A 57,671-nucleotide genomic window follows, 5' to 3' on the forward strand; every position below is an offset into this window, starting at 1 on the left:
AAGCTGAAGCGCATGTACGTATGGCATTGCGTCCTTTGTTGGGGCTAATGGCTGAAAAGCTCTATCCAGAAAATGGCAAAATTCAAGAGGCCGATCTTCGCCGTATGTCTTTGCATCTGAATGCACAAATGGCAGGAGATTTAGAAAAGTTTCTGACTGAAACACAGGCCAAACTACCTAGCCTGCTTTCAGGTGCGACAAATTTAGGAACATCAATATTAAACACTTTTGCAGCACCTATTCAGTCGGGGCTGGTTTCACCGACTATTAGCTTTGGTGCAAGTGCTGAAAAACGAGATCCGGCAGAACAATTTAGCAATTGGGCAAAACCGCTGATTGATTTAAGTAAAACCAGCGCACTTGCCAATATGCTACCTAAAATTAGAAAAGCACAGACAGGTACATTATTGCAAACCGAAGCAACTCAGGCATTGAGCTTACTTCCTAATGAAATTCAAAAACAAAGCAATGCGGGGCAAAAATATACCTTGGCATGGCTTATTCAAGAAACTTTAAAAGCCATCAAAAAACAAGGCAATAAAGCCAGTGCGAGTGTGCCTTTAAACCAAACAGGTGAGCACGAACAGCATACGACAGGTGATACTTTAGAGTTTTTATATTTACAAGTTGATGCCTTAAATAATTCATCGTGTATGGGAGCAGACTCTCAATCTGGAAACAGCATTAGTTATTCGATTGGTGCGGAACGCGTGAATCATACCGATTTTTATTTATCTAAAGTGGGTTTTTCTTTTAGTCGTCAATACAATTCACAAATGGATGAGTTTGATGACAGTATGATTGGCGCTCGCTGGATGATGCCATTTTCTAATGTCATTCTCCAAAATTTAAACGGTTATCTCTTTATTGATAGCAATGGACGGAAGCATCAGCTCCCAGAGTCAATTTTGTATGAGGCATATACGGTACCCTATGAAGGCTTCACGGTAGAACCTCTAGAAAATGAAGACTTGTTGTTGAATTTTGGTTCAGATTGGAACTTTCATTTTCATAGTTTTAATGGTGGTCGGCATTACCATCTTGTACAGCAGTTTAATGAAAAAACAGAAGAAAAAGTTGTACTTGAATATCTTTTGTTGGAACAAGTTGCTTATTTACAAGCAATCGATTTCCAATTGAAAAGTGGAAAGCATAAAGTTAAATTTGCATTTAATGATCAAGTTAAAATTATCGCAGCTTTTGTTGATGAGCAGCCTGAGCCTTTGTCGCGTTATGAATATGATCAACAAGGGAATTTGATCAAGGTGATTGATCAAAATGGTCATACCCGTAGTTATGAGTATAACGAGGCACACCAATTAATGCGTTATACTGACCGTACAGGGCGTGGACAAAATATTCGTTATGAGTCGACTGACTCCAAAGCTAAGGCGATCGCAGAATGGGCTGATGACGGTAGTTTCAAAACACGTTTAGAGTGGCACCCGCGTTTACGTCAGGTGGCGGTGTATGATGCCTATGATGTGCCAACTTATTATTATTTTGACTTAGATGGCTTTACCTATCGTACACGTTTAGCCGATGGACGAGAAAAGTGGCTTTCGCGTGACAGTCAAAAACGCATCACCCGCCAAATTGACTTTGCAGGGCTGGAAACTGAACAGGTTTATAATGATCAAGGCCAGCTAATTAAAATTGTTCAACCCAATGGTGGTATCATCCATTTTGCCTATGATGAAGCAGGGAATTTATCTGAAACCAAAGACCCCGAAGGCAATATCTGGGAAAAAGAGTATGATGCTGATGGTAATGTCACCAAGGAAATTAATCCTTTAGGTCATGCAACACAGTATAAATATAATAATGATAATCAAATTGTTGAAATTATTGATGCCAAAGGCGGTTCTAAAAAAATCCAATATAACGACCTTGGACAAATGGTGTCTTATAGCGATTGCTCAGGCAAAGAAAGCGCATGGGAGTACGATGAGGAAGGAACACTTACCGCACAACAATCTGCTGATGCGCAGCAAGTGAAATACATCTACAGCACCCAAGGCAAAGATAAAGGACAGCTCAAAACTATTGTTTATCCTGATGGACTCAAAGAACAATTTGAACATGATCAAGAAGGAAGATTACTTAAACATACCGATACCAAAGGCTTAGTCACACAATATCGCTACAATACTGTTGGCTTACTTGAACAAAGAATTGATGCCAATAGACACCAAATTGGCTATCAGTGGGACAAACAAGGTCGGATTCAGAAACTCATCAACCAAAACCATGCCGAATATTTATTTGGTTATAATCGTTTTGGGCAGTTGGTGCATGAACAAGCCTTTGATGGCGAAGAAAAGTATTACAGCTACAATGAAAATGGACAACTACTCCAAATCCGTCAACTGAATATCCTGACCCAATTTGGCTACCACCCAGATGGCTCAATCGCTTCAAAAACCTATATGCATGTGCAAACAAGTCATAGTCAAACCGAAGAATTCGAATACAACCTGAATAATCAACTCAGCCAGGTGACAAATAAAGAAAGCCAAATTAACTTTTATCGAAATCCGCTCGGGCAGTTGGTACGCGAACATCAGCACTATAACGTGCCAAATTTAAAGCCGCTGACTGCAGTGTTGCGTTACGAATACGATGAGTTGGGCAACTTAAGCAAGACTATCCGCCCAGATGGACAAGTCCAAACCAATCTGACATATGGTTCAGGGCATATCTATGGCATCGCCTTTAACCAACAAGATATGGTGGCATTCCAACGTGATGATTTGCATCGTGAAACAGTACGCATGTTGGCCAATGGCTTAATTCAAAGCAAAAATTATAATGATGTCGGTCTGCTGAGTTCACAAATTATTCGACCAGAACAAGAAACTACAGGCCGTGTACAGCATCAAGCAGAACGTCATTATCAATACGATAAAAACTACTTACTGACCCAAGTTGAGGACAGTCGCTTAGGTCAACTCAACTATCAATACGATGTAATTGGACGATTGATCAAAAGCCAAGGTCCGCAACTTACAGAAAGCTTTGCCTTTGACCCAGCGGGTAACTTGATTGACCCGATTGCGACACAATCATCACAAGTGAAAAATAACCTGATTACGCAATATCAAGGCAAACACTATAAATACGATGCACTGGGCAATGTGGTTGAAACCACCCAAGCTGGTAAAACGCTTAAATTGACTTGGGATAACCTGAATCGTTTAGAGCGAAGTGACAATAATGGTCAAGTCACGACTTATGGCTATGATGTCTTTGGGCGACGCTTATATAAACATAGCCCGATAGAAAACAGCTTAACGTTATTTGGTTGGGATGGTGACTTAATGATTTGGGAGTCACAACAATCCAGTAATGAACAAACACAATATACCAAACATTATGTTTATGAGCCGAATAGCCTTGTACCATTATTACAAACAGGCTATGCAGGATTTATTAAATTAATCGAAACGCCAGATTACTTAAAGTTCCAAACAGAACCTTACTCAGTTTATAAAGACCCTGTATGGAAAACTGAAACACGGAAGAATAAGGCTGAGTTAGAACGGGTTACGTTTTATCATTGTGATCAAGTGGGTACACCACAAACACTAAGTAATGAGTTAGGTGAATGCGTTTGGGAAATCAAACAGGATACATGGGGCACTTCTTTAGGGATCAAGGCGAGTGAAAACTCACTTGAACAAACCAATATCCGATTTCAGGGACAATACTTTGATCGTGAAACAGGTTTACATTATAACCGTTACAGATATTATGAGCCACATAGTGCAAGGTATTTGAGTAAGGATCCAATTGGCTTATTTGGGGGGGTAAATAATAGTAGTTATGTAAGTGATCCGAATCTGTGGGTGGATCCATTAGGGTTGATACAGTGGACGGGCAGTGCATACCAAGTAAGTTTAGCATTTGCTAATGGGGGGGATTTTACCCTAACGAGTGAGTGCAAGAATGGGCGAAGAGCAAAAGTACAAATTTATGCTGGGGGAGTAGGTTATTCCAAAGGGCTTTCTGTTGGCGCTTTTGGCATGAATTCTGTAACGTTTGAAGATGGGCTTAGTAGAATTGAACCTGATGTTTTTAACGGGGATTGGGTAGATAAAGGAGTTGCGCTAAGCGTTGTAAAAGGTGTTTCAGTTGGTAATACACATATAGGAAAAGCTCGATCAGTAGGATGGTATACATGGATTACTAGAGGCTATGTGGCGTCAGTTGGTGCTACAGGGGGGGAAGCAAGAGTTACTAGCCAAAGGTTTGAGAGTTGTAGAAATTACACATGTGATGATACGTGTAGAGAGGAGATTAAAAGAAGAACTGAGGAAGCGAAAAAATATCCAAAGCCAGATCCAATTTATATTCCACCGTCTTCTCAGTGGTTTAGTGGATTTTAATATTTATTGAGGTTATCAAATGAAAAAAAGTGTTTTAGTTTTAATGGTGCTATTAATCTGTTCTTGTTCTAATACAAAGAATGTTATGAATGATATTAAAAATAATCAAGAGGATAAGCATAATGTTGAAATTAATGTTTTAAGTGATAATGAGAATTATGAAATAGCTATTAGCTATAAAGATTCAAATCCAAAATTATATATTCAGTATCTAACAGAAGCAGCTCAAGAAGGAGATCCAATAGCACAAGATGAATTGGCGGGCGAATATGCATTTGGAGAAAGACTAGAAAAAAATCCTAATTTATATTTATATTGGGAGGAAAAATCTGCTTTACAAAATTATAGTTTGGCTCAATTAAATTTAGGGTTGTCCTATTTGTTAGGTACGAATGGGTTAAAAAAAGATAATTTAAATGCAAAAAAATGGTTAAATAAGGCTGCTTTAAATGGTGAGGAGGTAGCGCAAGAGTATTTAAAAAGACTTGAAAATGGTGAATTTAACTCTAAATAACTTTACATTATTTGTGGGTGTCTTAAATTATTATAGGTATTATGTTGAGATATTTTGATCATAGTTTTTTTTGATGATATGTAATTACTAGGGTGTGTCCTCATTTGGCTTTGCACCAAATAAATATACAGGCTATACGAATCATAGATTTATAATTGCGTGCCAGTTTATCAAATCGAGTTGCAATAGCACGGAAATGTTTTAATCTCGCAAAAGCATTTTCAACTAAATGTCTTAATTTATATAGATATTTATCAAATTCCTTATTCGATCTCTTACTGTTTGATCTCAATGGAATAATGGGAATCATATTCTTGCTTGGCATATATTCTAATGTGCTCAGCATCATACCCCTTATCAGCAATGAGATAAGTTGCCTCGTCTACCGTATCAATCAGTTGTTTTGCAACTTGACTGTCGTGGACGTCACCCTCAGTGATTTTAAAATCAATCGGTAATCCATTCACGTCGGTTGCAAGATGTATTTTTGTTGTTCGTCCACCGCGTGATTGTCCAATTGCTCTTTCGAAACCATGCCGAGCTCCACTTGCATGTTGATGCACGCGTATGTAGCTTCCGTCAATGAATACCCATTCTTGATCCAAGATGCCTCGTAATCTAAAAAAAATTTATCCCACAATCCCTTGCTTGCCCAACGATTAAAGCGATTGTAAGCAGTTTGCCAAGGACAAAATTCTTGGGGAATATCACGCCATGTGGCGCCTGTACGCAGTTTCCATAAGATCGCTTCCATGATATTTCTACTATTCTTTGAACAGTAACAACCGTGTAATCGCATAGTATCTTGAATTTGCTGCCAGATATCATCGGTGAGAAGAGTACGTGCCATTGAAAAAATATAGAAATCAAAAGAGCTTAAAGGAGGATTTTAAGTATTTAAAACCAATTTTTCAAATGAGGACACGCCCTAAAATAGTTCTTAAATGGATTTCTTAATGAGGCAAAGAAATCTATTCAAGAATTATCAATTTCGTATGATTGAATAATTGGTGAGTATACTAAGTTGGAAATTAGTATAGATAAAAGTGGAATTGATTTATCGGGATAGCTTTATTAAATTATCATTAAATACTTATTTGGTAATATAATATTGGTATGAATAAGTCTGCACCTAAAATTTATTATACAATCAATCATCATATAATTAAGTTTTTATTAATAAGGAGAAACCTATGATGTTTTTTTAGATGGTGATGTGGTTTTCTATGATAGTTCTTGGGGGAGATTAAAAAATAAAAAAATACAAAATGGTAAGTCTGAGCAGTTGTTTTTACCATACAGCTATAGAGGGTTTGTAAACGTAAAATCAAAAGGGAAGATTATTAAAAGAATTCCTACTCAAAAATCAAAAGATTCAAAGTATGCTGGACCATTATTGTATTCCAGTTCTAATTTTAAGGACTTTGTATTAGGAAGGAAAAATAATAGTAAAGAGGAGATAAATATCAGTTCTCAAGAAGAAATGAAAAAAACTGTTACAAAACTAATGAATGAAAATAAATACAATAAGGTATTGCAAGATGCTTCAGATAATAGATTGGATGGTTATCTGATTGAAATAAAAGATTATCCAGGTATTGAGGAAAAAATATACACAAGTGTGGACTTTCTAAATATGGAGGCTAAGTCTTGCCGACACTTTATATTTGAAATATTAGCATCATTTAATTTTGATGCAAAGTATTTTCCTGCTGGAGCTTATGCAGCTGAAAATTTTTGGTATTCTAGAGAGAATAGGAAGCTTGTTTTAACTACTATTCTTATTCCTTTAATGGAGGGGAGGGATAAAAATGGTAAGTTGCATCAATTAAAATTCTATTTAAAAAGATCTAAGACTGGAAAGCTACTTTTGATATTCCAAGGTAGAGCTGTTTGGAAAAAATATATGAATTTAACTACTATTTCAGTTAATAATAAGAAAGTAACTATGATTGGTGGAATCTATGAGTTAGCACATGATCTAAAATCAAATTTACAAACCTCTCCAATTGTAGGAGCAATTAAAACAAGTGGTAAAATTATTACCACTGCTGTTAAAGGATCACCTTTCGGATTATTTTTAGTGGCCGCTGCTGATACTTTGGAGTGGATACTTAATGATAACCCTGATAAAAAACTAAGCGAACTTTTGTGACAAATTATTATTGACTTCTCAAAAGCTCTAGTTGCTGGGTTGGCGGCTGTGATTGTCGGTGTAGCTGCAGTAATACTTGGTGGTAGTGCTTTAGTTGTAATAGCAGCAGGTGCAATAGCTATGTTAGCGGCATCTTTTTATTTAGAAAAAGCAGATGCAGCTGGATTAGGAACAAGTGGTGTACCTTGGGCACAAATTTCAAAAGATCAAACGGAAGCAATTTGGGAAACTATACGTCAAAAAATTATAAAAATTAGCGTGGAAAATACAAGTAAAATTTCTAATGAGAACCAAGAATTTAAGTTTGAGCCAATAATATGAAAAATATTAATAATGTAAAATTAATTCCATACAATGTTAAGTCTGATATTCAATTGGCTACAATGTTTTGTTATTTTACTGTAATTTTGTTTTTTAATATTATGTTGTATTTATTTGGTGATAATAAAAGCTTGCTATTGTTTTTGAATTTTTCATTTTTAGTTGTTTATTTTCTTTCATTTGTTTTTTTTAAAAAAACATTTTTGGTTTTATTTAGAGATTGGTGTTCGTCTTTTTTGGTTTTTCTTAGTTTTGTTTTTATGTATTTTGAGTTTGGTTCAAGATTTTTTAATATATATTTTCTTTTTTTATTTTTCATTATTTATTTTTTATTTGATTTATTTTATTTAATGAAAAAAAATGGAATTATTATTTTTGATGCTATTAATTCTTCATTTTTTGGTCTTGAATTTGATTATAAGAAAAGAGAGGATTATCGTTTAAATAAACTAGTAATTAATAGGAGTTTTTTTCATAAAATATTTTATTTTTTTGTGATTGTGTTTTTTATTTTTGGTTTTGTTTTTGGAAAAAATCTTCCTTATGTTTTTTTTGGCGTAAGTAGTTTTTCTAATGGTGGTAATGATTCTTTTTATGATTTTGGCTTATTTCTAATTGGATCTGTTGTAACATTTTTTTGTGTAACTTATGTCAATATTTTATTTTTATTTTTATTGTATTTTATTAAATGTGTTAAAATAAGGTTTAAATAATTTTATTATCAAGAGGTTAAAATGATTTTTTTAGGTTGGGTGTTATTTTTAAAATAATAGTGGAATAAAAATGATTATTGATTATTTGAAAAATTTATTATAATTGTTGTTTTGATGTATGTAATAGGACTCCCGATTTTTGGGTTTATATGTTGTTACTATAAACATGAGGAAAACCCCAACTATTTTAAGCTGTTTTTAACAGAAAGCAGGTAAATTTTTTCTATATTAATTATCAAGAATATATAGAAAAGAAATGAACAGGTGTGGTTTATATTATGGGCAGTAGTTTTGGGTTATCTGCATTCCATTACGAGAGCTTCGGGCACATATCATCGAAGACGGCATCCTAAAACATACCTTTGTGATTGGCTTTCCAATGATTAGAATATTCCGTACCCAAGGTTTATGGGCTTTTATTTGTCATTTTATAATGAAAGGACCAGAAGAGCTTTATCCGAAACCTCACCCTATGTATGGGACAATTGATACTTTTAAACAACTGATTTATTGTCAAAATGTTCAAGGCGCAAAAGAAAGCTGGAAAGAGACCTGGAAGCTATTTCGGATCATTTATATCTATAATTGGGTTCCAGTATTATTTTTTTATCCCTTTGATGTGTGTAACTTTGTGGCGCGAAGAATTTTATTGTATATCAAACCATTGCCCGTTTGGCATGATGCTGTCATAAGAAAAAATAAAATGAATTTAGAGCGGCCAGAAGAAATCAGTGCAAAAGATAATTTTGAATTTACGATGTTTAAAATGATGGATAAATAAAAAGCCCCTCAGGGCTTTTTTTACATCTAAAGGACTTAAGGCAATTGCTTAATCGGACTTCCACCCAACGCCTGCATTAAAGTTACATAAGCATTATATTGACTCTGTTTGGTTTGAACCAAAGACAGTCGCGCATTACGTGTGGTTTCTTGTGCATCAAGCAAGTTTTTCAACGCAATGGCACCATTTCGATAACGTACTTCAGTCAAACGCTCAGTCTTTTCTGCAAGCTGTACATTACGCTCTTGCAAAGCAACTTGTTGACTTAACTCAGTACGATTGGATAGCGCATTTTCCACATCGGCAAAAGCCTGATACAAGGTCTGACGATATTGAATAATAGATTTTTCATAATCTAAATCACTAATCGCAAGGTCTTTCTTCATATCATTATATTGCAAGAAAGGTAAACTTAAACTTGCACCCAAAGCCAAAGCTGGGTTTTGTAATAAATTACTCAAAGAGGTACTACTCGAGCCTAAACTGCCAGTCAAACTAATCGAAGGGTAGTAACTCGCTTTCGTTGCATCTTTATTTGCCAAAGCTTTACGTAATCTTAATTCGCTCGCTTGTAAATCTGGACGGCGAGACAACAACTCGGCAGGTAAACCTGCTGCAATCGTCGGTAATGCAATTCGAGGTAAACGCTGCGGCTCTGAAATATTCAGTTGTTGCACAGGTTGATGCAATAACACAGCCAATGCAGTACGTGTCTCCACTTTTTGTTGGGCAATTTGGCTTAAGGTTGCTTTTTGACTTTGGACCGACTGTTCCGCTTGCGTTAGATCTAAACCTGACACAGCGCCGGCTTTATATTGCACCTTGACCAAGTCATAGGTTTTTTGCGTACTGGCTAAGTTTTGCTGCGCAATACTGTAGCGCTCATTTAAATAGCCAAGTTGCCAATATAGGTTTGCTGTTGTTGCAATCAAGCTTTGGGCAGTGGCTTGTAGGTCCTGTTCAGTCGCTAAAGCTTCCCATTTTGCGGCCTCAGTCTGGCTAGCCAAACGACCAAATAAATCTACTTCATAACTAACGCCACCACTGAGTGATACACCTTTTGATGAGTCATCACCTGAGTTAAGGTCAAAGTTATGTCCAGTTGAAACACTTGAACTCACGCGTGGCCCTTGTTTATTTTCAGCCAAACCTGCTTGTAGTCGAGCTTGCTGTAAATTAATACCTGCAACAGCGAGGTCAGTATTGGCAGCTAAAACTTGATTCACCAACTGGTTTAATTGAGCATCATTAAACAATGTCCACCATTGGTCAGCATACGTATCGGCATGAACTTGCTGACTCATGGCTTTCGCATTTTGAAATTGCGTCGGGATTTGTGTTGCAGGAGCTTCATACGGCGTCTTAACCACAGCGGCACAGCCGACTAGGCTACTTCCGAGAATGAAGGCACTTGCAAGTTTAGTTAAGGTCATTTGCATCATTATTTCCTTATTCACGAGAAAGCGCATCGACAGGGTTAAGCTGTGCGGCATTACGTGCAGGAATAAAGCCAAACACAATACCAATCATACTTGAGCAGACAAATGCAGCAACAATAGACGTCGTTGAATAGGCCATTTGGAATGTTCCACCGGCAAAATGACTAATCAATTGTCCAATACCTAAAGATAATAAAACCCCAAGCACACCGCCTAAGATGCACACCAACACCGCCTCTATCAGGAACTGTTGTAAAATGTCACTTTGACGGGCACCCACGGCCATACGTACACCAATTTCTTGAGTACGCTCAGTCACCGAAACCAACATAATGTTCATGACCCCAATACCACCGACGATCAATGAAATCACCGCAATTGCAGAAACTAACAAGGTCATCGTTTGCGTAGTTTGTTGAATGGTTTCACGGATACTATCGGAGTTCTGTGTAAAGACATCTTGCGCGCCATGACGTTGCACCAATAAGTTTAATATGGCGTTCTCAGCAGCAGCACTTGGGTATTCATCTTTCACTCGGACAATAATGCTGCGCACATTCGACTGACCTAGCATACGACTCATGACCGTTGAATACGGTAAATACACATTCAGGCTATCTGAGTTGCCCATCATGCTTTTTTGTTCTTCGATCACGCCAATGATACGGCTCGGCACACTGCCTAATAAAATCACTTGACCCACAGGGTTGGTGCCATCGGCAAAGAAAGTATTTTTAGTATTACTATCAATCACCACATCTTGCGCTTGCTCAGTCACACTTTCTTTATCAAAAGGTTGACCAGAAGCGAAGTTCATTCCTTTGACATAGAAGAAATCTTCACTCACGCCATTCACTGTGGTCGACGCTTCAGTGTCTTTAAAACGTGCTGTAACAGATGAATTGACTGAAGGACTAACGCCATCGACATAAGGCTGTTCAGCAAGGGCCGTCGCATCGGCAGGAATCAATGTTTTGGCTTGGGATGATCTGGAATTATCACCAAAGCCTCGACCTTGATAAACCGTAATGGTATTGGTTCCCAAGCTGCTGATATTTTCTAAAATTTGCTTTTGCGAACCATTACCCAAGGCCACCACGGAGACCACAGAGGCAATACCGATAATAATCCCGAGCATGGTGAGGAAGGTCCGCATCCGGTGTGCATTCATGGCAAGGATCGCCATACGGAATGCTTCACCAAGACGGTCAACGGCAGAGCGCCAACTCGAGGTTTTTTTCTGGGTGTTTGGAACGAGTTGTTGCTTTTCTAAAGGTTCATCATCTGTTTCAGGCACATTGGGCTGATCTGAAATGATGTTACCGTCTGAAATTTCAATAATTCGAGTCGCATTTTTTGCAACATTATGATCGTGCGTGACCAAAATAATGGTATGACCTTTGGCATTGAGTTCGCGTAAAATCCGCATCACTTCAATACCACTATTCTTATCCAATGCACCGGTGGGTTCATCGGCAAGAATAACGTCACCACCATTCATGAGGGCGCGGGCAATCGACACACGTTGTTGCTGACCACCCGAGAGTTGGCTCGGACGGTTTTGAGTTTTTTCACCCAATCCTAGGTCGGTCAGCAGTTGCTTGGCACGTGCATTACGTTCGGTTGCATCTGCACCGGCATAGATAGCGGGAACTTCGACGTTACCCGCAGCATTCAAATCACCGAGTAAGTGATAACGCTGGAAAATAAAGCCGAAATATTCACGGCGTAACTGTGCCAGTTCATCAGGTTCAAGTTCACGGGTTTCACGCCCCTTGACCTTGTAACTGCCTTTGGTTGGCTTATCTAAACACCCCAAAATGTTCATGAGGGTAGATTTACCAGAACCGGACTGACCTACAATCGCCACCAGTTCACCTGGGTAAATCTCAAGATTAACCCCTTTTAGAATCTGGACTGTGCTTTCACCAGCAGGGAATTCACGAGTCAGATTCTTGACCTCGAGTAGAGGCGTCTGATTTTGACTCATCATTACATTCTCATTGGGCCGCCAGCACCACCACGGTTGCTGCGTTTAGCTGAATCATTTGAAGTATCAGAACCGTCGGCAATCACGACTTTGTCACCTTGTTTTAGGCCACGGATAACTTGTGCGGTCACACGGTTATTTAAACCAAGTAATACAGGTTGAGGTTGTGCAGAACCATCCGCTTGCAATACACGTACCATAGCAACGCTCGCTTTACCTTGTTTGACCAATGCTTTTTCAGCTTCAGTCAGTTCTAAACGTTTAGGACGGTTTGGATTATCTTTATTCGATTTAGCTTCTGCGTTGGTATTTTTATCAGCAGATTCACCATCGGTAGACGTATTATTTCGGCTACGTTGTGGACGGTTCGAGGTTTGTACGGCTGCGGCAGGTACAGTCAAGATATTCTTGGCTTCATCTAAAATGATATACACCTGAGCAGTCATATCGATACGCAATTTGCCGTCTTCATTTGGGACATCAAATAACGCATTGTAGTAAACCGCAGTACTTGAAGACGAAGAGGTATTGCTGTTGCTTTCGGTGTTGATTGAGTTTGGAGCAGGTTCAACTTGGCGCAGGGTTGCATAGTGTTTTGTTTCACTGTCGCCCAACGTCGTAAAGTAAACACTTTGACCTTCTTGGACTTTCATCACATCAGCTTCAGAAATTTCAGCTTTAATGGTCATGGTGTCGAGCTTTGCCAATTTCACAATGGTTGGCGCACTTTGGTTGGCGTTTACGGTTTGACCTTCTTCAGTCACAATTGCCACGATGGTTCCATCCATTGGTGCAACAATTTGTGTATAGCCTAAGTCTTCTTTTGCAGTCGCTAAAGTTAAACGTGATTGTTCGATTTGTGCATTAATGGCTGCAATATCAGCTTGCGCAGTTTTATAACTTGCTAGCGCAGATTCAAGTTCTGCACGACTAGTCGCATCTTGAGCGTACATCGCTTGCTGACGTTTATATTCAGCATCGACTTTGGCTAAATTTGCATTTTTTACTGCCAATTGCGCTTGTTGATTTTTAATACTGGCTTCGGCTGTTTTAAGGTCATTTTCCTGACGTACCGAATCGATTTGCGCAATCAATTGACCTTGTTTTACTTCATCGCCAAGTTGCACATACATTTTTTTTACTTGACCTGAAACCTGCGCTCCTACGCTGACCATTTTAGTTGCTTCAAGCACACCAGTGGCAAGCACTGAGTTTTCAATATCCCCACGGCTGACTTCGGCCGTAATGTACTGAGGTTGCTCTTGTTTTGGTTTGAAAAAATGCCATGCTGTGACAGCGATCGCCAGAGCAGCGATGATGGCTACGATCAATTTTGCTGGTTTTATTTTTGGCATGATTGGCAGTAAAGCGTTAAGAAAGTTATTTGAATTATAAGAGTTAAATACGGATAAATTGTGAATATTTTAGCAAAGAAGTAATGATTATTATTTCCCTTTAGGCTTTCCGATTGATATGAAGGGACTTAGCAGAATCTGTAAACAGACTCATTCTACTGCGTAAAATAATTTTTTAACTGTAACTAAATGCCAATTAAAGTACAAAAAGCATATTTCATGCCTATTTATTTGAATCTAATTTCAAATTAGAAAAAAGTTGAATGAAAATTAAAAAAAGTGGTGCTATAAAGCTTTTTTGTAGCCTATGTTAATGATATTAAAATAAAAATATGCATTGTGTTTGTGCTTTAGTGTGCACAGTTTTTGTTGAGCGTGTGTGATTTTTTGCAATAGTCTTGTTCTAAAAATGCAGCTAAGATCAAAACCCATAAAAAAATTATGGGTTTAATGATAAGTGGTTTTTTTTCATTAAATATACAAAATAAAATAGGAATATAAGTCGGGGTTAGATATGGAATGGAATGAAAAATATAATATCGGCATTGATGTTATTGATAATCAACATCGCCAGATTTTAGATTATATCAATACGTTGGAAGCAATCCTCCTGAATGGCAGTCGAGAGAAAATCAAAGAGGTTTTGGATGATTTGATTGACTATACACAATCGCATTTCAGCTTTGAAGAAAATTTATTGGAACAGGTACATTATCAGTATTTGCCGTCTCATCGTGGGATTCATGAGCATTTTGTGAGGCGACTGAATGAGTATCGAACCAAATTTGAAAATGGTGTTTCGGTTGAACAAGATTTATATCGTTTATTGTCTAAATGGCTGATTAATCACATTCAGCATGATGATCAAGATTATGTAGATTCAGTGCGAGACAATATGCTGCACTATCTGCGCTCGCAGGAACAGAAAAAAGGCAAAAGTTGGTTTGCTCGCTTTTTTAGTTAAGTCAACAGGGACGGAAATAACCTTTTACCGCACATCTGAGCAATGGCTTGCATAATCAGATGTTCGGCATTTTCATGTCCCAAACCTTTAATCGAGGCATCTAAACGTAACAACAGGGCAGGCCACGTCAAAAACTCATTGGCATTTAAACGGCGTAAAGCTTGTTGATACAGCTCGACCTTGGTCTTCCAAATGCCAATTTGTAAGGCATTTTGTGGTTGCTCAAACAGTTGCATCAGCAAGCGCATTTCCTTGCTGATACTCCATAAAATGAGTGACATCGGCTCACCAGAGGCAATCAAATATTGAAAAATTTTAATTGATTGCGCCAAATTGCCTTGCAGCATTGCATCATTTAAATCATAGGTGGTGTAGCGTGACTGATCTTGTAAGCAAGAGTACAGATGATCAATCTGAATCATTTCAGCTTCAGGAAAAGTATCTGCGACACGCATTAAACTATTTTTTGCAGCCAGTAAATTATGCTCATGATGCTGCTCTAGCCATTGCCAAGCATCATTGGCGAGTTGAATGCCGAGCTTTTGCGCCTCGGTGGCTAAGATTTGCTGACGATCTTTAGGGTAGTTTGCAGTCAGTGCAACATTGACTCCATTGGCATCAATGGTTTGGAAAAAACTGGTCTTTAAACTCGCACTGTCTTGCTTCGGCATGACCACGAGCAGCAAGTTACTTTCATTTTGCTGCAAATAGCTTTTTAACAATTTTAGTCCATTGGCATCGGGTTTAATGCTGCCATGTGCCTCAATTGCCAGTTGACTGGAAAATAATGACAAGCTATTTAAAGCATTAAAGACATGTTTCCAATCAGCAGCAGAGCTAATATCATACCGTTGACGCTCGACTTCTCGAGTGTTCCAACTCTTACGAAATGCATCCAGGAGATTTTGTTCAAGTAAAGGCTCTTGACCATGCAGCACCCAGGCACCTTGCGCTTCATCTACACGTTTTAATGCCTGAAGATAGTCAAGTTTCATAAATCAAAATTACTCAGCTTTGGTCGGTGCAGTTAGTGGGTTTGCTTTCGGTAAGCGGTTTGATGAAATTTGGCGCACGATCTGTTGTGCAATGTCATCAATAATCACTTGTTTTAAATATTTTTCTTCTTGGTCATCGGTGTTCACGGTTGCAACGTCGTATTGGTAGCTACGTGTTGCCATCAATGTACGGGGTTCAGTTACAGGATTGCCTTGGGCATCTTCAATTTGGAACGTCACATTCAAACGCAATAAAGTTTCAACCAATTTACCATTGAGTTCTAAACGACGCGGAGTGTAATCCAACACATGTAAGACATAGGCATTTTGATTATTGCTCAATTGCACGCCTGCAGAGCCTAAATAAATCGCTAACTTTTCATGTAAGTCATCCGTATCTTCAGGAAGTGCCAATCGCATATTGGAATAGGCTACAGGTACAGCAGCAGGGTTGGTGCCTTTTAAATGAAAACCACAACCGACCATGCCTGCGCTCAGGCCCATAGTTAATACAATTGCAGCAACACGTTGAACCAAGTGCATAAAGTGTCCTCTGTTTCCCGAAGGGATAATGTTGAAATCCTGTGTGGATTGTAAAGTCAAAGCCCGTTGACTGGCAACGGGCTTTGTTTGGGAATTGTGAAATCCTTTTGTTCCCTCTCCTCATAGGAGAGGGTTAGGGAGAGGTTAATTACCCTCATCCCAACCTTCTCCCAAAGAGAGAAGGAAATATAAGGAATTTAAACCACCAAATTCACTAATTTATTCGGCACCACAATTTCTTTCTTGGTTGGACCAGTCAAAAATTGTTGAACTTCAGGTAATGCTTTTGCTTGTGCAAGAATGTCATCTTTAGAGGCATCGACAGATACTTCTAATTTGCCACGAAGCTTACCGTTTACTTGCACCACAATCGTTTGTGTATTACGAGTCAGCGCAGATTCATCTACAGCAGGGAAGCGTGCTGATGTTAATTCGATACCAAACTCAGCCAATAAGGTTTGGCTTAAATGTGGTGCAAACGGAGCAAGTAAAGTTAGAAGAGTCGTGATTGATTCACGTGCAACGGCAACGTCATTGTCATCTTTCGCTTCAAACTTATTGTTTGCATTCAAAAGTTCCATCATCGCAGCAATGGCGGTGTTGAAGGCATGACGACGAGCAATGTCATCACCCACTTTTTGAATGGTTTCGTGTGTTTTACGACGTAAGTCTTGTGCAGCGGTAGAAAGTGTCGCTTTGTCGATGTTTGCAGCAGAGTTGCCTTGTTCAAGGAAACCAGTTGCTAGGCGCCATACACGTTTTAAGAAACGGTTTGCACCTTCAACACCAGCGTCAGACCATTCTAGTGATTGATCTGGTGGTGCAGCGAACATCATAAATACACGTGCAGTATCTGCACCGTATTGATCAATAATCGCTTGCGGGTCGATACCGTTATTTTTCGATTTCGACATTTTCTCTTGACCACCAACGATAACGTCCTGACCATCTTCTTTATATTTAGCAGAAGTGATACGACCTTTTTCGTCTTTTTCAAGTTCGATGTCAGCAGGGTTAAACCAAGTCTTCTTACCTGACTCAGATTCACGGTAGTAGGTATCCGCAAGCACCATACCTTGAGTAAGCAAGTTGGTGAATGGCTCGTTACCTTGTACCACACCTTCATCACGCATCAATTTATGGAAGAAGCGTGCATAAAGTAAATGTAGAATCGCGTGTTCAACACCACCAATATATTGGTTTACAGGAAGCCAAGTTTGACCCGCTTCAGGTTTCACCATACCGTCAGTGAAATCTGGAGATGCATAGCGTGCATAGTACCAAGATGATTCTACAAAGGTATCCAAAGTATCTGTTTCACGACGAGCATCGCCACCACAGCATGGGCAAGTGGTTTCATAGAACTCAGGCATTTTGTTGAGTGGATTGCCTGAACCATCCGGCACCACGTCCGTTGGCAATACAACTGGAAGCTGTTCTTCAGGTACAGGAACCTGACCACATTTTTCGCAGTTGATCATTGGAATTGGACAACCCCAATAACGCTGACGAGAAACACCCCAGTCACGTAAACGGAATTGAACTTTCGAGTTGGCAAGTCCAGTCGGTTCTAATTTTGCAAGGAATGCATCGTACGCCCCTTGTAAGTCTAAGCCGTCAAATTCGCCTGAATTCACCAGTTTGCCGTCTTTAGAGCCATACCATTCTTGCCAAATTGTTGCGTCAAACTCTGCATCGTCTGCACCTTTGGCATCAATCACTTGCTTAATGGTTAAGCCATATTTATTCGCAAATTCGAAGTCACGTTCATCGTGTGATGGAACCGCCATCACCGCACCTGAACCGTAAGACATCAAAACGTAGTTTGCGATCCAAACAGGAACTTCTTCACCTGTAACTGGGTGCTTAACTGACAAACCTGTTGCCATGCCTTTCTTTTCAGCAGTCGCAAGGTCTGCTTCAGCAACAGAACCCATACGGCATTCTTCAATAAATGCAGCAAGCTCAGGATTGCTTTCCGCAGCTTTAAGTGCCATTGGATGCTCTGCTGCAACTGCAACATAAGTCACACCCATGAGTGTGTCAGCACGAGTGGTAAATACAGTTAAACCATCTGCATAAACGTCTGGATTCGCTGAAGGGAAGGTAATTTCCATACCCTGTGAGCGACCAATCCAGTTACGTTGCATGGTTAAAACTTGCTGTGGCCAGCCGTCTTTTAATGTTTCTAAATCGTCAAGTAATTCTTGCGCATAGTCAGTGATGCGGAAGTAGTACATTGGAATATCACGTTTTTCGACCAATGCACCAGAACGCCAGCCACGACCATTTTCAACTTGTTCGTTTGCTAAAACAGTTTGGTCTACTGGGTCCCAGTTCACTGTTGAAAGCTTACGGTAAATTAAACCTTTTTTATAAAGCTGTACGAATAACCATTGTTCCCAGCGGTAGTATTCAGGTGTGCAAGTTGCAAATTCACGATCCCAATCTACAGAAAGACCTAACTTTTTAAGCTGATTACGCATGTAATCAATGTTTTCAAAAGTCCATTTTGCAGGAGCGACTTGATGGGCAATTGCAGCATTTTCAGCAGGCAAACCGAAAGCATCCCAACCCATGGGTTGTAGCACAGTTTCACCTTGTAAACGGTGGAAACGGCTGATCACATCACCAATGGTGTAGTTACGCACATGACCCATATGCAGTTTGCCACTTGGATAAGGGAACATAGAGAGGATATAACGACGTGGTCCTTCTACTTGGTCGGCAACTTTAAAGGCTTTGCGATTTTCCCAGTCTTGTTGGACTGTAGGTTCAATCGCACTGGCTTGATATTCAGGGTCAATGTGAGTAGTCATAAACGTAAATAGAAATAACGGTTAAAAAGTTTGTGCTACAGCATAGCGCAAAATACGCCTAGAGTGAATTTTGCGATGCTGCCTAGATGTAAATAATTTAAGTCGATATAGCAGGACTTTGGCGTGAATTATTGTGCTGCGGCAGCTACCGCTTGAGCTTGGCGGAGTGCTGCATTGGCTTCGCGTTGTTGTTCTGCTTGTTGCTCATTTTGTTCATTCGACTGTTCGGCTTCACGTGAAACCTCTTCTTGGTTTTTTGCTGGAGTTGATTGCGTAGTCGTTGTTGCGCCATAGGTATTTACTTTACCTTTACGCTGCGCATTTTTTGGCGGTGGCGTGGTGGTGTAATGCGTTGAACCTTTAGCATCCACCCATTTGTAATATTCTTTCGCTGAAAGGTCCAAACTGGTCAGGCAAAACGCCATGCTAGATAAAATACAGGCAGTTCGTGCAATCGTCGTCTTCATCATAAATTCAGTCCCAAAGTTATAGTGATCATGCAAAATTATGCTGAAAATTTTGCGCTTTTTTGACAGCAGAATCTATGCATTTTTTAGCACAAAGGATAAAAGGGGCATCGCGTGGGATGAGTAACTTTGTGAATGATGAATTGTGGAATTAATGAGCAATAAAAATGTTGGGTTCTTATGATCCAATCCATGCCTTAAGTTGAAAGTGAGGCAATTGAATGAAAAACCCACAGCCATTCATTTAATTTATTTATTAGATTTATAAAAGTATTTTATTAAATGCATGCTAACTGGTTATAAATAAACAAACTACAAAGAATGCAAAGAACGGGAGTATGCTTAAAAAACAAACGGTCTGTAAGTAATCAGAAAAAAGCCGATTTTTAAACTTGACTTTAATGGTTGAAACTACAAAAATGCTGTCTTTAGTTTTATATGCCTTAGATCGATCACCCTTCGAATGAGTGCATTTTAGCAATGGACTTCTTCTCTAGCCGAGAAGTTGAACAAAGCCAACAAAATATGTTTATCCCAACATGTTTTAGACCCCATATTGCTCAAACAGCAAGCAGGTCAGATTTTTTTCTTATTGCTATGAAAACTATGAAATTTGTGTGCTATAACAGAGCACACAGTTAATGAATTAACCACGACAAATGCCCTCCATTTGTGCGTGAAAAAAGATTAGGGTGAATCACGTTGGAACTTTTATCTGGTGGTGAAATGCTCGTACGCGCTTTAGCGGACGAAGGCGTTGAACATGTTTTTGGATACCCAGGCGGCGCAGTACTGCATATTTATGATGCGCTATTTCAACAAGAAAAAATCAATCATTACCTAGTGCGCCACGAGCAAGCTGCTGGTCATATGGCTGATGCTTACTCACGTGTCACAGGTAAAACAGGTGTCGTACTGGTGACATCTGGTCCGGGTGCAACAAATACCGTAACTCCAATTGCAACTGCCTATATGGACTCAATCCCAATGGTGATTTTGTCAGGTCAGGTTGCAAGCCATTTGATCGGTGAGGATGCGTTCCAAGAAACTGATATGGTTGGTATTTCGCGCCCAATCGTAAAACACAGCTTCCAAGTACGTCATGCAAGCGAAATCCCTTCGATTATTAAGAAGGCATTTTATATCGCTTCAAGTGGTCGTCCGGGTCCTGTTGTCGTTGATATTCCAAAGGATGCGACGAATCCTGCAGAGAAATTTGCTTACGAATATCCTGAAAAAGTGAAAATGCGTTCGTATCAACCGCCGCATCGTGGTCACTCAGGTCAAATTCGTAAAGCAATTGATGAATTGATTCATGCTAAACGCCCAATTATTTATTCAGGCGGCGGTGTGGTTCAAGGCAATGCTTCTGCACAGTTGACAGAACTTGCACATTTACTGGGTTATCCAGTAACCAGTACCTTAATGGGTCTTGGTGCGTATCCGGGCAATGATGAACAATTCATCGGCATGTTGGGTATGCATGGTACTTACGAAGCCAATATGACGATGCACAATGCAGATGTGATTCTGTGTGTGGGCGCGCGCTTCGATGACCGTGTAACCAATAATCCAGCGAAATTCTGTCCAAATGCGAAAGTCATTCATATTGATATAGACCCAGCAACGATTTCAAAAACAATTATGGCGCACATCCCAATTGTGGGTGCAGTAGAGCCTGTATTGACTGAAATGTTGGCTCAATTAAAGCAATTGAATGTGTCTAAACCAAATCCAGAAGATATCGCGGCTTGGTGGAAACAAATCAATGAATGGCGTCAAGTTCATGGTTTGAACTATGACAAACCAACTGATGGTTCAATGAAGCCACAGCAAGTTGTTGAAGCGTTGGATAAAATTACCAATAGCCAAGCCATCATTACTTCAGACGTTGGTCAACACCAAATGTTTGGTGCGCTTTACTACAAATACACACGTCCACGTCAATGGATCAACTCAGGTGGTCTAGGAACCATGGGTGTAGGTTTGCCATATGCTATGGCAGCAAAACTTGCCTTCCCAGATCAACAAGTAGTGTGTATTACTGGCGAAGCATCGATTCAGATGTGTATCCAAGAACTTTCTACATGTAAGCAATATGGCTTGAATGTAAAAATTCTATGCTTGAATAACCGTGCATTAGGTATGGTTAAGCAATGGCAAGACATGAACTACGAAGGTCGTCACTCAAGTTCTTATGTTGAGTCACTTCCTGACTTCCCTAAATTAATGGAAGCGTATGGGCATGTGGGTATTCAAATTGATCATGCAGATGAACTCGAATCGAAGCTTGCTGAAGCAATGGCGATCAATGACAAGTGCGTGTTTATTAACGTGATGGTTGACCGTTCAGAGCATGTATATCCAATGTTGGTTGCTGGCCAGTCAATGAAAGATATGTGGTTAGGCAAAGGAGAGCGCACACAATGAGACATATTATCTCTGTACTTGTAGAAAACGAAGCAGGTGCGCTTTCACGTTTGGTAGGTTTATTCTCTCAGCGTGGTTATAACATTGAGACATTAAACGTAGCGCCAACAGAAGATCCGACGCTTTCGCGTTTGACTTTAACCACGTATGGCGATGAGCATAAAATTGAACAAATCACCAAACAACTCAACAAGCTTGTCGAAGTTGTTAAAGTTGTTGATTTGTCTGAAGGTGCTCATATTGAACGTGAATTGATGTTAATTAAAGTCAAAGCACTCGGTTCAGCACGTGCCGAAATTAAACGTACTGCGGATATTTTCCGTGGACAAATCGTAGACGTAACGCCAACGACATATACCATTCAAATCGCAGGTACAACTGAAAAGATAGATGGTTTTATTGATGCCTTAGCTGAAAATACAATTCTAGAAGTTGTACGTTCAGGTGTTTCAGGTATCGCACGTGGCGAAAAAGTTTTAACTATCTAATTTTATATATTCACCTCACTCCTATGGGTGAGGTACTTGAAACGTGAATAATCAAACAGAATCACGGTATCAAGTTAAAGGAAACGAAAGCATTTTAGCGGAGACAGCAATGCAAATTTTTTACGATAAAGACACAGACTTATCTATCATCCAAGGCAAAAAAGTAGCAATCATTGGTTATGGTTCACAAGGCCATGCTCATGCGCTTAACCTTAAAGATTCAGGCGTTGACGTAACTGTAGGTCTACGCGCTGGTTCTACTTCTTGGAAAAAAGCTGAAAATGCTGGTCTTAAAGTTTCAGAAGTTCCTGCTGCTGTAGCTCAAGCTGACTTAGTTATGATTTTGACTCCAGATGAGTTCCAATCACAACTTTACCGTGACGTAATTGAGCCAAACATCAAGCAAGGTGCAACGCTAGCATTTGCTCATGGTTTCTCTGTTCTTTATAACCAAGTTGTTCCACGTGCTGACCTTGACGTAATCATGGTTGCTCCAAAAGCGCCTGGTCATACTGTACGTTCAGAATTCCAACGTGGTTCAGGTGTACCTGATCTTATCGCTGTTCACCAAGATGCTTCTGGTAATGCACGTAACGTTGCGCTTTCTTACGCTTCAGGTGTTGGTGGTGGCCGTACTGGTATTATCGAAACTTCATTCCGTGAAGAAACTGAAACTGACCTTTTCGGTGAGCAAGCAGTCCTTTGTGGTGGTGCTGTTGAATTGGTTAAAATGGGCTTCGAAACTCTTGTTGAAGCTGGTTATGCACCAGAAATGGCTTACTTCGAATGTTTACACGAACTTAAATTGATCGTTGACTTAATGTTCGAAGGCGGTATCGCGGACATGAACTACTCAGTATCAAACAATGCTGAATATGGCGAATACGTAACTGGCGTTGAAGTAATCAACGAACAATCTCGTGAAGCGATGCGTAATGCGCTTAAACGTATTCAATCTGGTGAATACGCGAAAATGTTCATCAATGAAGGTGCGTTAAACTATCCTTCAATGACTGCTCGTCGTCGTCAAAATGCTGCTCATGGTATTGAAGTAACTGGCGGTAAGCTACGTGCAATGATGCCTTGGATCCAAGCGAACAAAATCGTTGATAAAGAGAAAAACTAATTTCTTGAATCAATTGATTTGAATACGAAGACCCACTCATTTTGAGTGGGTTTTTTAATATCTAAAGTTACGTGCCTTAAAAATAGAAAAGCATGCTTTTCTATTTTTTCGTACCTTGGATTCAAGCGAACAAAATCGTAGACAAAGAAAAGAACTAAGTTTTGATTTCTAAGTCAAAAAGCCCCCTGTTTTTAACAGGGGCTTTTTTATGCCTTACTGAAATCAGCATAAAGGCAAGTAAAACCGTTGATAAAGAGAAAAACTAATTTCTCCAATCAATTGATTTGAATGTGGAAGCCCACTCATTTGAGTGGTATTTAAATTTGCTAAGTACCTAGAAAGGATAAAAGGCAGTACGTGGCCTCTTTGCGTCCACAACAGTGATTTGCTTTTTGGGCTTCATTCAAAGCAGTACTTTTTCTTCCTTGTATTCAAGTAAAAAAAGTTGTAGAGCAATAAAAGAACAAAATTTTATTTCTCAGTCAAAAAAGATGTTTTTAATGGGGATGCCAAAGATTGGAAACATGGTCTTTAAAAGTGAATCAAATTTAATTTGATGGTTTTGAGTCATGGGTGGTTTCAAAACTCCTATATTTGTGTCAGCTGAGTTGAATTTAGGTTGTGATAGAGTAGGCATTATTCATGCTGCATGGAGTGTGTAATTGCAATGAAAATATCAAAACTCTCTCTCTTACTCGCTCTTTGTCTACCTGTGGTGAGTTTTGCACAAGTTTCAGATATAGCACAGTCTGAGTTAAAGCCTTTACCTGATGTTCGGATATCCATGCAGCGGATGCTTCGCTCTACTGAAGGGCGTTATTTCTTAGATTTGTATGCTGGCATATGGAATCCGCACGGGACTTTGACTGATTTGCAAGAGCCCAAACAAATTAACTTTAAAGGGACTCAAAAAGCAGATTTTATTGACTTGAATTCAGTCAATGTTGGGACGGAACAAAGTGCTGCAGCAGCTTATCGATTGGCAGGTACATTGAATGCAAATACAGGCTACTTTAAAGCTGAACTGACGGAACAAACGGCACCACCATCTACAAGTTATCTACAGTTTGAACCTGCGTTTAAAGCTGCAGATAAACCTATCCTGCTGTTTAAGTTTTATGGGGTGCAATCCGCAGACCAACCTTATGGGAAGTCTCTAAAACGCGTAGATGTGATTAATAAGTCAAATGGCACAGTACTACAGTCTTTACAAGGCTTTAATGCCTTTGGGAATAGTATGGGATTCTTAGATGTAAACTTTGATGGATACTATGATGTTGTACTTTCGGATACCTCTGATGGTCGAAAAATAGAAGATAAGCGATTTATTTATTGGATGTACAATCCTAAAACGAAGAATTTTCAACGCTCACCGCAATTGGAGAAAATTGCTGGCTTTCCAAAATTAAAAGGAGAGCTGCAGCAGATCGACTTTGGATCAGGTCAAATCTTTCGAGTCGATCAAGGATTGCTTTATCCAGTCAGTGAGTAAGTTAAATTTTTTAAAAAGCCCCATAACTTGGGGCTTTTTTATTTATAGAATTTTCTAAAGAAGAATCTAGGCAGTTTTAAAAGAGGTAGTCAGTATTTTGAATAAAAAATCAAAGTAAAAAGTGCGTTGAAAGAGAGGGGCAGAATTTCAATATGTGTGATAATTCATGTAATAAATGAGATTCTAAAAATTTAAAAAACAAAAATCTGAAATTTAAAGAAAGAAAATATGATTTACAAAAGCTTAACATTGGAAACTAAGCCGTGATTCAAAACCTGTAATTTAATACAAAGGCTCAGTATTTGGTGACGTAATTCTTGTATTGCGTTTCAAAAGACATACCTGAAAGTGGTGATTATACATTTGAGATTCTATTTAAAATTTAAATTTAATCGGTCTTTACTATTAATATAGTTGAATATTCACGTAGTATTGTTTTGTTTGAAAATTATTTTGAACTATTTCACAAATATTTGGTGAAATATGTAACAGCCTATATTATTTTTAATGTTACTAAATTTAATAAAAACAATAAGATATAATATACCAAAAAATAGGGATATGAAAAAAATCCCCAAAATTTGGGATAAAGAGAAAAATTAAATAAAAATATAAAAATTAAAAATATTTAATATATTACAACCACATAATTTAAATATTCGTAAAAAATAATATTACATGAATATTCGTGTGAATATTCCGCATTAGGTTCTTTTTTTCTCCACATGATTAAGAATGAATCAGCACCTAGGGAAAGTAAGATTAATTAGTTTTTCTTAATAAATATCCTTTGATGCACATACTAATAAATCTCATATGAGAATGGAGAAGTGAAATGTCTACATCTAAAATTTTAACCGCAGTACTATCTGCAACATTGTTCGTAGCACTTCCAGCAACATCTGCAATCGCTGGTGGTAAAAAAGAATCTAAACAATGTGGCGGTGCGCCGTGTGAAGGCGAAATCGACATAAAGTTACAGATTCTTAAAGCATGTGAGCTTTTGGTAGGTAAAGACATCAAACTCGTTGAAGACAGTTATACGGGTGCTAGTGGCTTTACAGTTACAACGAACACTCCATATACATTAAATCTATCTACGCTAAACGCGGGTTCAAGTGCAGATACTTTTGTAAAACATGAAACCACTAGTGATAAAGTATTTACAAAAATCACGACTTCAAAAGGTGGTGTGAATTATCCAATCGGTTCTACACCTGTAGCTGGTATGAGCGTTGATAACTTTGCTGTATCTGTAGCTCCAAAAAATACAATTTCAGGTACTCAACGTGCTGGTACATACAAAGATACTTTATATATCAAAGTAGCTTACTAATCCAAATTTAGGGAGTTGATTCTACACAGTTAGGGTCAACTTCTTTTTATTTTTGAATTGATAATAATATTTAAATGTACTGGGGTGGGTATATGAAAAGTTTATTCAAAGTCGTTTCATTTAGTTTAATGACTTGCTTATTGAGTCCTCAAATATTTGCAGGTATTTCAATTAGCCCTGTGCAGTTATATTTAACCGATAAATCTAAACAACGCAGTGCGACATTTACTTTGGAGTCGAAAGGGGATGATGAGACACCACGTATTTTTGAGGCTCAAGCATTTAAATGGACTCAAAATGCCGCAGGGGAAGATGTTCTTTCACCTGAATCCAATATTATTATCAATCCGAAGAACTTTATTTTAAAACCAAATTCAAAACAAATGGTTCGTGTGGGTTTTACTCAATCTGTAGAAAGTATGAACCTACAACAAGAAGAAGCATGGCGTATTCTTTATACTGAGCTACCTCAAGTGACGAACTCTGAATCGAAAATTGCACTGTTATTAAGTATTAATGTGCCATTTTTTGTCGGCAAACAAGAACCCGCTTATTTGAAATTTATTGCTAAAAAATCGAATGGTCGCACCATTATTCAGGTTGAAAATTTAGCAAAATCACACATTCAAATCCAAAAACTTTATGTCATCGATAAAAGCAAGAAAACAGTCGCTGAATCTTCCGATATGAAATATTTATTGGCATTAGGTAAAAACCAATACGACATCGGGAGTGTTTCTTTACAAGGCGCTAGTAATTATAAAGTCGTTGTGGAAACAGATAAAGGTGACACTCCTTTGGAGTTTAATTTAGTTGAGTAGTGGCTATGAATAGAATTACATTGCTTCTATATTGTATTTTATGTGCTAATTCTGCTCATGCAGAAGCTGTTGATATGCCTGATGATTTATTTCCAACCAGTATTTGGGTAAACGAAGTAGACCGCAAGAGCGAAGTATTATTACTGACTGAAAATAACAAGTTTTATATAGAGTGCGCAGATCTTGATAAGCTGCAAATTAAAGTAGAAATTCTGAAACGACATGCAACTAAAAATTCATTTTGTTTGGTAACGGATCAAGATATTCATTCTGGATTTGATCCTCAATTGCAAGCTATCAAAATTAATCTTCCATCAAAATATTTCTTTGGGCTAGAAACGGATGCCTTAATCAGTCAGCCGATGCCTGCAAATTTTGGTGCATTTCTCAATTATGAAATGCACTTTGAAAATAACACTCAACATAATAATTTTGGTGTACTGCCTGAACTTGGGGTGTTTAAAGACAATTGGATTTTAAGAAATAATGCCTTTTATCGAAATAATAAAGGGGATGATTATCGTGAAGAAAAATTTGTAAGGTTAAATAGTAGTCTTGAGTTTGATTTCTCCAAAAATGCGACCAAGCTGATTATTGGTGATACGACCTCTGCCTATAGCGCATTAATTCATGGTGTGCGATTTGGTGGTTTGAGTTTTGGTACAGACTATACGTCACGTCCAGATTTTGTGTATTGGAATATTCCAAGTCTAAAAGGTAGTGCAGTTTTACCTTCGACTGTTGATTTATATATTGATGGCGTAAATATTTATCAGAAAAAGATTTCACCTGGAGATTATAACCTACAAACAGGTGCCAATATTGAAAGTGCTGGTACAGCGCAAATGGTTGTACAAGATGTATTGGGGAATACCACTGTTCGAAGTTTTCCGGTGTTAATTAGCAGTAAATTGCTCAAAGAAAATTTAAATGATTACAACATATCATTAGGGAAACTACGCTTCAGTTATGACGAAGAAAATAGCGATTATCGCGATTTTTTCAGTTCAGCCTATTGGCGTAGAGGTGTCACCAGTCGTACCACGTTGGGTGCAAGTGCTACCTATAGTGACAAAGTAAAAAATGCAGGACTGCTATGGACGCAAGCGGTCAATCGATGGTTTGTTTTAGACAGTATTTTTTTAGGCAGTAAAACCGATAATGACGATGGCTATTCTGCAGGTTTGGCTATCAGTCGTAATTTCGGGAAACTTAATTTTGGTGTGAGTTCACGCTACGCTACAAATGATTATCGGGCGTTAGGTTATGAAGATAATCATATTTTTCCAAAATTTGAAAATATGGCGTATTTGAGTTTTGCTAATTTTCCATTCTTTCAAAATTTAAATCTGAACTATATCGAACAAACCCAGTATGAATCTAATGATCCTTTATTTGAGTTAGAGGATCGCAAAATGCTCACTGTGGGTGTGAGTCGCGAAATTACACCGAATTTAATGTATACCGCCAACTATTTCCAAGAATTTGGAGATAGCGATGACTCAGGTGCCTTTATTACATTTTCTTATAATTTTGGTGGTGGTAAGCGTATTCAGGCTGATGCGGGTACCAATAAATCCGGCGGTGTCCGTTTCATTCAAAATGCATTCGGTGAATATGGTGCAAATTATGCGCTCGGTGTGGATTATCGTAATGATGAAACGGTATTAAATGCCTATGGTGGTTTGTCCACTGATGTTGGTGATTTAACCTTAAGTCATCTCTATAGTGAAAATGATTCAACAACACAGGTTGGCTACCGTGGCGCTATGGTGTGGTTGGGTGGTCAATACGCATTGACCAGTTTTGTCGATAATGCCTTTGCTTTAGTGAATGTTGGTGGTCGTGAAGATATTGATGTCATGCGATCAATGTCTCCAGTCGCGAAAACCAATAAAAAAGGCTATGCCTTTGTACACGATATCGTTCCTTATATTAATTACGATATTTCATTTGATGAAAATCAATTACCGATCGAAAGCAAAGTTCCAAATGCTGCACATCGTTTAGTCGCATTAAGACAGCGTGGTTATAACATTAATTTTTCAGTATTTGATACACAACAAATATTGGTCAAAATATTGGATGAACAAGGTCATCAATTTGTTGCAGGAAGTGAAGTTGCAATTGATACCCCAGAAGCTGATGTTTATCCAGTGGGTTCAGATGGCACGGTAATGTTATATGGTTTGGTTGAAGGCTACTACAAGTTGACGGTGAGGACCAGTGGTGGTCGATCTTGCCAAACAGCGTTAACAGTGCCGAAAAAGGTAGAAAACCAAACTCCTGAATTAATTACATTGCAGTGTAAATAAAGGAGTATTTCCAATGAAAAGTATTTTACTCATCTCAGCAGCGTTATTTAGTTCAATAACATTTGCAGCACCGAGTCGCTGTGAAATGGGACGAATCAGTGAAACCAATATGCGCTTGGCGAATTACTATAATAGTCAAGCGGCGAGTTCATTTAGTGTCGATTGTTCTGGTAAATACCGCATACGCTTTAATAGCCGTAATTTGCAGGATACTTCGGGCAGTAGTTTTGTGACGAATGGCCCGATTAAGCTCAAAACACGAATGACTGTTTCAGGTGCGATGGAAAATCTGTGGAATGTTTCTACAGAGCAAGGCGCTGGCAAAAATAACTATGTGATTGCTGTGCGTTTGGTGGAGCGAGTGAATGCAACGACACCTGCAGGAATCTACCGCGATACAGTCTTTGTAAATATGGTGTTTTGAGAGGCTTAGTGAGTGATTTTATTTCATGGTTAAGGTGATTATATGCAGAGTGCTAAGTTCATGTCGCTAGATTGAAGCTTGAGTATAGATATTAATGTGAGTCTCTAGCTTCAATCTAAGTAGCTCCATTCTCTGTTGCAAATATAAAGTTGGATGTGAATGTCTTGAGTATTCGAGATGTTAAAATATCGATATAGCGTTAAGAATAAATAATTCAGAAAAAGTTTTTCTTATTAGAGTTCATAGGTTTAATATGTGATCTTGTTTTTATTTTAGCCATTTTATTTCGGCTAACGGGGAAGGTCAGTATTGAATCGCTATCATTCAAATGCTCCAAGTTGCGCATGTCGGAAAAAAGGTTCGATGTGCTTGGCGTATTGCGTTCAAACACGTCTGACATTTTTAAATGTCCTCATTTCTCTAATTAAACCTTTAAAGCTGAAATTTACCGTTCTTTGTCTTGTATTTGGTGCAATTGGGCTAAGTCCACAAGCTATTGCCCAATCATGTCAGTCAAAATTAGTCAGTCAAGAAGTCGCTCAGGCGCAGATGCCAAGCGGAGAATTGACCGGGCATGAGCATTGGCAAACGATAGAAAAGTTACCAGATCGTTGGAAAGATCGTTGGGATAATTATTCTGGCACAGCTTGGTATCGCTTGAAATGGCAATACACGTGTCAAGATGCAGGCTCAGATCCGCTTTCTTTGATGGTGAGTTACATCAATATGGCAGGGCAAGTGTATTTGAATGGTCAGCTGTTTTGGCAGGATGATTCATTACAAGAGCCTTTGTCACGAAGTTGGAATATGCCTCGGCAATGGGTAATTCCACCCAACAGCCTAAAGCAAGGTCAGAATGAAGTGCTGATACGAGTGGTGGGCGTCAATGCACTGAATCCAGGGCTTGGTGAGGTTAGTTTAAACCGCTATCACGATAATACCAAAGTGTATGAAAAACATTGGTTGGCTATGCGAGGCTTGCATAGCTACACCACTATTTTTGAGTTTATCTTGGGGATCATTGCGGGGCTGGTTTGGCTGTTTCGACGCGAAGAGAACGCTTTTGGTTGGTATGCCATAACCAGTTTTCTTTGGGTGCTATACGTTGGGCAACTTTTAGCTACCGAGACGCTTTGGGGGCTTTCAACGCTAGATTTCTATCGTTTGCATATCTTTATCTTTCTTTGTTTTACGACAGCGACTTGTCTCTATCCTTGGCGTTTTGCAGGACGAAAATTTCCACGTCTTGAAAAAGTCATGGGGATGACTGTTTTTGTATTGGGTTGCTTGATTTTTTTTACACCACAGTCTTTGGTACAACCTGTCTTAGATTTGAGTTTTATGGTGCGCTATGCTTGCTATATGCTGAATTGCCTGACATTTTCGTGGATTGCTTATAAATCAGGACAAGTTGAAGCCAAGTTGCTGGCAGGGATTATGTTGTTGATTTATGTCCCAATTGGTGCCCATGACGGTTGGCGCTTAATGATGAATGAAGGGGATTTGATTTCGGCATATGCTTCCCCGATAACAATCTTGGGTGTGGCGATTATTTTTGCACTACGCTTGACTAAAAGTGTGAGACGAATTGAAAAGTTTAATCAAACGTTGGCAACAACGGTCACTCAAGTAAAGGAAGAGTTGACGCATACCCTACAAAATCATTATCAGTTAGAAATGGAAAATACCCGCTTGCAAGAGCGTATTCAAATTGCACATGAGCTACATGATAGCTTAGGTGGCTCCTTGGTTCGTTCAATGGCATCGGTTGAGCAGAGTTCCAAAGATCTGACCAATTCGCAATTTTTATCGATGTTGAAAATTTTAAGAGATGATTTACGACATATCATTGATAGCGGTTCAAGTTTAGGCACCAAACTGCCTGAAACCCCATTGTTATGGATGGCACCCTTTAGGCACCGTTTTAATCAGTTATTTGATTAGCTCGATATACACGCTAAATGGTCAGTTCCTGCAAAATGGGAAGTGGATGTTACTCCAATGGAATGTTTAACCCTACAGCGTGTAGCCGAAGAAGCATTAACCAATATTGTGAAGCATAGTCATGCGACCGTGGTGCAGATTCGGATTTATTATGAAAACTCGGCATTGATAATGGAAGTAGAAGACAATGGTGTGGGGTTTGATGTGAATTTGGTCAATCAAGCCGGTTTGAGTGTGGGGCTTCGTAGTATGAGTGGGCATTTAGAGCGGATGAACGCGGATATGCAAATCACTTCTCGTGCGGGTCAGACGATTTTAAAAGTGATTAAAAATTACGGATAAATCATGATTTTGTAGAAGAAATTAGTCAATTTTTTTCAATAAACTGTCATCAAATAATCATCAAAATGCAAAAAACTGCTGCTTAAACTGTGGATAAACATTTATAAGAAGCGTGTAAGATCATGACAGAATCGGCTAACGATTTGGGGTGTATGCAGGATGAACCTGCACGCTTTCAATTCCAATTTAAGCATATGCAATCACGAATGGATGTGCAAACGGTCTCAACCTTAATCCGTCCAAGTCTAAAAATCGCCATTGTGACAGATACGTGGGCCCCAGAAATTAATGGTGTTGCACATTCTTTATTGCAGTTGTGTAAAGGCTTGCAGCAACAAGGCAACTCAATTTTTTTAATACGTCCTGAACAGTCCGAAAGTTGTCAGGATTTCAGGCCTGATCAAGAGTGTTTGGTTCGAGCGCAGTCGATTCCTAAATATTCAGGTTTACAATTTGGCTGGCCGCAACTGATCAAACTCAGTAAAGCTTTAAAAAAAGCCCAAGTCGACATTGTGCATATAGTCACTGAAGGGCCTTTGGGTTTTGCTATGCTTCAACTGGCGCGTTCTTTACAGATTCCTGTGTCCAGTGGTTTTCATTCGGCCTTTCATGATTTTAGTCGCTTCTTTGATTTAGCGTTTTTAATGAAGCCCGTACAACATTATTTACGATGGTTTCATAACAATACTCAACTTACCTGTGTACCGAGCCAAGATACTGCAGATGCCTTGCATCGATTAGGTTTTAGTTGTCCATTGGTGGTGGTGGGACGAGGTGTGGACCATAGTCGATTTTCTCCCTCACATTATCGAGCAAAACTGAGACAACAGTGGCAAGCAGATGAACATACCCGCGTGATGCTCTATGTCGGACGGCTATCTCCTGAAAAAGAAGTGGATGTTTTAATTTCTGCCTATCGTTCGATGTTGGCTATGGATGCACGAACGAAATTGGTCATTGTGGGTGATGGCCCAGATCGTGCGCGATTAATGCAACTGGCAAAATCCCTAGATGTTATTTTTATGGGAAGTTTAAGTGGTCAGGCTTTATCGGAAGCCTATGCCAGTGCGGATGTTTTTGTTTTCGCAAGTCAGGTTGAGACCTTTGGTAATGTGGTTTTGGAGGCGATGGCTAGCGGATTGCCTGTGATTGCATATAATGCTGCATGTGCCCAACTGCACGTGAGAAATCAGCAAACGGGATGGTTATGTCATTTATCTCGAACCGATGAATTTATACGTCTTATGCAGCAATTGCCGCAACGCGCTAAATTAAAAACCATGGGCATCGAGGCGGCAAAAGACGCTGCTAAAATTGGATGGCAATATCCCGTACAGCAATTTGAGCAAGCGCTATATCGCGTGGTGGATCAAGCCATGATGAGCCAATGGAGCTAGCGCTATTGGTTATATACTGGTTGAGCATCCTCATAACCAATATTCATTGAACTGTCATCAAAGCATCATTGCACTGTCAAAAAGACAACTTAAGCTGAGTCAAACACAGATCTCAACTTGTAAAAATAACAACACAAATCTAGCTCAACCCCAACATAGTCAGGCTTTGACTGTAGATAGGAGATTAGCGATGAATTTTAAAAATGCAAAAACAAGAATGCTGCATCTCGATTTAAAAGGCTGTATTTATCTCAATCATTTTTCGCATCAACAAGTTGTCGCTGACATATTTAAAATGGTGAGTCGACTTGGTGATGGTGTGTTTTGGTATGTCATGTTGGCGACGGTCTGGATCGTGCAGGGCATGTATTACAGTGTACAAATCGTCTATATATTACTGGGTGGTTTCGTCGGCACCTCGATCTATAAACTCCTCAAAAAGAAAACTGTGCGCCCAAGACCGTACCAAGTGCATCAAGTGATTCGCTTAGGTGAACGCCCTCTAGATCATTTTAGTTTTCCATCGGGGCATACTCTACATGCGGTCATGGCAACAACAGTGCTGGGCTATATTCAACCCATGCTGTTGGTCTTAATGTTGCCTTTTAGCTTATTGGTGGCATTATCTCGCATGATCTTAGGTTTGCATTACCCGAGTGATGTTGCTGTCGGTGCTGCTATAGGTGCTGCAGTGGGTGCGGCGATTATTCTCTGTGCACCTCTTTTGGGTTTGGTTTTATAGTTTGATGTGGACATCACAATTGCAAAATCTGGTAATAAAAAAATTAAAAGGGTTTATCACGTCCAATTGCTGAAATTTGTTAAAGTAAGCCATCATTCTATAGACGATGTTAGGAAGACCCATGGGTTTACGCTGGACAGATACCATTGATATCGCAATTGAGCTGTATGAAGCTCACCCTGATGTTGATCCGCAATGGATTCGCTTTACTGACCTACATGCATGGGTATGTGCATTGCCAAATTTCACTGATGACCCTGAAAAGTCGACTGAAGGTCTGCTTGAGGGAATTCAGATGGCCTGGATTGATGAGGCAAGTTAATCCCTACATCGAAAAAAGCAATTTTTTTGTATAGCAAAAGCAGAAAATAGCGCATTATTCGGTATAATGCGGCAAATTTTTCACGTCAAATTGACTTAAGGAGCCTCTCATGGCTATTGAACGTACTTTATCTATCGTTAAACCAGACGCAGTTGCTAAAAACCACATCGGCGACATCTTTGCTCGTTTCGAAAAAGCGGGTCTTCAAATCGTTGCAACTAAAATGAAACACTTGACTCAAGCTGAAGCTGAAGGCTTCTACGCTGAGCACAAAGAACGTGGTTTCTTTGGTGACCTAGTTGCATTCATGACTTCTGGTCCAGTTGTAGTTTCAGTTCTTGAAGGCGAAAACGCAGTTCTTGCTCACCGTGAAATCCTTGGCGCAACTAACCCTAAAGAAGCTGCTCCTGGTACTATCCGTGCAGACTTCGCTGTAAGCATCGACGAAAACGCTGCTCACGGTTCTGACTCTGTAGCATCTGCTGATCGTGAAGTTAACTACTTCTTCGCTCAAACTGAGATCGCTCCACGTACTCGTTAATTCGAAGTATTCGAACCAGATAAGTGGTATACTGCTTGTCTGGTTTTTTTATTCTCTGAATAATTCTTCGCTCAAATACTGAGCATCTCCTTTGATCTTTAGACATGGTTTAGGTAATTACACATGAGTACTGAAGTAGTCGCTACATCAGCTGTTTCTGATGCACAGCAACAATCTCCATCCGCTCCGACGCAGCAAAACACTGTGGAGAAAGTGAATTTACTGGGCATGTCACGTCCACAAATGGAAAAATTCTTCGAAGATATGGGGGAGAAGAAATTTCGTGCTGGGCAGGTGATGAAATGGATTCATCAGTTCTTCGTGACTGATTTTGCTGAAATGACCAATATTTCTGGTAAATTGCGTGAAAAACTAGAAAAGATTTGTGAAATTAAAGCGCCTGAAGTGGTGCATAAAAATTACTCAAAAGACGGTACTCGTAAATGGGTGTTCCGTGTAGGTGATGGTGCAGGTTCATTGGTTGAAACTGTGCTCATTCCTGCGGAAGATAAAACCGGCGCACGTAAGACCTTGTGTATTTCGTCACAAGTGGGCTGTGCTCTGGACTGTTCATTCTGTTCAACTGGTAAACAAGGCTTCCAACGTGACTTGAGTCAAGCTGAAATTATTGGACAGCTTTGGATGGCGAACTTCTCTTATATGGAAGATGTGCCAGTTGCGGATCGTGAGCGTTCAGTGACCAACGTGGTGATGATGGGCATGGGTGAGCCGTTGTTGAACTATGATGCTGTATTGAATTCAATGCGTATCATGCTGGATGACTTTGCATATGGCATGTCGAAGCGTCGTGTGACTTTATCAACATCAGGTGTGGTACCTAAAATTGACCAATTGGCACAAGACATTGATGTAGCCTTGGCAATTTCACTCCATGCGCCAAATGATGAACTACGTAACGAACTTGTTCCGATCAATAAAAAATATCCGTTGGAACAGTTGATTGCAGCTTGTCAGCGTTATATCGCCAAAGATGGTAATGAAAGTTCACGTAAACACGTGACTATCGAATACGTGATGTTAGATGGTGTAAATGACCATCCTGAACATGCACAGCAAATGTTAAAGCTGTTGAAAAACCTCCCAAGCAAAATTAATTTAATTCCGTTTAACCCGTTTCCGCATGCGCCATACGGTCGTTCAAGCCGTAACCGTATTATTTCTTTCCAAAAAACTTTGTCTGATGCCGGTTTTGTGTGTACGATTCGTCAGACACGTGGTGATGATATCGACGCTGCGTGTGGACAACTCGTGGGGCAAGTTGCTGACCGTACTCGTCGTGCGGAGCAATGGAAAAAGAAAGTTGCGCAGCAAAATGAGATACTGCGCTCACAAGGATAATAAAGAGGCAGCCAATTGAAAAAGTTAACGTATAAGTTCACTTTCGTTTCAGCTTTATGTGCATCGGTTTTGGCATTAACAGCATGTCAAACGCCTGAGATTGGGAAAAAAGACCCAGAGAAAGCCGTAAAAATCAGAACGCAATTGGCTGTTGAACATCTGAAAGCAGGGGATTTGGACTCTGCTAAACGCGCATTAGATCAGGCTTTAGAAGTGGATTCTCGCGATTCCCAAGCCAATATGATGATGGGTGTCTTACTACAACGAGAAGGCAGCCCAGCCAACTTAGAAAAAGCAGATAGTTATTTTAAGCGTGCAATTTCAGCAGACTCAAAAAATTCTCAAGCGCGTAACAACTACGGTACGTATTTATACCAAGTTGAGCGCTATAATGATGCGATTGAACAGTTCAGCATCGCAGGTTCAACTTTAGGTTATGATCAACGTTTCAAAGCATTGGAAAATTTAGGTCGAATTTACCTGAAAGTGGGTGATGTGGCGAATGCTGAAAAATCATTCAAACAAGCTTTGCAGGCTAATCGTGATTCCTATGTTTCAATGTTAGAGTTGTCTGAAATCTTTTATTTGAATCAGCAGTTCCCTGCTGCCACACAAATGTATGAACAATTTGTACGTGCAGTAGGACAAAAAAATCAGGGTGCGCGCGCACTCTGGATTGGCATTCGAACAGCGCGTGCCAATGGCGACAATTTGGGTATGCAAGTACTGGTTAACCAGTTACGTGCTTTGTTCCCAGAAAGTCCTGAATACCAACGCTATTTGCAATTACAGTACAGTACTGAGGCCGTATGGAAGTAAATCCTAATTCACCGCAATCGAATGGTTCGAGCGTAGCTCCAAATGCATTAGGAAATGTACAACGCCCAGGTGAGTATTTACGTCAAGTACGTATTACGCAAAAACTGGAACTTGAAGCTGTCGCATCAGAACTCAATATTCCATTAAAAACACTGACTGCACTTGAGCAAGATGATTATAAGTCATTGCCTGAAGCAACCTTTATTAAAGGTTACTACCGTACTTATGCCAAATATTTAAAAGTTGATGCCACCAATATCATTCAACGTTTTGATGATATTTATGCCAATGATACGGGATTGTTGCCAAATCACGCGTTAAACAATTCACCGATTAAAATTATGGGTAAATTACCCGGTTCTAACCGTGACCGTAATCGTAAATGGATCAAACGGGGTCTGATTGCATTGGCGGTGTTGGTGGTCATTGGTGCGATCGTGGCAGCGATTCAGGGCATGACCTCGGGCAGCGATAATGAAGACGCTGTGACCAGTGATGTCGCTTCAGAAGTTCAAGTCCTCGACATGAATGGCGGGAATGCAGCGGTCAGCGGTGATCAATTGACATTGACCTTTAGTAGCCCGACTTCAGTACATATTGTTGATTCGACGGGTAAGGTGTTGGCGACGGGTCGTCAAGCATCGACGCTCAACTTAAACGGTGAAACACCATTCCAAATTCGTTTGGATGATGCAACAGTAGTGTCATTAAGCTTAAATAATGAAAATATTTCATTGTCACCATATACCGTAAACGGCAAAGCAGATTTCCGTTTATCACGTTAAGGGACAACAGAGCAGACTGAACAATGATTGAAAATCCAATTAAGCGCCGTCCAACGCGTAAAATTAAAGTAGGTTCGGTGTATGTCGGTGGTGATGCGCCGATCAGCATCCAAAGTATGACCAATACTGAAACCTGTGATGTCGAAGCGACCGTGGCACAAATTCAGCGCTGTGTAGACGTCGGTGCGGACATCATGCGTGTTTCTGTACCGAGTATGGAAGCTGCTGAAGCTTTTGGTGAAATTCGTAAACGTGTGCAAGTGCCATTGGTTGCCGATATTCACTTTGATTATAAAATTGCTTTACGTGTTGCAGACCTTGGTGCAGATTGTTTGCGTATTAACCCGGGTAATATTGGCTCAGAAGCTAAAATTCGTGAAGTGGTAGCTGCTGCACAACATAATGACATCTCTATGCGTATTGGTGTCAATGCAGGTTCGCTCGAAAAAGATATTCAAAAGAAATATGGTGAGCCTACAGGTCAGGCCTTGCTTGAATCTGCAATGCGCCATATTGATATTTTAGACCGTTTAAATTTCCATGAATTTAAAGTGTCAGTCAAAGCATCGAATGTATTCCTGACTATGGATGCTTACCGATTACTTTCTGCACAAATTGATAACCCATTACACTTAGGTGTGACTGAAGCAGGTGTCTACCGCACGGGTTCAGTCAAATCTGCTATCGCTTTAGGCGGTTTGTTGATGGAAGGCATTGGTGACACCATGCGTATTTCATTGGCCGCAGAGCCTGAAGAAGAAATCAAAATTGGCTTTGATATTTTAAAATCATTGGGCTTACGTTCAAACGGCATTAACTTTATTGCATGCCCAAGTTGTTCGCGCCAAGAATTTAATGTCATCAAAGTCATGCAAACATTGGAAGAGCGTTTAGAAGATATTCGTACCCCAATGGATGTATCGGTGATTGGTTGTAAAGTAAATGGTCCGGGTGAAGCCAAAGAAGTCGATATTGGTGTAGTAGGTGCAAGTCCGCGTTCACTAGTGTATCGTAATGGCGAAAAGAGCCATTTAATTGACACAAATCAGTTGGTTGACGAAATCGAAGCGATGGTTCGTCAACGTGTTAGCGATCTTGAAGACGCTAAAGCTAAAGAGATTATTCGCACAAGTTTTTCTGAGTAGATCATGAGTTCAATCGTCGCAATCAAAGGTTTTAATGACATTCTCCCTACGCAAAGTCCTGCATGGAGACGTCTAGAACAGCATCTATCTAGCCTGATGGATGCTTATGGTTATCAGCAAATTCGCTTGCCGATTGTGGAGCAGACTCATCTGTTCAAACGTTCTATTGGTGATGCAACGGATATCGTTGAAAAAGAAATGTACACATTCTTAGACAAAGGTAATCCGCCTGAGTCTTTGACTTTGCGTCCAGAAGGAACAGCAGGGTGTGTACGTGCAATGCTTGAACATAACTTACTTCGTGGTGCTACACCGCGTGTATGGTATGTCGGCCCAATGTTCCGCTATGAAAAACCACAAAAAGGTCGCTACCGTCAGTTCCATCAATTTGGCGTAGAAACCTTTGGTGTTGCAACACCAGATCAAGATGCAGAATTGATTTTAATGACTGCGCGTTTGTGGAAACGCATGGGCGTTGCAGATAAAGTTCAATTAGAACTCAATACATTAGGTGAGTCTGATGAACGTGCAGCTTATCGTGCGGCATTGGTTGAATTTTTAGAGTCACATAAAAATGACTTAGATGAAGATTCACAGCGTCGTCTAACTACGAATCCACTGCGTATTTTGGATTCTAAAGATGCAAAAACACAAAGCATTTTGGAAAATGCGCCAAAACTTCACGACTTTATGGGTGAAGAAACGTTGGCTCACTTTGCTCAATTGCAGCAGTATTTGACTGACGCTGGTGTTGGTTTTGTGATCAATCAAAAGTTGGTTCGTGGTCTCGACTACTACAACAAAACAGTCTTTGAATGGACAACCACACACTTAGGTTCTCAAGGAACCGTATGTGCAGGTGGTCGTTATGACGGTTTAGTCGGTCAGCTTAAAGGTAAAGCAGACCAGTCGGTGCCTGCTGTTGGTTTTGCAATGGGTATGGAGCGTTTGCTTCTTCTACTTGAACAAGTGGAAGATAATACCCCTGTGCGTGACTGTGAGCTATTCTTGGTTTCAGATCCTGCAACTCAAGGTAAAGCGTTGGTACTTGCTGAACAAATTCGTGATCAACTTGAAGAGGCGGGTAGCAAAATTCGCTTAAAAGTTGGTTCACAAGGTTCAATGAAATCGCAAATGAAAAAAGCCGACCAATCGGGTGCTTTATTTGCTGTGATTTATGGTGAACGTGAGCAAGCAGCAGGGCAAGTGCTGGTGAAAGAGCTAGCGATTGCAGAACAACACGAAGTGAATGTGGCAGACTTTGTTGACTTCATTATCGAAAAAATTTCTTCAAAATAATCCCTATAACATAAGGAAAAAGGTAATTTCATGAGCGCATTGAGTGAAGAAGAACAACTTGATAATTTAAAATCGTTTGCTAAAAAATATGGCTCTGCCATTGTTAGCGGCATTTTAATTGCGTTGATTGCCTTTTTCGGATGGGAATACTGGCAGAAGAAAACTTTGGCTGAATCGCAAATGCAAACAGCCAAAGTACAGCAGTTAATGGATGATGCTCAGTCGGCGACTGGCGATGCGTTTACACAACTTTCTGCGACTGCAGATAAAATTGTAAAAGAAGCGCCAGATTCGCCACAAGCCATCCAAACTCAGTTGCTTATGGCAAAATTGGCGTATGATAAAGCGGATTATGCCAATGCTGAGAAAGCTTTGAAAAAAGTTGAAAATTCAAAAGTTGATGATGCAGGCTTAATTCAATTGGTGAAATTACGTTTGGCGTATGCACAATTGGCACAAAAGAAATTTGATGAAGCATTAAAAACCTTAGAAGCAGTTAAAGAACCTGCTTTTCAAGCGACTGCAGATGAAGCCCGTGGCGACGTCTATGTTGCGAAAAATGATATCGAAAATGCAAAGAAAGTTTATCAAAGTGCATGGGATGCTTTGGTTGAGCGACAAGAAGAACGTCAAATTTTACAAATTAAACTCGAAAGTGTAGGCGTTTTAGTTGATGATCCTGAAATTGAACGTCCGATTATAGATACACAAGTGGAAGCAACTGAATGAATAGAAAATACAAAATTACCTGTGCGCTGACAGTTTTAACACTTGCTTTGGCTGGTTGTGCAAATAAAGGAAAAATAGAAAAAGTAAAACCAAATCCTTTACCAAAATTGGAACAGGCAAAAACTTTAGCACCTGTATTTTCAAACAGTGTGGCTTCAACTGAAGAAGCAGATCCGCTGCGTTTACGTATGGATGCAGATAATGGCGTTGTTTTTAGCGTAAATCCTAATGGTGAAGTTCAAGCCTACAAAGGCAAAGAGCGTTTATGGCAGAAGAAAATCTCTAAACAAGGTTTGACTGCAGGTGTAGAAGCAGCTGACGGAATTGTGGTTGTTGGTAATGCAAAAGGTCAATTATTTGCATTAGATCAGGCAACAGGTGAGCAAAAGTGGACGGCGCAATTAACCGGCTCGTTACTTTCACCGTCGTTGATTCAAGCAGGTCGCGTTATTTCAGTTACCAATGATGGTACGGTATACGCAAACGATGTGGCAACGGGCCAACAAACTTGGACCTATAACTTGCCAAATGTACAGTTTAGTTTACGTGGTATGGCAGCACCGGTATCACTCGATGCGCGTCATGTTCTCATCGCTTCTTCAAATGCCTATATCTATGTGATTGATGCATTGAGCGGTATTCCGAAAATGCAGCGTCGTGTTGCAGTGTCAGACGGTCGTTCAGATGTACAACGTCTCATTGATATTGACGGTGAACCAACTGTAGCAGGTCAATTTTTAATTACTACCAGTTACCAAGGCCAAGTGACAGCACTTGATCTTGCATCACAACAAGTGATCTGGAGCAATGATGCGAGCAGCATTCAGCGTCCTGAAGTTGCGGGCAATGGTGTCTTTGTGACACAAACTGATGGTAAAATTGTGGCTTATGAAATTACCACTGGTCAAACATTGTGGGAAAATGACCAATTGCTTAATCGTAATTTGAGTAACCCAGTGATGTTAGGTCAAGACCTTGTGGTTGGTGATCTGGATGGTGTACTTCACTTAATCAACCCAGCGACAGGCGAGTTGGTTGGTCGTTCTAAAACCAGTGGTGAAGTACGTTCACTACGTGTAATTGACAACCAATTATATGTGTCGACACGTAAGGGTGCATTAAGCATTTGGCAGAACCGTTAATTTTTCTGCGGCTTATGTTAAAATAAGCCAAACCGTATTTTTGAACGCGGGGGATTGAATCATCAATGCCCCGTGTTTTTATTTATTTTAGGCATTTATCCTATTTCCATTCTTCCTATGCTTTCTGATGTTCAGACCAGACCAAACTGGCTGATCTGGAATAAAGGTTAATCTATGAAACCCGTAATTGCGCTCATTGGTCGTCCGAACGTCGGAAAATCAACGTTGTTTAACCAGATAACCAAGAGCCGTGATGCTCTCGTTGCTGACTTTGCCGGTCTGACTCGTGACCGTAAATATGGTGACGCGACTTATCAAAATAAATCTTTCATTGTCGTTGATACTGGGGGTATTGGCGAAACTGAAGGTGGTATCGATTCGTACATGGCAGAACAGTCAAAAACTGCCATTAATGAAGCAGATATTATTGTCTTCGTTGTTGATGCTCGCGCAGGCTTATTGGCATCTGATGAACAAATTGCTCGTGACTTACGTACGCTAGGTAAAAAAGTTTACCTTGTTGCCAATAAAGTTGATGGTGTTCATGCCGAAGCAGCTTTAGTTGAATTCTTCAAATTGGGTATGGGTGAACCACTTCAAGTGGCTGCCAGCCATGGTCGTGGTGTTCAGCAAATGCTTGAAGAAGTGTTAGCTGAAGTGCCTGAAGATGAAAGTGAAGAACAACACGATAAAGACACAGGCTTACGTTTAGCGATTATTGGTCGTCCAAACGTGGGTAAATCGACTCTAGTGAACCGTTTGTTGGGTGAAGACCGTGTGGTTGCATTTGACCAACCGGGTACTACACGTGACTCAATTTATATTCCATTTGAACGTGATGGCCGTAAATACACATTAATCGATACTGCGGGTGTACGTCGTAAAGGTAAAGTGGACGAAATGATCGAGAAGTTCTCGATTGTGAAAACTTTACAAGCGATGAAAGATGCGCATGTTGTGGTTATTGTTGTCGATGCACGTGAAGGGATCGTTGAGCAAGACTTGCATTTGATCGGTTACGCGCTTGAAGCAGGCCGTGCGATGGTGATTGCCATCAACAAATGGGACAACATGTCTGACTACGACCGTAAACAATGTAAATTAGATGTTGAACGTCGTTTTGACTTTATTCCATGGGCAAAAATTCACTTAATTTCTGCACTTCACGGTACAGGTGTTGGTGATCTTTATCCATCGATCCACCGTGCTTATGATTCTTCGCATTTGAAAGTATCACCTGCGAAAATCACTCAAATCTTGAATGATGCAACTGATGCGCACCAACCACCAATGGTTCAAGGTCGTCGTATCAAAATGCGTTATGCGCATATGGGCGGACAAAATCCACCGACGATTGTGATTCATGGTAACAAAGTTGATAAAACGCCAAATGACTATCGTCGTTACCTAGAAAACGTGTTCCGTAAAGTTTATAAACTTGAAGGTACGCCAGTCAAAATTGAATTTAAAACCTCTGATAACCCATTTGAAGGTCGTAAATCCCAAATCGATGAGCGTACGGCTGCACGTAAACGCCGTTATGTTCAGAAGTTCAAAAAAGCGGAAAAGAAATTCAAACGCTAAGTTTAGATGAACAAAAAAAGCCTGCAGATATGCAGGCTTTTTTATTTCACTTTATTTATCTAAAAAGATGTAGAAATTAGTTTTTACACTTTTTAGCTTGGCGGTAAATATCAATATTATCCAGGTTAGCTTGAGCAATTTCCATGGCTTGCTGTGCGCTGCTGCTATCCTGTTGTGTATTTTTATTGCCAGAAAAAGCCGTAGCAAATTGTCCCATACGCGCCGCTGTTTCAGATTGACCTGAAAATGCGGATAGCGCGTTACCAGCAAGCCCCGCCCATTTTGAAACTTGATTATTTTGCTGTGCAGACGCTTGGCTTAATGCCAGTTGCGATGCTTCCAATGTACGTTCGAAAGACTTACGTTCAACGCTCAGATCAGTGCAATCTAAGGTTTTTAAATAACTGGTGCTATAAACACTATTGTTGGTTTGACTAGCTTGATTGAAATTTGAGGCATAGCCACGGTCTGCTTGAGCTACAGCATTGGCAGCTTCTTGACGGCTTTGATTCATACGTGCTTCAGCTTGGTCCATGATCGCGCCATTTTTGGCACCCATCACTGCAACGGCCGCATCCAATAAACCTGCTTGAGCGAAACATGGTAGGACACAAAGTGAACTGATTAAGGTGATTTTTCTTAGCATCTGGTTTACCCCGAGTTTTAAATTAAAGTTATAAGAATCTAGAGTATTTTATCTAATTGAAGATGTATTTGAAATATTTATTATACTTAAGTGTTTGAATATATTTATAATATTAAGTATTTCTTAAGTGGTTAGAAATATTTTTAAACTGAGTTTTAAAATCTCGACGAGTCAAAGGACCGATGCGCTCATCTGTAATGTGGTGTATTTTGTGTCGGAGTGTCGCATAAAATATAGCGTCATGGACGTAGTGTAAAAGATATTGGATCAACAACTTATGGCGAAAATTCAGCTTGAATATAGTGCAATTACTGACTTCTTTGTGGAGCCGCATGGCTTGAGTCGTCAAGAGGTAATTGCCGTGCGTAAACAAGCCATTTACCAATATCGCAATCAATTACTTGCGCAGCGGCTAAATAGGTCAGTTGAAAATTCAGATTTTTCAAAGTCTGCATTTGGTAAGCCTTTTCTTCCTGATTTTCCACACTTTCATTTTAATCATAGTCATAGCCAGCAGCATTATGTTTTGGCCAGCAGTGAAAAAATCGCCAATATTGGTGTGGATATTGAAGATTTAAATCGAAAAGTTCGTTTTGATGCGATGGCTCAACACAGCTTTCATCCCGAAGAATTGCTCAATTGGGACAGTTGTGAGCATAATCCTGATTATTGGTTTAAAGTTTGGACCACCAAAGAGGCGGTACTTAAAGCGTCAGGTTTAGGGATTCGAGTGAACCTGAATGAACTGAATACACAGTGTCATCCTGAGCAGAATGGTGGGATGTGTAGCCATCCCGCAATTGGCACTTTTGCTTATCAGAATATTCAACTACCGCATGTGATGTTGACGGTGGCATGGCAAAGTGAACAATCTTGCCGAGGCTTTCATTTGCCTAATATTGAGTTGAATGTCTTATAAATCGGTATGACATATAAATCACCATGAAAAAAGCCCTGTTCTGGCTGAACAGGGCTTTTTTTAAATCAATCTAAACTGGCTTTAGATTAGATTTTGCATTTTTTAGAACCTTGGTAGATACCAATGTTGTCGATGTTTGCTTGAGCAGCAGATTTGTTCGCTTGTTGAAGTTCAAGGTTGCCTGCATCAGAAGTATCTTGCTCACCAGCCAAGCTGTTTGCAATGTTGCCTGCACGAGCAGCTTTTTCAGAGTTACCACCGAAAGCAGCAAGAGCGCCACCCGCTAAACCAGCAAATTTGCTCAATGATTTGCCTGGCGCTTGAGCAGATGCTTGGATGTTTGCAATGTTTTTGTCAGCAGCTTCTAAAGAGCGCTTAGCATTCGCTTTTTCAACAGCAAGAGTTGCACAATCCATCGCTTTTAATTCTGAAGATGCGAATTGAGTTGTAGCAAAAGCAGAAATTGAAATAGAAGTAACAGTTGCAAGAACAAGTAATTTTTTCATGAAATAATTCACTTTTATTGTTAGAAAATAAACGCCCGAAAGTAATGGGCGGGTGAATATTATTCAAAAAAAGGAATTTTGTCCTGTTAAAATGTGACAATTGTGTAACTTTGTGTAATTTGCGTACAAATATGATTGCAAAATTAAATGATTAGTAACACGTTGCTATTTGGGTTTTTGTGCAATCCAAATATTACTTAAGCGATTGACAAATTGCGGGCTAAACTTCGATAAATTAAATAAAAATTTAGCTTTCATCCCCACAGGTGTATGTGTGGCCATTAAGACCGTATCCTTTTTTTGTACCAAGGTATAAATTTGCTGAGCGACATCGCTCGGTTGAAGATTGACGCCCATTTTCTTAATGCTTTGGGCATCCATGTCTTGCACCATCGCGGTTTGAACAAATAAAGGCATCACATCTAAAACGCGAATATTGTATTTTTGCCATTCAATATCTAAGCTTTCAGTGAGCCCACGTACAGCAAATTTAGATGTGGCATAGCTGGCTAAATCTGCTTGTCCATAAATAGCTGAAGCCGAAGAGAGGTTAATCACACGAGCAAAATTGCTTTGTTGTAAATAGGGGAATGCCGCATAGCAACCGTTTATCACCCCTTTGACATTGATATCAATCGTTCGGTGGTGTGCAGACAGTTCCGTATGTTCAAAGCTGCCTGAATGCAGAATTCCGGCATTATTGACTAAGATATTCAGCTGACCTGCCCATGCAACAAATTCAGCTAAAGCGCTTTGCCATTGCTCTGGTTGTGTTACATCTAAATGTCCAGCTTTGGCATGGCTACCGAGTTCGGCAGCTAAGGAGGTAACTTGAGATTGGTTAATGTCGTAGAGCCCAACTTTATATCCTTGTTGTATGAACAGTCGCGCAATTGCTGCGCCAATCCCTTGTCCTGCACCGCTAATAAAAATACTTTGCATGTTATGCTTCCCTGAATTGAGTTGCTCATTCCTTGAGTGAATTTTGAGCATATCAAATTCTGTAATCGAAACAATGTACTGATGAGTAAATAGCTGGAGTTCACATGGAACAATTATTAGCAGTGATGAAAGAATTACGTGAAAAATGTCCATGGGATCAAAAGCAAACCCCAGAAAGTCTGACTCGTTATGCCATCGAAGAAGCCTATGAAGTTGAAGCGGCAGTTCGTTCAGGTCAGAGTGATGATGTACGAGATGAACTGGGGGATTTATTACTACAAGTGGTTTTTCAGTCGCAGATGTATAGCGAACAAGGCGCATTTGATTTTCAAGATGTGGTGCAAGCCATTACAGATAAATTAATTCGCCGTCATCCCCATGTGTTTCAGGCAGAGCAATTCTCAGCACTCAATGCGGATGATGTGGCAACACTATGGAAACAGATTAAACAACAAGAAAAAGCAGGGAAATCAGTATCTAGATTAGATGAAGTTAAACATGCTCCTGCATTAAGCCAAGCAGATGAAATCCAAAAAAATGTGGCGAAAATTGGCTTTGATTTTCCAGATATTGAAGGGGCTTATGGCAAGCTTGAGGAAGAGCTAGGGGAGTTAAAAGAGGCCTTAGCAGGCAAAAAATCCGACGAAATATTTGATGAATTTGGTGATTGCTTATTTTCACTGGTGAATGTTGGACGTAAGATTGGCATCTCAAGTGAGATGGCACTGTTAAGTACCATTCATAAATTTAGAAGCCGTTTTGCTTATATTGAAGCACAGGCCACATTACAACAAAAACATGTAGAAGACTTGTCCCTGACTGAAATGGATCAGTTGTGGGAACAGGCAAAACAACAATTAAAACAACAGGCTAAATATGTACCGCATCCTAAAGAATAAATACTTTACGCAACTACTTGTCTTGGTTTTGGGTTTAATGGCAGATTTGACTTATGCTCAAAGCCCTTCGGGCTACGCGGAATGGAAAGCCATGCAGCAAGCTCAAGATCAGCAATTAAAAAAGCAATCTGAGGCCTCGAAGTCCAAAGCGACAACTGCACCGAGCAATGCCAACTATTATTTGTCACGCCCCAGCACCCAACAAAATAGTCGAACAGATCAGGTACGCTTAAATACAGCCTCAGTCGATGAACTGCAAACATTACATGGAATTGGTCAGAAAAAAGCAGAAGCCATTGTGCAATATCGTAAAAGTAATGGCTTATTTAAAAGCATTGATGATATTCAACAGGTTAAGGGAATCGGTCCTGCACTGTTTGCTAAAAATAAAGCAAAATTGGCACTTTAAGTGAAGTGTAAAAAAAAGAATTAGGTTAAGCTCAGCTTGAGCATTGAGATAATCAAATTGCCCTTTGATTGTGTTAGAGATATCATTAGCGACATCTTAAGAATTTTACGTTCAGACGTAGGAGACAGCGTCTTTTGCAAACTTTGCGCGCGTCCAAATGTGGTTTATCAACCACACAATTACCTTCTTCCATTTTAGATGTGATTGATGCCTTAACTAAGGCAGGCTATGAAGCTTATATCGTGGGTGGCGGTGTCCGTGACCTAATGTTGGGTCATGCACCTAAAGATTTTGATGCCGTAACTAATGCGACACCAGCTCAGGTGAAAGAAGTCTTCGGGCGACGTTGCCGAATTATTGGTCGTCGTTTTGAGCTGGCGCATGTCTACTCAGGACGTGAACTGATCGAAGTTGCGACCTTCCGTGCGCCGCCTAAAAAAGCCGTGACTTCTGCTGCGGGCATGATTTTACGTGATAATAATTGGGGTACGATTGAGCAAGACTTTGCACGTCGTGACTTCTCGATCAATGCAATGTATTACCAACCACGCAAAGGTGAAGTGCTAGATTTTTGCCATGCAGTAGATGACATTAAGCATAAAACGTTGCGTTTATTGGGTGATCCACAATTACGTTTTGAAGAAGATCCTGTGCGGATGCTTCGGACTTTACGTTTTGCAGCCAAATTAAACTTTAATATTGATCAAAAAATTCTGGATGTCTTTACTCCAGAACTTACTCAATTGCTGCGTGATGTGTCTCCACATCGTTTATACGACGAGTCACAAAAACTCTTTACTATGGGGCATCTCAATCGCGTCTTACCGATGCTGATCGATTTTGGTATTTGGTATCAATTATTTGCAGATATCAAACCAGTCGTAACCCCATTTATTGAGTTGGCTGCAAAAAATACCGATCAACGTATTTCGATTGGGAAAACCATTAACCCTGCATTTTTCTATGCCGTGTTATTGTGGATTCCGTTCCAAGAACGTTGTACGTTCTATCTGAATAAAGGTGTGGTTCCTGCTGAAGCACGTGCTCAAGCAGGCTTAGATGTATTGAAACGTCAGGCTACACGAACCATTATTCCACGCTTTGCCGAAACATTTATTCGTGAAGTTTGGGAAATGCAAACCCGTTTGCTGAATCCAAAACCACAGCAAATTGAAGCACTTTCAGGTCATGCACGTTTCCGTGCAGGCTTTGACTTTCTGCTGCTGCGTGAAAAATCGGGCGATATAAGCACGCAAGGTATGGGCCAGTGGTGGGATGCTTATCAGCAGATGAGCACTGACGAAAAAGAACTGGCAATTAGCCAATACAATCGTCAACGTGCCAAGAGTCGTCGTAAAGCGGCGCATGAAGATGTGGAAGCCAAAACTTCTGCACATCAGCAAGTTGAAATTGAACCGCTGGTGAATGAACCAGAAAGCAGAAGTCGCCGTCAACGTAAGCCTAAATCACATGCCAACAGTCCAGCGACAGTGTCAATCGTGGCAGCGTCAGCCAGTGGTGAAATTGGTGCAGATCATCCGATTTTAAAACGTAAACGTGTGAAACGAGATTTGACTCAGGTTATTTTTGGGCCAACACAATGACGCTGACATATATTGGTTTAGGCAGTAATTTAGGTGATTCTCTACAGATCCTCAGTGAAGCGGTGCATAAACTTGCGACACTCGGTACAGTGAAAGTCTCACAACTGTACCAAAGTCCGCCAATGGGTCCACAAGATCAGCCGAATTATTTAAATGCAGCGGTTGCATTAGAAACGGATCTAGCACCTTTGGCTTTGTTAGATGAATTGCAACGCTTTGAACAAGAGTCGGGGCGTGTACGCCTACGTCATTGGGGGGAGCGTACACTGGATTTAGATTTACTGATTTATGGTGAACAGCACATTCAAAATGAACGTTTGACGGTGCCTCATGTTGGTGTTTTAGAACGTGATTTTGTGTTGAAACCTTTGTTGGATTTAGATGAGAATCTACAGATTAAAGGACAACCATTAAAAGATTTACCTATTTTGAATAATCCAAATTTAACTGTATTGGATGCAGGAAACTGGGCCCATCTTTAATTTTTGTATGACCACTTGAGAAAGCCGTCATCTGAGGAATATTGAAATGATTAGTCTAAGTGACTTGAAAAAATTTAAAGCGGAAGGCCGCAAATTCTCCTGCCTGACTTGCTATGATGCGAGCATGGCAAAAGCAATGGAAGTTGCTGAAGTCGATAGTATTCTGATTGGTGATTCATTGGGGATGACCATTCAAGGGAATGACTCGACTTTACCTGTCACTGTTGAAGATATGGTATATCACACTGCAGCAGTGCGTCGTGGCAATAAACATGCGTTTATTTTGACTGATTTGCCCTTTATGACCTATGCCACTTTGAATGACGCTTTAGTAAATTCAAAGACTGTGATGCAAGCAGGCGCACAGATGGTCAAATTGGAAGGTGGTGCATGGTTGTCAGAAACAGTTGAAGTATTGACCCGTAATGGTATTCCAGTGTGTGTGCATTTAGGGTTAACTCCGCAATCGGTTCATGTGTTTGGCGGTTATAAAGTGCAAGCACGTACACGCGAAACTGCGGATCAACTCATTGCAGACTGTAAAGCTGTGGTTGATGCAGGTGCAGCAATTTTACTTTTGGAATGTGTTCCTGCCCAAGTGGGTAAAGAAATTAGTGAATTATTCCCAAATACACCTGTGATTGGGATCGGTGCCGGTGCAGAAACGGATGCTCAAGTCTTGGTTCAACAAGATATGTTGGGACTGACGTTTAGTCACGTGGCGAAATTTGTTCGCAACTTTATGAAAGAGCAAGCAGGGGAAACAGCAATTGTGGATGCGTTTAAGGCGTATCATACTGCCGTACTTGATGGTAGTTTCCCTGCCAAAGAACATACATTCCAAATTGAGCTGTAAGACATGAAAACTGAAACAACGATTCAAGGTTTAAGTGCATCGCTAAATCCAGCACGTGCTGCGCGCAAAATCATTGGTTTTGTACCAACGATGGGGAACTTGCATGAAGGTCACCTTAATTTAGTTCGTGAAGCACGTAAACTGTGTGATGTCGTGGTGGTGAGTATTTTCGTTAACCCAATTCAGTTTGGTCCAAATGAAGACTTTGACAACTATCCACGTACTTTGGAACAAGATCAGCACTTATTGGCTGAAGTGGGTTGTGACATCGTGTTTGCGCCGACTGTTGAACAAATGTATGGCAACAAACCGCGCTTAACCAATATTAGCGTGGGCGGCATTACCAATGATTTGTGTGGCGAACAGCGTCCGGGTCATTTTGACGGTGTTGCTGTTGTTGTGACAAAACTCTTTAATATTGTTCAACCGAATTTTGCATTCTTTGGGCAAAAAGATTACCAGCAACTTGCAGTGATTCGTCAGTTTGTACGTGACTTAAATATTCCACTAGAAGTGATTGGTGTGCCGATTACTCGTGCCGAAGATGGTTTAGCATTGAGCTCACGTAATGGTTATTTAAGTGCGGAAAATCGTGCGATTGCACCAACGATTTACCAAAGCTTGAAAACGGCTGAGGCAGAATTACATGCTGGAACTCAACTGGCAGATGTGTTAGCGAATATTAAAGCAACATTGACAGCAGCGGGTTTTGTTGTGGACTATGTTGAAGCACGTACACCTGAATTACAGAAAATTGAAGAATTTGATCAAGACGTGGTGTTGTTTATTGCGGCTAAATTAGGCGCAACACGTCTTATTGATAATATGCAGGTTAAATATACTGCAGTTTAAAACGGCTATGGGGTAGCAAGCGATGAAGCGCATTTTAATTGTTACAGGACAATCTGGATCTGGAAAGTCATCTGCATTACAGATACTTGAGGATTTAGGCTATTACTGTATCGATAATTTGCCATTGGCCTTACTCCCCGAAATTGTTGAAAAACTTGATTCAGAAAATAATCTTGAACAATTGGCACTGGGTGTGGATGTCCGCAGTACACGTGCAGATTTACAAGAGTTCGATTTGGTTTTTCAACAGCTACAACGCCATGGCTCAGTCGATATTATTTATTTGACCACGCGTGATCAGGAATTGATTGCGCGATTCAGTTCATCTCGACGTCCCCATCCGTTGGCAAGTCGTTTCAAAAGTTTAAATGAGTGCATACAGGAAGAAAAATCTTTACTGTTGCCGATTCAATTACGCTCGACAGTACATATTGATACTACAGATAAGAGTGTACATGATTTAAAACATACCTTGCTGTCTAAACTTGGACAGGCAGATAATTTAATTTTGATCTTACAGTCTTTTGGCTATAAGCATGGTATTCCACTCGATGCAGATTATGTTTTTGACGTCCGTCATTTGCCCAATCCGCACTGGGATATGGAATTACGTAAGTATTCAGGATTAGATGAGCCAGTTCGTCAATTTTTACAGCAAAGTGAACAAACCAATGAAATGTTCCAAGATATTTATAATTTCTTGGATAAATGGCTGCCGGCATTTGCCGAAGGGCATCGTCATTACATGACGGTGTCGATCGGTTGTACAGGTGGGCAACACCGTTCGGTATATATCGTAGATAGACTAAAAAAAGCACTTGAGGCAAAATGGTCTATTCAGGTTCTACATAGAGAAATGAAGCACTGGTCATGATCGACACAACTGTTGACGTAATTAATAAACTGGGTTTACATGCGCGTGCATCTGGCAAGCTAATCGAAGTCACGACCAAATTTCGCTCGTCGATTCAAATTGGTAAGGGTGGAAAATTAGTAGATGCCAAAAATATTATGTCTTTGCTGATGCTTGGCGCAGGCAAGGGCACAACTTTACGCTTAGTGATTGAAGGTGCAGATGAAGAAAAAGCTTTATCTGAAATTCAAGCACTGTTTGCAGCAAAATTTTACGAGGCAGATTAAACGTGGCACGTCGACCGAACCGCTATACCGAAGAAGACTTTGAATCCTTAGAAGGACGTGCAAGTAAAACTGAGCAAAAGAAAGCTGTACAACGTATGGCTGCTTTGGGCGAGGAACTTGCAAAACTGAATCCTAAACAGATTAAAAATCTTCCTGTTGAAGAGCGTCTGATCGAAGCACTACTAGATGCACAAACAATTACTTCACATGAAGCACGACGCCGTCAGTTTCAACGTGTAGGTAAATTGCTGCGTAATGAAGATGAAACCATGATTTTATCTTACTTAACCCCGCAGCAAGGTGCGAAAAAAACAGCGCAGCTTCAACGCTGGACTGAACGTATGATTGCCCAAGGTGATCCCGTCATTAAAGAGTTCATGAAAGCACATAATGCTGCTGAACATCATCCTATTCGTCAGCATATTTTGCGTATTCAACGTGATATAGCAAAAAATGTAAGCGAAGAAGAACTGACTGCGTCAAAGTTGAAATTGTTTAACTACATTCAACAAGTGGCTTTATTATCTGATAACTAATGCATGATTAGATAGCCAAGTACTTAGATAGCTCAATGATCAGAGAATTCAACATGATCTGATCATTGAAGCAAAACGTGAAGTTATAGACTTCACATCAAAAAAGCGACCTGATTAGGTCGCTTTTTTTGCTTAAATGATTGAAAAAATCATGCTTGGCTTTTGAGTTTTAACATTAACCAAATTCACCAACAGCGCGCTCTTTAGCCCATTCACGGAGAACGAACTTCTGAAGTTTACCTGTCGAGGTTTTTGGAATTTCGGTAATCACTACATCTTTAGGTACTTTGAAACGTGCAAGGTGCTGCTTACAGAATTCGATCAGTTCTTCAGGCGTTGCTTCTTTACCTGCTTTTAATTCAATAAAGGCACAAGGCACTTCTTGCCAACGAGGGTCAGGTTTTGCAACCACTGCAGCTGTCAGTACAGCAGGGTGTTGATATAGAATTTCTTCTACTTCGAGCGATGAAATGTTTTCACCCCCTGAAATGATCACATCTTTAGAGCGGTCAGTAATTTTGGCATAACCGTCAGGTTGGCAGACTGCTAAGTCGCCGGTATGGAACCAGCCACCGGCAAAGGCTTCAGCCGTTGCTTCTGGGTTTTTCAAATAACCTTTCATTACGATGTTGCCACGGAACATGATTTCACCCATGGTCTGGCCATCATGCGGAACAGGTAACATGGTCTCAGGATCAATGACTTTCATGCCATCTTGAAGCGGGTATGGCACACCTTGGCGAGAATGCAACTGTGCTTGTTCTTGAATGGAAAGATCAGACCAACCAGCTTGCGATGCGCAAAGTGCCGATGGACCATATGTTTCAGTCAAACCATAAACATGTGTGACATTGATACCAATATTACGCATCCCTTCAATAATCGCTGCAGGTGGCGCTGCACCAGCAACCATCACTTCAACGCGATGGTCAAATTGTGCTTTTTTCTCTTCAGGCGTATTGATCATCATTGAAAGTACGATTGGCGCACCGCAGAAATAATCTACTTTGTGTTCTGCAATCAATTTGAAAATCAGTTCAGGGTCGATTTTACGTAGACAAATATTGGTTCCACCATTGGCTGCCATTGTCCAAGCAAAGCACCAGCCATTACAGTGGAATAGAGGAAGCGTCCACAGATACGTTGCACGTGGCGTCATGCCGCAAGCAATGATGTTACTCGCTGCATTGATATATGCGCCGCGGTGATGATACACCACGCCTTTTGGATTCCCTGTGGTACCCGAGGTATAGCTTAAACTAATCGCATCCCATTCATCTTGAGGTAAGTGCCACTCAAAGTTGGCATCGCCTTGCGCCAACCAGTCTTCAAATTCAATTTGTCCAATCGGTTGTGCTGTGCCTTCAAATTCAGCATCTGCAACATCAATGACATAAATGTCTTGATCGATCAAAGCTAAAGCTTCGGTGGCAACCTGAGTGAATTCAGGGTCAACCAACAGGACTTTGGTTTCAGCATGTTCCAGCATGAAGGCAATAGTTTTTGCATCAAGGCGTGTATTTAGCGTATTCAATACTGCACCCGCCATCGGTACGGCAAAGTGTGCTTCAACCATAGCCGGAACATTCGGTAATAACACAGACACGGTGTCGTTTTTGCCAATGCCTAATTGTTGCAACTGATGTGCAAATTGACGACAGCGGTTATACGTTTGGCGCCATGAAATATGACGATTGCCGTGGATAATGGCATCCTGATCAGGATAAATATAGGCTGCACGCTCTAAATAACGTAGAGGCGAAAGTGCCACAAAATTTGCCGGGGTCCGTGGCAATTCATCGTATGCGCTAACCATCGTGGTACTCCAAGTCCATGTCTATTTGTTTTAAATCTGACTTAACAATAATTCAGTCCGCAGCTTCTCTGCATTTATGCTTTAGTCGAGTATTTACACTAAATTTTTAAGTGATTGAAATTTAACATAATAAAAACAATAAGGTGACGAAAATGAACCCTGTGGTTCTCAAAATTGATTTTTTAGCATAAATAATTTAGTTGAAAAATATACAGGGTTTGTTGGTTTTTTATACTAATTTGGCAGATATTTCCGTGTGTGATCCTCTTTGTTGATTCGGTTTGAATGATGCTTAACGAATAATCTAGAGCGTCCTTAAAAGTCTGTCAGGGCTTTCAAACGAATGGTTTTATCTCTTTGATTTATGGATTATTTGCTGTTTTATAACAATAAACTTAAATTTGAGTAGATGCTGAACTTCGTATAATCTAAGTAAAAAATCAAGATGGCTTGTGCATCAACATTGCAAAAGCGGAAATCAAAAATAAAACAATACGGCTGAATACAATAAAAAGTATGGCGATAAGGATGAATATGACAATTCAACACGACATTGCATGGGAAAATTGGTCAGGTGCTCAGAAGTCGATCCCGAAGTCATTTATACAACCGAAAAATCTTGAGCAGTTAATGGAGGTGGTTCAATCCCAACCTAAGATTCGTATGGTTGGCGCAGGGCACTCTTTTAGCCCTTTGGCAAAAACCACAGATACCTTAGTAAGTTTAGATCATCTCAAAGGTATTCTAGATATCGATGCTGAACGCTGCCAAAGTACCGTCCAAGCTGGCACACGATTATTTGATTTGGGCGAGAAGCTCGCGTCTTTTGATCAGGCACTGATCAATCAAGGAGATATTGATCGTCAAAGTTTGGCTGGAGCTATCGCAACAGGGACACATGGCACAGGACTCGAATTGCCGTGTTTATCGGCACTGGTTAAGGGGTTTGAGTTATTAACCGCGCAGGGCGAATTAATACAATGCAGTGCTGAACAGAATAGCGAAATTTTCCAAGCAGGGCGTGTTTCACTCGGGAGTTTAGGCGTGCTGACGCATGTACAGCTGCAAAATCGACCGATGTATAAACTCAAAGAACAAACGCGATTATGTCCGCTGAAAGACGTCATGCAAAATATGCAGCAATGGCAATATGAACATCGACATATTGAGTTCTGGGCATTTAGTCATGCCGATCAGGTTATTTTAAAAACCTTAGATGAGACGGAAGATAACCTTCAACCGCGGAAAGAACAGTGCTTAGATGACGACGTATTACTCAAATTTTGTGCAGAATTGACGCGATTCTTTCCACCACTGAATCCATGGCTACAAAAATTATTAGGTGTTTTTGTCAAACCTTCGATCAACGTAGACTGGTCAAGTCGAATTTTTCCTTCTACTCGAAGTACCAAATTTAATGAGATGGAATACCAGATTCCGCTGCAACACGGGATGAATTGTTTAGAAGAAATTTTGCATACCCTTCGACGACATAAGGTTCCGATGTTTTTTCCGCTAGAATATCGACTTGTACGTGGGGATGATATTTGGCTCAGTCCGTTTTATCAGCAAGATTCGGCCTCAATTTCGGTGCATCAGTTCTATAAGCAAGATTATCAAGTCATCTTTAAGCTCGTGGAGCCGATTTTTTTAAAATATGGCGGGCGTCCGCATTGGGGGAAATTGCATAGCCTAAATGCGCGGCAGCTTCAAAATGTGTACCCCAAGTGGCAAGATTTTTTGAATATTCGACAAGAATTAGATCCTCAGCAAAAGTGGCTCAGTCCCGAGCTACAGCAGTTACTGATTGATTAAGCATCGTGGAAAGTTAAACGTTGAAGACCAATTGAACGATATGAAAAAGGGGATGGCATGGATGCATATTTTCAAAAGTTGAATACGCTGCTAAAGCAAAACGGCACTGGGATGCCGCAGTTAATCGTGGATGTTGACGCATTAAATCACAACTTGGTGATCACTCAGCAGCAGATACCACACAGTCTGCATCCGCGCTTGGTGGTGAAATCATTGGCCTGCA

The 57,671-nt window shown here is 40.2% G+C and carries 52 protein-coding genes and 1 pseudogene (1 of these 53 running past the window's edge); 41 read left to right on the forward strand and 12 right to left on the reverse strand.

Annotated features, from left to right (window positions below):
• A partial coding sequence (locus FTU64_RS09635) for an RHS repeat-associated core domain-containing protein (protein ID WP_257222234.1) occupies positions 1 to 4,388 on the forward strand: 4,388 nt, incomplete at its 5' end.
• A gap of 19 nt (positions 4,389 to 4,407) precedes the next feature.
• Positions 4,408 to 4,902, forward strand: coding sequence for a tetratricopeptide repeat protein (locus FTU64_RS09640; protein WP_180004529.1), 495 nt, complete (start codon positions 4,408 to 4,410; stop codon positions 4,900 to 4,902).
• A gap of 100 nt (positions 4,903 to 5,002) precedes the next feature.
• Here the strand turns inward: FTU64_RS09640 and FTU64_RS09645 are convergent.
• A pseudogene (locus FTU64_RS09645) lies at positions 5,003 to 5,752 on the reverse strand (IS5 family transposase).
• A gap of 366 nt (positions 5,753 to 6,118) precedes the next feature.
• Here FTU64_RS09645 and FTU64_RS09650 point away from each other — a divergent pair.
• The 4 genes from FTU64_RS09650 to FTU64_RS09665 all read left to right on the forward strand — a co-directional run bounded on the left by FTU64_RS09650 (position 6,119) and on the right by FTU64_RS09665 (position 8,872).
• The gene (locus FTU64_RS09650) at positions 6,119 to 7,057 is read left to right on the forward strand and encodes a hypothetical protein (RefSeq protein ID WP_180059678.1); all 939 of its coding nucleotides are present in this window, start codon (positions 6,119 to 6,121) and stop codon (positions 7,055 to 7,057) included.
• Between the two features lie 48 nt (positions 7,058 to 7,105).
• Positions 7,106 to 7,378, forward strand: a complete 273-nt coding sequence (locus FTU64_RS09655; RefSeq protein ID WP_180059679.1) for a hypothetical protein — start codon at positions 7,106 to 7,108, stop codon at positions 7,376 to 7,378.
• Complete coding sequence (locus FTU64_RS09660) at positions 7,375 to 8,091, forward strand: hypothetical protein (protein ID WP_180059680.1); 717 nt, start codon at positions 7,375 to 7,377, stop codon at positions 8,089 to 8,091. The genes FTU64_RS09655 and FTU64_RS09660 overlap by 4 nt, the downstream gene beginning before the upstream one ends.
• A 379-nt stretch (positions 8,092 to 8,470) precedes the next feature.
• The gene (locus FTU64_RS09665; protein ID WP_180005401.1) at positions 8,471 to 8,872 is read left to right on the forward strand and encodes a hypothetical protein; all 402 of its coding nucleotides are present in this window, start codon (positions 8,471 to 8,473) and stop codon (positions 8,870 to 8,872) included.
• A gap of 35 nt (positions 8,873 to 8,907) precedes the next feature.
• On the opposite strand, the gene FTU64_RS09670 is transcribed toward FTU64_RS09665, so the two are convergent.
• The 3 genes from FTU64_RS09670 to FTU64_RS09680 are packed head-to-tail and all read right to left on the reverse strand — an operon-like array spanning position 8,908 to position 13,656.
• Entirely contained in the window at positions 8,908 to 10,311 is a 1,404-nt protein-coding gene (locus tag FTU64_RS09670) for an efflux transporter outer membrane subunit (protein WP_180059701.1), read from the reverse strand.
• A gap of 10 nt (positions 10,312 to 10,321) precedes the next feature.
• Positions 10,322 to 12,301, reverse strand: coding sequence for a MacB family efflux pump subunit (locus tag FTU64_RS09675; RefSeq protein WP_180059702.1), 1,980 nt, complete (start codon positions 12,299 to 12,301; stop codon positions 10,322 to 10,324).
• 2 nt (positions 12,302 to 12,303) lie between these two features.
• Positions 12,304 to 13,656: a MacA family efflux pump subunit gene (locus FTU64_RS09680; protein ID WP_180059681.1), complete on the reverse strand. Its 1,353-nt coding sequence runs from the start codon at positions 13,654 to 13,656 to the stop codon at positions 12,304 to 12,306.
• Positions 13,657 to 14,170: 514 nt separating this feature from the next.
• On the opposite strand from FTU64_RS09680, the gene FTU64_RS09685 reads away from it, so the two are divergent.
• Positions 14,171 to 14,620, forward strand: a complete 450-nt coding sequence (locus tag FTU64_RS09685; RefSeq protein ID WP_180059682.1) for a bacteriohemerythrin — start codon at positions 14,171 to 14,173, stop codon at positions 14,618 to 14,620.
• Here the strand turns inward: FTU64_RS09685 and holA are convergent.
• The 4 genes from holA to FTU64_RS09705 form a co-directional block, all read right to left on the reverse strand.
• Entirely contained in the window at positions 14,617 to 15,615 is a 999-nt protein-coding gene (gene holA / locus FTU64_RS09690) for a DNA polymerase III subunit delta (RefSeq protein ID WP_180059683.1), read from the reverse strand. The two genes, FTU64_RS09685 and holA, sit on opposite strands and share 4 nt — an antisense overlap.
• A gap of 9 nt (positions 15,616 to 15,624) precedes the next feature.
• A complete protein-coding gene (gene lptE / locus FTU64_RS09695) occupies positions 15,625 to 16,158 on the reverse strand; it encodes an LPS assembly lipoprotein LptE (protein WP_078192675.1) in 534 nt (177 codons plus the stop codon).
• 197 nt (positions 16,159 to 16,355) lie between these two features.
• Positions 16,356 to 18,977 carry a leucine--tRNA ligase gene (gene leuS, locus FTU64_RS09700; RefSeq protein WP_180059684.1) on the reverse strand — a complete coding sequence of 874 codons (2,622 nt, stop codon included), beginning with the start codon at positions 18,975 to 18,977 and terminating at the stop codon, positions 16,356 to 16,358.
• 128 nt (positions 18,978 to 19,105) lie between these two features.
• Positions 19,106 to 19,402: a DUF4124 domain-containing protein gene (locus FTU64_RS09705; RefSeq protein WP_373683082.1), complete on the reverse strand. Its 297-nt coding sequence runs from the start codon at positions 19,400 to 19,402 to the stop codon at positions 19,106 to 19,108.
• Positions 19,403 to 20,146: 744 nt separating this feature from the next.
• On the opposite strand from FTU64_RS09705, the gene FTU64_RS09710 reads away from it, so the two are divergent.
• From FTU64_RS09710 to der, 22 genes are all read left to right on the forward strand, one after another.
• Positions 20,147 to 21,874 (forward strand): acetolactate synthase 3 large subunit, encoded by a 1,728-nt coding sequence (locus tag FTU64_RS09710; RefSeq protein WP_168378448.1) that lies wholly within the window; start codon positions 20,147 to 20,149, stop codon positions 21,872 to 21,874.
• Positions 21,871 to 22,362, forward strand: coding sequence for an acetolactate synthase small subunit (ilvN, locus tag FTU64_RS09715; RefSeq protein WP_078189625.1), 492 nt, complete (start codon positions 21,871 to 21,873; stop codon positions 22,360 to 22,362). Before FTU64_RS09710 ends, ilvN begins: the two co-directional genes overlap by 4 nt.
• A 109-nt stretch (positions 22,363 to 22,471) precedes the next feature.
• Positions 22,472 to 23,488, forward strand: coding sequence for a ketol-acid reductoisomerase (gene ilvC, locus FTU64_RS09720; protein ID WP_078189624.1), 1,017 nt, complete (start codon positions 22,472 to 22,474; stop codon positions 23,486 to 23,488).
• Positions 23,489 to 24,155: 667 nt separating this feature from the next.
• Complete coding sequence (locus tag FTU64_RS09725; protein WP_257222235.1) at positions 24,156 to 24,980, forward strand: hypothetical protein; 825 nt, start codon at positions 24,156 to 24,158, stop codon at positions 24,978 to 24,980.
• An 835-nt stretch (positions 24,981 to 25,815) separates the two neighbouring features.
• The gene (locus tag FTU64_RS09730; protein WP_180005392.1) at positions 25,816 to 26,316 is read left to right on the forward strand and encodes a hypothetical protein; all 501 of its coding nucleotides are present in this window, start codon (positions 25,816 to 25,818) and stop codon (positions 26,314 to 26,316) included.
• Between the two features lie 92 nt (positions 26,317 to 26,408).
• The gene (locus FTU64_RS09735) at positions 26,409 to 27,137 is read left to right on the forward strand and encodes a molecular chaperone (protein WP_180005391.1); all 729 of its coding nucleotides are present in this window, start codon (positions 26,409 to 26,411) and stop codon (positions 27,135 to 27,137) included.
• 5 nt (positions 27,138 to 27,142) lie between these two features.
• Entirely contained in the window at positions 27,143 to 29,452 is a 2,310-nt protein-coding gene (locus FTU64_RS09740; RefSeq protein WP_180005390.1) for a fimbria/pilus outer membrane usher protein, read from the forward strand.
• Positions 29,453 to 29,465: 13 nt separating this feature from the next.
• Positions 29,466 to 29,876 (forward strand): hypothetical protein, encoded by a 411-nt coding sequence (locus tag FTU64_RS09745; protein ID WP_078189619.1) that lies wholly within the window; start codon positions 29,466 to 29,468, stop codon positions 29,874 to 29,876.
• Positions 29,877 to 30,245: 369 nt separating this feature from the next.
• Positions 30,246 to 31,820, forward strand: coding sequence for a 7TM diverse intracellular signaling domain-containing protein (locus tag FTU64_RS09750; protein WP_180059685.1), 1,575 nt, complete (start codon positions 30,246 to 30,248; stop codon positions 31,818 to 31,820).
• Between the two features lie 57 nt (positions 31,821 to 31,877).
• Positions 31,878 to 32,162 carry a sensor histidine kinase gene (locus tag FTU64_RS09755; protein WP_168378455.1) on the forward strand — a complete coding sequence of 95 codons (285 nt, stop codon included), beginning with the start codon at positions 31,878 to 31,880 and terminating at the stop codon, positions 32,160 to 32,162.
• Between the two features lie 119 nt (positions 32,163 to 32,281).
• Complete coding sequence (locus tag FTU64_RS09760; RefSeq protein ID WP_373886576.1) at positions 32,282 to 33,559, forward strand: glycosyltransferase family 4 protein; 1,278 nt, start codon at positions 32,282 to 32,284, stop codon at positions 33,557 to 33,559.
• A 190-nt stretch (positions 33,560 to 33,749) separates the two neighbouring features.
• On the forward strand, positions 33,750 to 34,301 hold the full coding sequence (locus FTU64_RS09765) for a phosphatase PAP2 family protein (protein ID WP_168378457.1): 552 nt from the start codon (positions 33,750 to 33,752) through the stop codon (positions 34,299 to 34,301).
• 121 nt (positions 34,302 to 34,422) lie between these two features.
• The gene (iscX, locus tag FTU64_RS09770) at positions 34,423 to 34,623 is read left to right on the forward strand and encodes a Fe-S cluster assembly protein IscX (protein ID WP_078189615.1); all 201 of its coding nucleotides are present in this window, start codon (positions 34,423 to 34,425) and stop codon (positions 34,621 to 34,623) included.
• A 109-nt stretch (positions 34,624 to 34,732) separates the two neighbouring features.
• Positions 34,733 to 35,164 (forward strand): nucleoside-diphosphate kinase, encoded by a 432-nt coding sequence (gene ndk / locus FTU64_RS09775; protein ID WP_078189614.1) that lies wholly within the window; start codon positions 34,733 to 34,735, stop codon positions 35,162 to 35,164.
• A gap of 123 nt (positions 35,165 to 35,287) precedes the next feature.
• On the forward strand, positions 35,288 to 36,523 hold the full coding sequence (gene rlmN, locus FTU64_RS09780; protein ID WP_180024403.1) for a 23S rRNA (adenine(2503)-C(2))-methyltransferase RlmN: 1,236 nt from the start codon (positions 35,288 to 35,290) through the stop codon (positions 36,521 to 36,523).
• Positions 36,524 to 36,538: 15 nt separating this feature from the next.
• The gene (pilW, locus tag FTU64_RS09785) at positions 36,539 to 37,342 is read left to right on the forward strand and encodes a type IV pilus biogenesis/stability protein PilW (protein WP_078189612.1); all 804 of its coding nucleotides are present in this window, start codon (positions 36,539 to 36,541) and stop codon (positions 37,340 to 37,342) included.
• On the forward strand, positions 37,333 to 38,127 hold the full coding sequence (locus tag FTU64_RS09790) for a RodZ domain-containing protein (protein WP_111884744.1): 795 nt from the start codon (positions 37,333 to 37,335) through the stop codon (positions 38,125 to 38,127). Before pilW ends, FTU64_RS09790 begins: the two co-directional genes overlap by 10 nt.
• A gap of 23 nt (positions 38,128 to 38,150) precedes the next feature.
• Entirely contained in the window at positions 38,151 to 39,272 is a 1,122-nt protein-coding gene (gene ispG / locus FTU64_RS09795) for a flavodoxin-dependent (E)-4-hydroxy-3-methylbut-2-enyl-diphosphate synthase (protein ID WP_180059687.1), read from the forward strand.
• 3 nt (positions 39,273 to 39,275) lie between these two features.
• The gene (hisS, locus tag FTU64_RS09800; protein ID WP_180059688.1) at positions 39,276 to 40,571 is read left to right on the forward strand and encodes a histidine--tRNA ligase; all 1,296 of its coding nucleotides are present in this window, start codon (positions 39,276 to 39,278) and stop codon (positions 40,569 to 40,571) included.
• A 30-nt stretch (positions 40,572 to 40,601) separates the two neighbouring features.
• Positions 40,602 to 41,300: a tetratricopeptide repeat protein gene (locus FTU64_RS09805; protein WP_078192660.1), complete on the forward strand. Its 699-nt coding sequence runs from the start codon at positions 40,602 to 40,604 to the stop codon at positions 41,298 to 41,300.
• The gene (gene bamB, locus FTU64_RS09810; protein WP_180059689.1) at positions 41,297 to 42,442 is read left to right on the forward strand and encodes an outer membrane protein assembly factor BamB; all 1,146 of its coding nucleotides are present in this window, start codon (positions 41,297 to 41,299) and stop codon (positions 42,440 to 42,442) included. Before FTU64_RS09805 ends, bamB begins: the two co-directional genes overlap by 4 nt.
• Positions 42,443 to 42,616: 174 nt before the next feature.
• Entirely contained in the window at positions 42,617 to 44,026 is a 1,410-nt protein-coding gene (gene der / locus FTU64_RS09815) for a ribosome biogenesis GTPase Der (RefSeq protein ID WP_078189606.1), read from the forward strand.
• 76 nt (positions 44,027 to 44,102) lie between these two features.
• Here der and FTU64_RS09820 read toward each other — a convergent pair whose 3' ends face one another.
• Complete coding sequence (locus FTU64_RS09820) at positions 44,103 to 44,672, reverse strand: hypothetical protein (RefSeq protein WP_180055936.1); 570 nt, start codon at positions 44,670 to 44,672, stop codon at positions 44,103 to 44,105.
• 277 nt (positions 44,673 to 44,949) lie between these two features.
• Here FTU64_RS09820 and FTU64_RS09825 point away from each other — a divergent pair, with 277 nt between their 5' ends.
• Positions 44,950 to 45,591, forward strand: coding sequence for a 4'-phosphopantetheinyl transferase superfamily protein (locus FTU64_RS09825; RefSeq protein ID WP_180055937.1), 642 nt, complete (start codon positions 44,950 to 44,952; stop codon positions 45,589 to 45,591).
• A gap of 86 nt (positions 45,592 to 45,677) precedes the next feature.
• Here the strand turns inward: FTU64_RS09825 and FTU64_RS09830 are convergent, their stop codons facing one another.
• Entirely contained in the window at positions 45,678 to 46,097 is a 420-nt protein-coding gene (locus FTU64_RS09830; RefSeq protein ID WP_078192655.1) for a hypothetical protein, read from the reverse strand.
• Between the two features lie 165 nt (positions 46,098 to 46,262).
• The gene (locus FTU64_RS09835; protein ID WP_180059690.1) at positions 46,263 to 47,039 is read right to left on the reverse strand and encodes an SDR family oxidoreductase; all 777 of its coding nucleotides are present in this window, start codon (positions 47,037 to 47,039) and stop codon (positions 46,263 to 46,265) included.
• Positions 47,040 to 47,143: 104 nt separating this feature from the next.
• On the opposite strand from FTU64_RS09835, the gene mazG reads away from it, so the two are divergent.
• The 9 genes from mazG to yjgA all read left to right on the forward strand — a co-directional run bounded on the left by mazG (position 47,144) and on the right by yjgA (position 53,817).
• Positions 47,144 to 47,938: a nucleoside triphosphate pyrophosphohydrolase gene (mazG, locus tag FTU64_RS09840; protein WP_180059691.1), complete on the forward strand. Its 795-nt coding sequence runs from the start codon at positions 47,144 to 47,146 to the stop codon at positions 47,936 to 47,938.
• Entirely contained in the window at positions 47,916 to 48,347 is a 432-nt protein-coding gene (locus FTU64_RS09845; protein WP_180059692.1) for a ComEA family DNA-binding protein, read from the forward strand. Before mazG ends, FTU64_RS09845 begins: the two co-directional genes overlap by 23 nt.
• Before the next feature lie 134 nt (positions 48,348 to 48,481).
• Entirely contained in the window at positions 48,482 to 49,951 is a 1,470-nt protein-coding gene (gene pcnB, locus FTU64_RS09850; protein WP_180059693.1) for a polynucleotide adenylyltransferase PcnB, read from the forward strand.
• On the forward strand, positions 49,948 to 50,433 hold the full coding sequence (gene folK / locus FTU64_RS09855) for a 2-amino-4-hydroxy-6-hydroxymethyldihydropteridine diphosphokinase (RefSeq protein WP_180005386.1): 486 nt from the start codon (positions 49,948 to 49,950) through the stop codon (positions 50,431 to 50,433). Before pcnB ends, folK begins: the two co-directional genes overlap by 4 nt.
• Before the next feature lie 46 nt (positions 50,434 to 50,479).
• Positions 50,480 to 51,289 (forward strand): 3-methyl-2-oxobutanoate hydroxymethyltransferase, encoded by an 810-nt coding sequence (gene panB, locus FTU64_RS09860; RefSeq protein WP_180020987.1) that lies wholly within the window; start codon positions 50,480 to 50,482, stop codon positions 51,287 to 51,289.
• Positions 51,290 to 51,292: 3 nt separating this feature from the next.
• Entirely contained in the window at positions 51,293 to 52,141 is an 849-nt protein-coding gene (gene panC, locus FTU64_RS09865; RefSeq protein WP_078192648.1) for a pantoate--beta-alanine ligase, read from the forward strand.
• Between the two features lie 22 nt (positions 52,142 to 52,163).
• Positions 52,164 to 53,015 carry an RNase adapter RapZ gene (gene rapZ / locus FTU64_RS09870; protein ID WP_078189595.1) on the forward strand — a complete coding sequence of 284 codons (852 nt, stop codon included), beginning with the start codon at positions 52,164 to 52,166 and terminating at the stop codon, positions 53,013 to 53,015.
• Positions 53,012 to 53,281, forward strand: coding sequence for an HPr family phosphocarrier protein (locus FTU64_RS09875; protein WP_067763492.1), 270 nt, complete (start codon positions 53,012 to 53,014; stop codon positions 53,279 to 53,281). The genes rapZ and FTU64_RS09875 overlap by 4 nt, the downstream gene beginning before the upstream one ends.
• 2 nt (positions 53,282 to 53,283) lie before the next feature.
• Positions 53,284 to 53,817: a ribosome biogenesis factor YjgA gene (gene yjgA / locus FTU64_RS09880; RefSeq protein WP_078189593.1), complete on the forward strand. Its 534-nt coding sequence runs from the start codon at positions 53,284 to 53,286 to the stop codon at positions 53,815 to 53,817.
• Positions 53,818 to 53,992: 175 nt separating this feature from the next.
• Here the strand turns inward: yjgA and FTU64_RS09885 are convergent, their stop codons facing one another.
• Positions 53,993 to 55,633, reverse strand: a complete 1,641-nt coding sequence (locus tag FTU64_RS09885) for an acyl-CoA synthetase (protein WP_180050163.1) — start codon at positions 55,631 to 55,633, stop codon at positions 53,993 to 53,995.
• A gap of 534 nt (positions 55,634 to 56,167) precedes the next feature.
• On the opposite strand from FTU64_RS09885, the gene FTU64_RS09890 reads away from it, so the two are divergent.
• Both FTU64_RS09890 and FTU64_RS09895 read left to right on the forward strand, forming a co-directional pair.
• Positions 56,168 to 57,448 carry a D-arabinono-1,4-lactone oxidase gene (locus tag FTU64_RS09890; RefSeq protein WP_180050166.1) on the forward strand — a complete coding sequence of 427 codons (1,281 nt, stop codon included), beginning with the start codon at positions 56,168 to 56,170 and terminating at the stop codon, positions 57,446 to 57,448.
• A gap of 57 nt (positions 57,449 to 57,505) precedes the next feature.
• Positions 57,506 to 57,671: the start of an alanine racemase gene (locus FTU64_RS09895; RefSeq protein ID WP_180050170.1), read on the forward strand. 986 nt of this gene lie beyond the right edge of the window; only the first 166 of its 1,152 coding nucleotides appear in the window; it begins with the start codon at positions 57,506 to 57,508; its stop codon lies off the right edge, out of view.

Origin of the sequence: Acinetobacter sp. YH12128 (genome assembly GCF_013418655.1) — a bacterium.
Taxonomy (GTDB): Bacteria; Pseudomonadota; Gammaproteobacteria; order Pseudomonadales; family Moraxellaceae; genus Acinetobacter; species Acinetobacter amyesii.

What these genes read in the sequence shown, in the direction of transcription:
- FTU64_RS09640 (WP_180004529.1), top strand. Translation starts at nt 4,408, where the DNA reads ATGAAAAAAAGTGTTTTAGTTTTAATGGTGCTATTAATCTGTTCTTGT.
- FTU64_RS09660 (WP_180059680.1), top strand. Translation starts at nt 7,375, where the DNA reads ATGAAAAATATTAATAATGTAAAATTAATTCCATACAATGTTAAGTCT.
- FTU64_RS09665 (WP_180005401.1), top strand. Translation starts at nt 8,471, where the DNA reads ATGATTAGAATATTCCGTACCCAAGGTTTATGGGCTTTTATTTGTCAT.
- FTU64_RS09670 (WP_180059701.1), bottom strand. Translation starts at nt 10,311, where the DNA reads ATGCAAATGACCTTAACTAAACTTGCAAGTGCCTTCATTCTCGGAAGT.
- FTU64_RS09675 (WP_180059702.1), bottom strand. Translation starts at nt 12,301, where the DNA reads ATGAGTCAAAATCAGACGCCTCTACTCGAGGTCAAGAATCTGACTCGT.
- FTU64_RS09680 (WP_180059681.1), bottom strand. Translation starts at nt 13,656, where the DNA reads ATGCCAAAAATAAAACCAGCAAAATTGATCGTAGCCATCATCGCTGCT.
- FTU64_RS09685 (WP_180059682.1), top strand. Translation starts at nt 14,171, where the DNA reads ATGGAATGGAATGAAAAATATAATATCGGCATTGATGTTATTGATAAT.
- holA (WP_180059683.1), bottom strand. Translation starts at nt 15,615, where the DNA reads ATGAAACTTGACTATCTTCAGGCATTAAAACGTGTAGATGAAGCGCAA.
- lptE (WP_078192675.1), bottom strand. Translation starts at nt 16,158, where the DNA reads ATGCACTTGGTTCAACGTGTTGCTGCAATTGTATTAACTATGGGCCTG.
- leuS (WP_180059684.1), bottom strand. Translation starts at nt 18,977, where the DNA reads ATGACTACTCACATTGACCCTGAATATCAAGCCAGTGCGATTGAACCT.
- FTU64_RS09705 (WP_373683082.1), bottom strand. Translation starts at nt 19,402, where the DNA reads ATGGCGTTTTGCCTGACCAGTTTGGACCTTTCAGCGAAAGAATATTAC.
- ilvN (WP_078189625.1), top strand. Translation starts at nt 21,871, where the DNA reads ATGAGACATATTATCTCTGTACTTGTAGAAAACGAAGCAGGTGCGCTT.
- ilvC (WP_078189624.1), top strand. Translation starts at nt 22,472, where the DNA reads ATGCAAATTTTTTACGATAAAGACACAGACTTATCTATCATCCAAGGC.
- FTU64_RS09725 (WP_257222235.1), top strand. Translation starts at nt 24,156, where the DNA reads ATGAAAATATCAAAACTCTCTCTCTTACTCGCTCTTTGTCTACCTGTG.
- FTU64_RS09730 (WP_180005392.1), top strand. Translation starts at nt 25,816, where the DNA reads ATGTCTACATCTAAAATTTTAACCGCAGTACTATCTGCAACATTGTTC.
- FTU64_RS09735 (WP_180005391.1), top strand. Translation starts at nt 26,409, where the DNA reads ATGAAAAGTTTATTCAAAGTCGTTTCATTTAGTTTAATGACTTGCTTA.
- FTU64_RS09740 (WP_180005390.1), top strand. Translation starts at nt 27,143, where the DNA reads ATGAATAGAATTACATTGCTTCTATATTGTATTTTATGTGCTAATTCT.
- FTU64_RS09745 (WP_078189619.1), top strand. Translation starts at nt 29,466, where the DNA reads ATGAAAAGTATTTTACTCATCTCAGCAGCGTTATTTAGTTCAATAACA.
- FTU64_RS09755 (WP_168378455.1), top strand. Translation starts at nt 31,878, where the DNA reads ATGGAATGTTTAACCCTACAGCGTGTAGCCGAAGAAGCATTAACCAAT.
- FTU64_RS09765 (WP_168378457.1), top strand. Translation starts at nt 33,750, where the DNA reads ATGAATTTTAAAAATGCAAAAACAAGAATGCTGCATCTCGATTTAAAA.
- iscX (WP_078189615.1), top strand. Translation starts at nt 34,423, where the DNA reads ATGGGTTTACGCTGGACAGATACCATTGATATCGCAATTGAGCTGTAT.
- ndk (WP_078189614.1), top strand. Translation starts at nt 34,733, where the DNA reads ATGGCTATTGAACGTACTTTATCTATCGTTAAACCAGACGCAGTTGCT.
- rlmN (WP_180024403.1), top strand. Translation starts at nt 35,288, where the DNA reads ATGAGTACTGAAGTAGTCGCTACATCAGCTGTTTCTGATGCACAGCAA.
- FTU64_RS09790 (WP_111884744.1), top strand. Translation starts at nt 37,333, where the DNA reads ATGGAAGTAAATCCTAATTCACCGCAATCGAATGGTTCGAGCGTAGCT.
- ispG (WP_180059687.1), top strand. Translation starts at nt 38,151, where the DNA reads ATGATTGAAAATCCAATTAAGCGCCGTCCAACGCGTAAAATTAAAGTA.
- hisS (WP_180059688.1), top strand. Translation starts at nt 39,276, where the DNA reads ATGAGTTCAATCGTCGCAATCAAAGGTTTTAATGACATTCTCCCTACG.
- FTU64_RS09805 (WP_078192660.1), top strand. Translation starts at nt 40,602, where the DNA reads ATGAGCGCATTGAGTGAAGAAGAACAACTTGATAATTTAAAATCGTTT.
- bamB (WP_180059689.1), top strand. Translation starts at nt 41,297, where the DNA reads ATGAATAGAAAATACAAAATTACCTGTGCGCTGACAGTTTTAACACTT.
- der (WP_078189606.1), top strand. Translation starts at nt 42,617, where the DNA reads ATGAAACCCGTAATTGCGCTCATTGGTCGTCCGAACGTCGGAAAATCA.
- FTU64_RS09820 (WP_180055936.1), bottom strand. Translation starts at nt 44,672, where the DNA reads ATGCTAAGAAAAATCACCTTAATCAGTTCACTTTGTGTCCTACCATGT.
- FTU64_RS09825 (WP_180055937.1), top strand. Translation starts at nt 44,950, where the DNA reads ATGGCGAAAATTCAGCTTGAATATAGTGCAATTACTGACTTCTTTGTG.
- FTU64_RS09830 (WP_078192655.1), bottom strand. Translation starts at nt 46,097, where the DNA reads ATGAAAAAATTACTTGTTCTTGCAACTGTTACTTCTATTTCAATTTCT.
- FTU64_RS09835 (WP_180059690.1), bottom strand. Translation starts at nt 47,039, where the DNA reads ATGCAAAGTATTTTTATTAGCGGTGCAGGACAAGGGATTGGCGCAGCA.
- mazG (WP_180059691.1), top strand. Translation starts at nt 47,144, where the DNA reads ATGGAACAATTATTAGCAGTGATGAAAGAATTACGTGAAAAATGTCCA.
- FTU64_RS09845 (WP_180059692.1), top strand. Translation starts at nt 47,916, where the DNA reads ATGTACCGCATCCTAAAGAATAAATACTTTACGCAACTACTTGTCTTG.
- folK (WP_180005386.1), top strand. Translation starts at nt 49,948, where the DNA reads ATGACGCTGACATATATTGGTTTAGGCAGTAATTTAGGTGATTCTCTA.
- panB (WP_180020987.1), top strand. Translation starts at nt 50,480, where the DNA reads ATGATTAGTCTAAGTGACTTGAAAAAATTTAAAGCGGAAGGCCGCAAA.
- panC (WP_078192648.1), top strand. Translation starts at nt 51,293, where the DNA reads ATGAAAACTGAAACAACGATTCAAGGTTTAAGTGCATCGCTAAATCCA.
- rapZ (WP_078189595.1), top strand. Translation starts at nt 52,164, where the DNA reads ATGAAGCGCATTTTAATTGTTACAGGACAATCTGGATCTGGAAAGTCA.
- FTU64_RS09875 (WP_067763492.1), top strand. Translation starts at nt 53,012, where the DNA reads ATGATCGACACAACTGTTGACGTAATTAATAAACTGGGTTTACATGCG.
- FTU64_RS09885 (WP_180050163.1), bottom strand. Translation starts at nt 55,633, where the DNA reads ATGGTTAGCGCATACGATGAATTGCCACGGACCCCGGCAAATTTTGTG.
- FTU64_RS09890 (WP_180050166.1), top strand. Translation starts at nt 56,168, where the DNA reads ATGACAATTCAACACGACATTGCATGGGAAAATTGGTCAGGTGCTCAG.